The following is a 56,582-nucleotide window of genomic DNA, read 5'->3' as shown; positions in this document are numbered from 1 at the left end:
CGCTCATGTTCTGGCGCAAGTGGTCCACCTTGCGCACTCTCGGTGCCTGCGCGCTGCTCGGGCTGGCCTCGACCCTCATCCCTCTCTGACCGCGGTGACCAGGTGCGGCCAGGCCGACGAGGCCGGGTCGCCCCAGGCGGCGTGGTCGACGGCGTCGACCACCTCGAGACGTACGCCGGGATGTGCTGCCGCATAGCGCTCGGAGATCGCGAGCGGGATCACGGTGTCGGCGGCGCCATGGAGGACCCGCACCGGGACCCGAGGAGCGAGGCCGAGCGGGTCGGCGGCGGCGTACGCCTCGGGCGTCTCGGACGGGCTGCCGCCGAGGAACTCCTCGACCGCGCCGTCACCGAGGCCGTCCTCGCTCATCGCGGCCAGCGCGGCGGCGGGGGCAAGGGCGACGACGCCGGTGACCAGGGTGTCCGGGCGCGAGGCCGCCCAGAGGACGAGCTGGCCGCCGGAGGAGTGTCCGACCAGGGTGATCCGGCGGGGTGCGTCGTTGTGGACGGTCCACTCCCGGCCGCTGAGCTGGATCGACTCGATCGCGGTCTCAACGTCCTCGAAGGCCTGCCGCCACTGGCCCGGGCCGTGCCGGTACTCCACCGTCGCGGTCAGATGGCCCGCCTCGGCCAGCGCCCGCCCGGCCGACCAGGTGCGCATCCGGTCGGAGTCACGCCACATCCCGCCGTGGAGGAGCAGGACGAGCGAGTCGGTCGCCTCCGTCGGCTCGAAGACGTCGGCGACCTGGCGGGCGGTGGCGCCGTAGCGCATGGTCGCGTCGGGGTAGGTGGTGTCGGTCGTGATCATGACTTCTCCTTGCTGTTGCGGTCGAGCAGCACACTGACCGCGACACCGACCACCAGCCCCCAGAAGGCTGAGCCGATGTTGAGGACGGTGATGTCGGCGACGGTCACCAGGAAGGTGACCAGCGCGCCGGTGACGTGAGGGCCGCTGAAGGCGGTCTGGAAGGCACCCTGGAGCGGCTTGAGCATGGCGAGGCCGCCGAGCGCGGCGACGTACGCCTCGGGCATGGTGGTGATCACCCGGACCATGCCCGGGGCGAGCAGCCCGAACCCGATGGCCAGTACGCCGCACCACACCGCCGCGGCATAGTGCCGTCGCCGCTCCCCCGAGGCGGTGACCAGTGCGTTGGTCGGCCCGGCCAGGCAGGTGGAGACCCCGCCGAACGGGGCCGCGACCAGCGAGGTCACCCCGCACCAGCCGGTCACCTGGTTCATCCTCGGGTCGTGGCCGGCGGCGCGCAGGACGGCCATGCCCTGGCCGTTCTGGACGACGAGGACGGTGATGAGCAGCGGGATGGTGAGCTCGACGAAGGCCGACCCGGTGAAGGTCGGTGCGGTCCAGACCGGGTCGATCACCCAGCGGCCGGAGACCTCGACGGCTGGCCGGTCCGCGAGGCTGACCGCGACCGCACCGACCGCCAGCGCCACCAGCACCGCGGGGAGCCAGCGGGCCAGCCGCGGGATCGCGCTGACCGCGAGGAAGGCGGCGACCATCGGTCCGGCGATCGCCAGGTCGCGGTCGACGGCGAGGACCAGGTCGGTGCCGAAGCGGAGGAAGACGCCGGCGACCATCGCCATCACGATCGGCATCGGCAGCAGGTGCATCACCCGGTCGACCTGCCGGGTCAGGGCCAGCGCGACCAGCAGCGCCGCGGCCATGACGAACCCGCCGACCGCCTCGGGCCAGGTGGTGCCGGCGGCCATCGCCTGGCCGACGACCACGGTGCCGGGGATGGTCCAGAAGTAGACCAGCGGCTGCCGGCTCCAGCGCGAGGCGATGATCGTCAGCACCCCGTTGAGGCAGAAGACGGCGCTCACCCAGGAGGCGACGACAGCGGCGGAGAGCCCGGCACCTTGGCCGACGGCCAGGATCACCGCGACCGGTCCGGTGCAGGAGAACAGGAAGCCGATGAAGCCGTTGACCAGCTCGTGACGGCCCAGGTCTCGCCTCAGGCCTGTCGGTGCGTCCCGGACGTCGAGGTCGGTGCTCATGGCTCCTCCGTCGGCTCGGCCGCCAGCGCGGCGAGCTCGGTCCGGCTGCGTACGCCGAGCTTCGCGTAGATGCGGGTCAGGTGGTACTGCACGGTCTTGGGCGAGACGAACAGCTGCGCGGCGACCTCACGGTTGGAGAGGCCCGAGGCGACCATCTCCGCGACGGTCTCCTCCTGGGGTGTCAGATCCACCGGCCCGCGCTGGCCGCGCGGTGCCCGCACTCCCCCGGCGCGCAGCTCGCGCTCGGCGGCGTCGACGTACATCGACGCGCCCAGACCGTCCCACAGGTCGCGCGCGGACGAGAGCAGCGCCTCGGCGTCGCGGCGGCGTCCGGCACGGCGCAGCGCCTGGCCGTAGGCGAAGGTGATCCGGGCGCGCTCGTAGCGCAGCGGCAGCCCGTCGAGGAGCTCGAGGGCGCGGTCGAAGGTGTCGCGGACCCCGGCGAGGTCGCCGCGCGCGCCGTGCCAGCGGCCACGTGCGGTGGCGAGCCTGGCCTGGGCGGAGCGGTGCTCCTCCTCGCGGGCGCGGGTCTCGTGCGGGCGCAGGAACTCGTCGGCCTCGTCCAGGCGGCCCTCGGCGACCAGCGCTGCGGCGTACGTCTCGGCCCAGGGCCAGATCGCCGGCTCGGTCAGCGCGCTGCCGGCCGGGGCCTGGGTGAGCGGCTCGAGGATGCGGAGCACGGCACGGAAGTCGCTGCGCGCCTCGGCGATGTGGGCACGAGCGAGCAGGGCGGGGACCCGCATGATCTCGTAGCCCTGCGCGCCGATCTCGGCGGCACGGGCGGTGCGGGCGGCGTCCTCCCAGCTGCCGCGCAGCAGATGGGTCTCGGTGGCGGTCCACTCCAGGAGCGGGGTGACCAGGGCGATGCCCGACGTCGTGGCGAGCGCTCGCCCGGCGGCGACCGTCTGCAGCGCCGCGTCGCCCTCACCGGTGAGGAACTGCACGCGCGCCAGCCAGGCCAGCGCCCACATCGCGATCCGCGTCGAGCCGCCCAGGATCCGCGGGTCGGTGACCCCCTCCAGTCGGCTGCGGCTCTCGTCGGGCTCGTCGGTGAGCACACCGAGCCAGCCGCGGCCCATCGTGACCCGCTGGGTCTGGGCGCCGTGACCGACACGGCGGGCGGCCAGGGCGTACGCCTCGTGGGCCTCCTCGAACCGGCCCGACATCGCCAGCCCGAGCCCGCGGATCGCCGCCGCCTCGACGCCCGCCGCCGAGTCGCGGCCGGCGAGCGAGATCGCCCGGTCGGCCCAGGTGACCAGCTCCTCACCACGGCACAGCGCCAACGAGTGCAGCACGTGGCGGGTGGCGATCAGCGCGGCGGTCTCCGGCTCCCGGTCGGCGTTGACGATGTCCCAGGCGCGCTTGAGCCGCACCTCAGCCTCGGCGGCGCGGCCGCGCAGGATCGCCAGGTAGGCGAGCACGGCGTCGCGCAGCGGCGTCTCGCGCAGGCTCTCGACGACGGGCACCAGCGCCGCCGCGCCCATGCCGTCGCCCGCCGCGACCAGTGCGTCGACCGATCGGATCAGCCGGTCGTCGCGGCGTACCGGGTCCTCGGTGAGGCGGCTGGCGTCGCGGTAGAGGGCCGCCGCCTGCGCCCAGGCACCCTCGTCGCCCCGCCGCTGCGCCAGTCGGGCGACCTCCTCGGCGAGCTCGGCGTCGGGCACCGGGGTCGCGGCGACGAGATGCCGGGCCCGCCGGACCTCGTCGTCGACGATCGCCGCCGCACGCTGGTGCGCGTCGGCGGCGCGGCGCGCGCCCATCGTGCCCAGCACGGCGACACCGACCAGCGGCGTACGCCAGCGGGGGCGGTGGTCGCGGGTCGTCTCGACGAGCCCGGCCGAGACCAGGGCGTCGACGGCGGACAACGGGTCCTCGAGCCCGGCGAGGTTCGCGGCCTGCCCCAGGGATGCGTCCTCCCCCAGGATCGCGAAGGCCTCGGCGAGCGCACGCCCGTCGGCACCGCAGCCGGCGAGCGCGAGCTGAACCTCGTCGCGTACGTGCACAGGGGCCGGCAGCTGGGTGTCCGGCCGAGCCCAGCGGCTCGGCGGGAGCTCGTCGAGCAGGGCGACCGCGTCCCGCGGGCTGCCGGCGGTGTGGCGGGTGAGGACCTCGGCCATCGCCGGGTGCAGGACCCGGCCGCGCAGTGCCGCGAGCTCGCCGACCGCGGTCGCGTCCAGCCCCTCGATGCGTACGGTCTCGGCGGCGATCTCGCCGAGGAACGGGGTGCTGCGGGTGGCCGCCAGCACCACCAGCACGGGGGCGTCACGGTGTCGGCGCAGCGCGGAGGCGATCGCCTGCAGCGAGAGCGTGTCGGCGAGGTCGGCGTCGTCGACCAGGACCAGACCGGGCTCGTCGGCCGCGGCGGGCTCGAGGGCTCGCGCCATCAGCGCGTCGGCCGCGGCGACCGGATCGGCCGGCGGAGCCCCGCCGAGCAGCTGGCGGAGCACCGAGCCAGGACAGTCCTGCTCCCAGGCACCCGCGCGCGCCTTCAGGGCCGGCGTGGCGACCCGGTCGGCGAGGCCGCGGAGCAGCGCGGTCTTCCCCAGCCCTGGGTCCCCGAGGACCAGGACGGCGGCGGCGCCTTCGGTGCGAGCCAGGGCCAGCCGCGAGGTGAGCTCGACGAGCTCGTCCTCGCGACCGACACACCCAGCTCGTTCGATGAGCACGGTCACACCCTAGGCCCCTTTCATGCAGGCAGACCCTCGTCGAGGGCGACGGTCACGACCGGCTCCTCCGGGGATCGCGGCACCGCCACGGTGACCACCGCACCGAGCACCGCGAAACCCGCGAAGATCTGGAAGGCGGTCGTGCCTCCGACTCCGGCGGCGACCAGGGCTCCGCCGATGATCGGTCCGACGATCCCGCCGAGGCGCCCGAACCCGGCGCACCAGGCGACACCCGCGCCGCGGGCCCGGGTCGGGTAGTAGTTGGCGACGAGCCCGTAGATGAGCACCTGGGTGCCGATCGTGCCGACGCCGGCGATCGCGACCGCCGGGAACAGGACGGCGAGGGGCAGCCCGAGGGGCAGCAGCAACAACATCAGGCCGGCGAGCACGAAGGTCGTCGAGACCACCTTCTTGGCGCCGGTCCGGTCAGCGACGTACGAGGCCAGGAGGCCACCGATGATGGCGCCACCGTTGAGCACCAGCAGGAAGGTGAGGGCGTACGCCTTGCCGTAGCCGTTGTCCTCCATGATCTTCGGCAGCCAGGTGTTGAGGCCGTAGGTCAGCAGCAGGCCGGAGAAGCTCATCAGGCCGAGCACGATGGTCGGAAAGGCGAGCGGGCGGCGGGCCAGGGCACCGAAGCCGACCGCGTCCTGGGCGGTGCTGGTCGCGGCGACCCGGCCACGGGAGTCGAGCCACAGCTGCGACTCGGGCAGCTTGGCGACGGCGAACGGGAGCAGCAGGACCAGCGGGGCGGCGCCGATCGCCATCAGGATCCGCCAGTTGGAGCCGCTCGGGTCGATGATCAGAGCCATCAGCGAGGCGCTCACGCCACCGGCGGGGATGCCGCTGTAGACGATCGCGTTGAGCCGGTTCTTCCGCTCCGGCGGCGCGAACTCGGCGACCAGGGCACCGACGGTCGCCAGGATCGCGCCCAGCCCGATACCGGTGAGGAAGCGCAGGATGCCGAAGACGGCGATCGACTGCGCGAAGGCGGTCGCGGCCATCCCGAGCGAGAACCAGGTGATGCTGGCGAGCACGACCTTGCGGCGCCCGATCCGGTCGCTGACCGCGCCCGCGCTCAGCGCGCCGACGAGGACGCCGACCAGGGCGTAGCTGCCCAGTGTGCCCGCCTGGCCCGCGGAGAGCTGCCCGATCTGGGTGGGGTCGGCCATGAGCGTCGGCAGCACCGTGCCGTAGACCACGAGGTCGTAGCCGTCGAACATCAGGGCCAGCGCGGAGAGCGCGACGACCCAGGACAGCTGGCGCCCGGTCCTGGCCCGGGCGATTTCGTCGGTGTTTTCGGACATGGTGATCTCCATGGGTGACGCGAGCGTGCTCGCGAGGGGAGGGACGGCCCCGAGAGAGGAACCTGGTGGCTCAGCCGAGGTCACCGCCGGCGACGGGAAGGACCGTGCCGGTGATGTAGGAGGCTTCCTCGGAGGCGAGGAAGCAGATCGCGGCGGCCTGCTCGTCGAGCGTGCCGTAGCGGTGCATCAGTGAGGTCTCGAGGGTCTGGTCGATGTGGGCCTGGAACCACGCCTTCTCGGCGTCCGTCCGGGGCGTTGGTGTGCCCCGGGAGATCCGGCGTGGCGGAGCCTCCGTACCTCCCGGGGCCGTCGCGGTGACCCGGATGCCGGCTCCGGCGTACTCCAGCGCGAGGGAGGCGGTGATCGCGTTGATCCCACCCTTCGCGGCCGAGTACGGGATCCGGTGGATGCCACGGGTCGCGGCCGAGGACACGTTCACGATCACGCCGCGACCACGCTCGACCATGCCCGGCAGAGCCGCCCGGCAGGCATAGAGCGTCGTCATCAGCGACCGGGTGATCTCGGCGTCGATCTGCTCGGCGGTGAACTCGGTGAACGGCTTGAAGTTGATCGCTCCGCCGACGTTGTTGACGAGCACGTCGATCCGGCCGTACGTCGCGACTGCCCGCTCCACGAGGGCGGCCGCGCCCTCGTAGTGCTCGAGGTCGCACTCGACCGCGCTGGCGCTCGCGCCCTGGCCGGTGAGCTCGTCGGTGACCTCGGCGACCAGCGGGGAGCGGTCGGCGAGGACGACCTTGCCACCCTCGGCGGCCACCCGGCGGGCGACCTGGGCGCCGATGCCCTGGGCCGCGCCGGTGACCACCACGACCTGCCCGGCGAACCGGCCCGGGGTGATGAACCTCGGCCTGGTCGCGGCGGCCGACTCCGCCATCGCGCGCCGCATCGTCTCCTGGGACCGCTCGCTGTGGGCCTTGATCAGGTCGCGGGCGGCGATCCGGTCGCCGCGCTCGAAGGCCTCGACGATGTCGAGGTGGTCCTGGGTGCACCGCGGGTGGCACCAGGTGGCGTTGCGCAGCACATCCTCCATCCGGCCCTTCACCCCGAGCGCCTGGTAGGCGGCCAGCAGGTGGCCGTTGCCGGTGAGGGTGAACAGGTAGTCGTGGAAGGCCGCGTTCGACTCGGTGTAGCCGTGGGCGTCCAGGAAGCGGTCGCCGTCGACGTACGGGAGGGTCGACTCGGCGAGCAGCCGGTAGCCGGCCAGCTGCTGGGAGTCCAGCCGCCCGATGGTCAGATCGAGCGCCCCCACCTCCAGCGCCGCCCGGGCCTCGAAGATCGCGTCGGACGCGGAGATGTCCGGGTGCTCCTCGCCGATCGTGTAGCCGTCCGTCGTCGAGATCTCACCTCTGGCGGCCGAGACCTCAGTTCTGGTCGTCGAGTCTGCAGTTGTGGAGACCGAGTCTGCAGTTGTGGCGGCGGGGAAGACCTCCTGGCCGCCGATCCGCCGGGCGCCCTCGGCCGGGATCAGATCCTCGCCGTCGACGACCTCGCCGGCGGCGCCGTCGAACGCGACCGGCGCCATCAGCTGGCCGGCGATGCGGCGTACGACGTCACCGTCGTTACGAGCCACGGCATCGGTCTCGGCTCGCTCCAGGTCGCGAGCGGAGAACATCTCCTGGCCGCCGATGGCTCGCGCCGCCGGGTCGGTCTTCCATTCGTTCGCCACAACTGCAGTCTCGGCCGCCACAGGTGCAGTTTCGGCCGCCACAAGTGCAGTCTCGGCCGCCACAGGTGCGGGCTCGGCGGCCACAGGTGCGGGCTCGGCGGATGCATCGGCAGGGGCGGGGACGGCGAGGGCAAACTTCTCGTAGTAGAAGCCGGTGGGCTCGATGCCGGCATCGGCGACGTGCGTACGCACCGCCTCGACCATCGGCGGCGGGCCGCACAGGTAGATCGCGACGTCGCCGTCGTGGAGGTCCTCCTCGCCGATCAGGCTCATCACGTAGCCCTTGTTGGCGGCGCTCGAGGCGGGGTCGGAGACGCAGTGGTCCCAGGTGAAGGCGGGCAGCCGCGAGACCAGCTCGCCGACCTCGTCGAGCTTGACCAGGTCGTCGTCGGTGCTGACGCCGTAGACCAACCGGCCGCCGCGGTCGCAGCCGTCGACCTCCAGCTGGCGCAGCATCGAGAGCACGGGTGCCAGCCCGGTGCCACCGGCCAGCATCAGCACCGGCCGGCGCGCCTCGCGCAGGAAGAAGGAGCCGTTCGGCCCGGTGAAGGTGACCTCGTCGCCGACGGCGGCGCGCTCGGTCAGCCAGGTCGACATCGCGCCGCCCTCGGTCAGCTTGACCAGGAAGACGAGCCGCTCCTCGTGCGGGGCGTTGGCGAAGGAGTACGACCGGGTGACCTCGGTGCCCGGGACGGCGATGTTGACGTACTGGCCAGGCAGGAAGGCGAGCTCACCGCGGTTGGGGATGTCGATGGACAGCTCCACCGTGGTCGGGCTCAGCCGGTCCAGGCCGACGACGGTGCCGGTGTAGCTCGCTGCCCCGGTCTTGGCGACCTCGGAGGTGGTAGCGATCTGCAGCGCGAGGTCCGAGCGTGGCTTCATCGAGCACGGCAGGGCGTACCCCTCGGCGGCCTCCGCCGCCGACAGCGCGTCCTCGATGTAGGTGCCGCCGTCGTACTCCCCCGACTCGCACAGCGCCTTGCACGTCCCGCAGGCGCCGTCGCGGCAGTCCAGCGGGATGTTGATCCGCTGCCGGTAGGAGGCGTCGGCGACGGTCTGGTCCTCGCGGACGGTGATGAAGCGGGTCACCCCGTCCTCGAAGGAGAGGGCCACCTGGTGAGCGGCGACCTCGCCAGAAATGGGCTCAGCAGTTGCAGTCATCGCGCGCCTCAGACGTGGTAGATGTCGACGACGTGGTGGATGTAGTCGTTCTTCAGCACCACGGTCTTGCGGCGGATCAACGGCTGCTCTCCGGAGAAGTCGATGGTGTAGAACGACGTGCCGTAGTAGGGGTCGACGGTCTTGTAGCGGAAGTACATGGTGTGCCAGTTGAAGCGCACGTCGACCAGGTCGCCGCGGCGCTCGATGACCTCGACGTTGCTGATGCTGTGGGACGTACGCGGCTCCGGCAGCGAGGTCGCCGAGGACCGCTCCGTACGGATCCGGAAGACGCGGTCCTCCAGACCACCCTTGTTGGGGTAGTAGATGAGGGACATCTCGGTCTGCGGGTCCTCGGTGAGGAGGTCGGCGTCGTCCCAGCAGGGCATCCAGTAGACGACGTCGTCGGCGTAGCACTCGAGCCACTTCTCGAACTCGCGGTCGTCGAGGAAGCGCGCCTCGCGGTAGAGGAACTGCTCGATCGAGTTCTGGGTGATCAGCTTCGCCCCGGTCGCGATGTTCTGCTGCGTGATCGTCATCGTCACTCACCCTTCTCGTTCGCGATGGCCGTACGCATCTGCTCGGCCCACTGGGCGTGCATGACCGGGTACAGGCCCTCGTCCTCGTTCTTCGCACCGGCCGAGATGACGCCCGGCATCTCCAGCGCCTCGGCGACCTCGTCGGGCCCGGTGAGCCAGTGTTCGGCACCGCGGCTCATGTCGTTCCACGGCGCTGCGGAGGCCTGGTACGTCACGTAGCAGGAGCGGAACTCCTCCAGGTCGTCGGGCGTGGCCATGCCGGAGGCGTTGAAGAAGTCCTCGTACTGCCGGATCCGCCAGGCGCGCGACTCGGGGCTCTCGCCCTTCGGGGCGATGCAGTAGATGGTGACCTCGGTCTTGTCGACCGAGATCGGCCGGAAGTGCCGGATCTGGGTCGAGAACTGGTCCATCAGATACACGTTCGGGTAGAGCAGCAGGTTGCGGGAACCCTTGACCATGAACTCGCCCTTGGCGTCGCCGAACTTCTCCTTGAGCGTGTCCATCTGGTCCCACAGCGGCCGGTCGGCCGGGTTGGCCGCCCAGGTCCACAGGCACAGGTGGCCGTTCGGGTAGGACCAGTAGCCACCCCCGGCCTTGCCCCAGCTGCCGGCGTCGACGGTCTTGGTGGTGTTCTTCGACTCACCGGTGTTGCGGCGCGAGGTGGTGGCGGCGTAGTTCCAGTGCGTCGCGGTGACGTGGTAGCCGTCGGCGCCGTTCTCCGCCTGCACCTTCCAGTTGCCGTCGTAGGTGTAGGTCGAGGCACCGCGCAGCACCTCGAGCCCGTCGGGCGACTGGTCGACGAGCATGTCGATGACCTTGACGGTGTCGCCGAGGTGCTCGTCCAGCGGGAGCACGTCCTCGTTGAGCGAGCCGAACAGGAAGCCCCGATAGCTGTCGAAGCGCGCCACGTGGGTGAGGTTGTGGGAGCCCTCGGTGTTGAAGCTCTCCGGGTAGCCGGCGTCGTCGGGGTCCTTGACCTTGAGCAAGGTGCCGTCGTTGCGGAACGTCCAGCCGTGGAACGGGCAGGTCAGCGTCATCCGGTTGTCGGTCTTGCGCCGGCACAGCATCGCGCCGCGGTGGGCGCAGGCGTTGATCATGCAGTGCAGCTCGCCGTCCTTGTCGCGGGTGATCACGACCGGCTGCCGACCGATGTAGGTGGTGAGGTAGTCGCCGGGGTTCGGCACCTGACTCTCGTGGGCGAGGTAGATCCAGTTGCCCTCGAAGATGTGCTTCATCTCCAGCTCGAAGATCTCCTCGTCGGTGAAGATCCGGCGGTTGGCGCGGTAGATCCCGGCCTCGCGGTCCTCGACCACGGCGTCCGCCAGGACGTTCTCGATGTGGCCCAGGCTCTCGGTGAGCGGTGCGGTCATGTGATGCCTCCAACGGGTGACGGTCACCACACCTTCGCAAGGAGTGGCGGCCGTCACACCAGGCGAATGCCCAGTTCCGACCTAGGCATCCATTGATCATTCAGATCAATCAATAGGCGTCTGTTTCGTCCTTGTTGTTTATCTATCGCGGGCCTAGTGTGGCGGTCGTCACCACCTCGTGAGGAGCGCTTCATGGAGCTACGCCACCTGCGGTACTTCGCCGCGGTCGCCGAGACCTGTCACTTCGGACAGGCCGCGGCACAGCTGCACATCGCCCAGCCGGCGCTCTCCCAGGCGATCCGCCAGCTCGAGTCCGAGCTCGACGTCACCCTGTTCACCCGGACGACCCGCCAGGTCTCCCTCACCCCCGCCGGCGAGTTCCTGCGCACCGAGGCCGCGCGGGTCCTGGCCGCCGTCGACGACAGCGTCCGAGGCGTACGCCGCATCGGGGCCGGCCGCCACGGCCTGGTGCGCCTGGGCCTGACCGGCACCGCGTCGTTCTCGCACCTGCCCGGCATCGCCCGGGTGGTCAAGCGCGAGCTGCCCGGGGTGGCGCTCGAGATCCACGCCGACCTGCTCACGCCGGCCCAGTGCGAGCGGCTGCAGAGCGGGGCGCTCGACCTCGGCGTACTGCGGCCGCCGGCCGTCGGCGAGGGGCTGACCCTGCGCACCCTCGAGGTCGAGCCCCTCGCCCTCGCCATCCCCCTCGACCACCGGCTCGCCGTCGAGCCGGTCGTGGCGCTCGCCGACCTGCGCACCGAGCCGTTCATCGCCTACAGCGCCCGCGACTCCGCGGTCAACGAAGCCGTCCTGCGCAGCTGCCGCGAGGCCGGGTTCGTGCCGCGCCGCGAGCACGAGGCGCCGAGCACCGCGGTCCTGCTGGCGCTGGTCGCCGCGGGCCTCGGCGTCGCGGTCGTCCCGGCCTCGGTCCGTGCCCTCCCGCTGGAGGGCGTGGTCTTCCGAGACCTGCTCGACGCGGGCAGCGTCGAGCTCTCCCTCGCCTACCGCACCGACGACGACAACCCCGTCGTCGACGCCGTCATCGAGATCCTCGAGGCAGCCGACCTGTTCACCGCACCCCGTCTGGAAGCTCCCCGGTCATGAAGATCACCAAGGTCGAGGCGATCCCGTTCGCCATCCCCTACCGCAAACCGCTGCGCTTCGCCTCCGGCGAGGTCCACACCGCCCAGCACGTGCTGGTCCGGGTCCACACCGACGACGGTGTCGTGGGCGTCGCCGAGGCGCCGCCGCGGCCGTTCACCTACGGCGAGACCCAGGCCGGGATCATCGCCGTGATCGACCAGCTCTTCGCCCCGCAGCTCGCCGGGCTCACCCTGCTCGAGCGGGAGACCGCCCGCGCGCTGATGGAGCGCACCGTCGGCAACCCCACCGCAAAGGCCGCAGTCGACATGGCCATGTGGGACGCCCTCGGCAAGACCCTCGACCTGCGGGTCGTCGACCTCCTCGGCGCCTTCACCGACCGGATGCGCGTCTCGCACATGCTCGGCTTCGACTCGCCCGAGGCGATGGTCGCCGAGGCGGAGCGGATGCGGGAGACGTACGGGATCTCGACGTTCAAGGTGAAGGTCGGCCGCTCCCCCATCGAGCTCGACACCGCCGTCGTCCGTGCCCTGCGGGAACGGTTCGGCGCCGAGATCGAGCTGTACGTCGACGGCAACCGCGGCTGGACCGCGGCCGAGTCCGCCCGCGCGATGAAGCAGATGGCCGACCTGGACCTGCTCTTCGCCGAGGAGCTCAACCCGGCCGACGACGTGCTCGGGCGGCGCTGGCTGGTCAGCCAGGTCGACGTGCCGTTCATCGCCGACGAGTCGGTGCCGACGGCGGCCGACGTGACCCGCGAGGTGCTCGGTGGCTCCGCCACCGCCATCAGCATCAAGACCGCGCGCACCGGCTTCACCGGGTCGCAGCAGGTGCTCCATCTGGCCGAGGGTCTCGGGCTGGAGGTCGTGATGGGCAACCAGATCGACGGCCAGCTCGGCAGCGCCTGCTCGATCGCCTTCGGCGCGGCCCACCGGCTCACCTCCCGCCGGGCCGGTGAGCTCTCCAACTTCCTCGACATGGCCGATGACCTGCTCACCGAGCCGCTCGAGATCCGCGACGGCGAGCTCGCCGTACGTCCTGGTGCCGGCCTCGGGGTCGAGATCGATCCGGAGAAGCTGGATCGCTACCGCACCGACAACTGAACACCGGACCCCACACCGCAACACGAGAGGACACACTCATGACCACCGACCAGACCCTCGAGTCCGCCGAGGCAGCCACCGCGGCCGCCTCGGGCGCCTCCGCCACCGAGCGGTTCGCCGCCGACAAGTCGCCCTTCGACGCCGTCAAGGACACCCCGCCCGAGCGCGTCGACCGGCTCGCCAAGCGCGTGCTCAACGCCGTCTACGACACGATCCGCGAGGAGAAGGTCAGCTACGACGAGTACAACGCGCTCAAGGCGTGGCTGATCCAGGTCGGCAAGGACGGCGAGTGGCCGCTCTTCCTCGACGTCTGGGTCGAGCACGAGATCGAGAAGGTCGCCACCGAGCACCGCGAGGGCAACAAGGGCACCATCGAGGGCCCCTACTACGTCCCCGAGGCCCCGGAGCAGGGTGCCAACGGCACCATCCCGATGCGCGAGGGCGAGTCCGGCACCCCGCTGACCTGGACCGGCACGATCACCTCGACCGACGGCACCCCGCTCGACGGCGCCAAGGTCGAGCTCTGGCACGCCGACGCCGACGGCTTCTACTCCCAGTTCGCCCCCGGCATCCCGGAGTGGAACCTGCGCGGCAGCTTCACCGTCGGTGCCGACGGCGCCTTCGAGATCCACACGATCCAGCCAGCGCCCTACCAGATCCCGACCGACGGCTCCTGCGGCAAGCTCATCGCTGCCGCCGGCTGGCACGCCTGGCGTCCGGCCCACCTGCACGTCAAGGTGTCGGCCCCGGGCCACGAGCTCCTCACCGCCCAGCTCTACTTCCCCGGTGACGAGCACAACGACGACGACATCGCCTCGGCGGTCAAGCCCGAGCTCGTGCTCGCGCCCGTCGCCAACGAGGACGGCTCCGTCAACGTCGACTACGGCTTCGTCCTCGACCCGGTTCGCGGCTGATGCTCTATCACGTACGCATGGACGTCCGGATCCCGCACGACCTGGATCCGGACGTCCGCGACGACACGATCGCCCGCGAGAAGGCCTACGCCCAGGAGCTCCAGCGCGCCGGGAAGTGGCCGCACCTGTGGCGCATCGCCGGGGAGTACGCGAACTTCTCGGTCTTCGACGTCGAGTCCCACGACGAGCTCCACCAGATCCTCTCCGGCCTGCCGCTGTTCCCCTACATGGACGTGCAGGTCACCCCGCTGGCGAAACACCCCTCCAAGGTGGACTGATCGCACCTCGGGCGCTCGACCTGCAAGGATGAGCGCCCGAGGTGATGAGATGTCGATGATCGACTATGCGGCTCCCGCGGGGCCGACCCGTGGCCATCTGTCGGTGCCCGACGGCGACGGCCCCTGGCCCGGCGTGGTCGTCGTGCAGGACCTCATGGGCGTGGCGTCGGACGTTCAGCGGATCGGCGACCGGATCGCCGCCAACGGCTACCTGGCGCTGACCCCGTCGCTCTACCATCGCGGCCCGAAGGTCGGATGCGTCGTCAGCACGATGAAGTCGCTGGTGACCGGCAAGGGCACCGCGGTCGACGACCTGATCGCCGCCCGCGACCACCTCGCCGCCGACCCCCGCTGCACCGGCAAGGTCGGCATCGTCGGCTTCTGCATGGGCGGCGGCTTCACGCTCCTGCTGGCTCCCCGGGGCATCTTCGACGCGGCGGCACCGAACTACGGGGTGCTGCCGAGGGACCTGTCCGAGCTGAGCTCCTCATGCCCGATGGTCGCGAGCTTCGGCGCCAAGGACCGCATGCTGCCCGGCGCCGTGCACAAGGTCGAGGCGGCGCTCGCCGCGGGCGACGTGCCCCGCGACCTGAAGGAGTACCCGGACGTCGGCCACAGCTTCATGAACGAATGGGGCTTCCCCCGCCCGGTCCCCACCCTGGAACGGGTGGTCGGCTACAACTACTCCGAGCCCGAGGCGGAGGATGCCTGGCGACGCATCTTCGCGTTCTTCGACGAGCACCTCGGTCCGAAATAGCACCGAAACCTCGGCGCACTACTGTGGTGGAGCCCGAGTTCAACGGACAGCAAGGCCTCCAGGCCGGGAAAGCGGACACCTCCGGGCACGACCAACCGTCTGCGCCTGCTAGGAGAGCATCTGTGAGCACTTTCCACGTCCCTGCCGTCGACATCGCTGCGTACGTCCAGGGCGGGACGCCCGAGGAGTTGGCGGCCGTGGCCGCCGCGATCGACACCGCCTGCCGTGAGATCGGCTTCATCCAGATCCTCGGCCACGGCGTCGCGCCTTCTACGGCCGAGGGTCTCGCCTCGGCGATGGACGACTTCTTCGCCCTGCCGACGGCGGAGAAGAGCCGGTGGCGCCGCCCGGCTGCCGAGAACCGTGGCTACACCCCGCCGAAGTCGGAGACGCTCGCCCTCAGCGCCGGCGTGCAGTCCGAGACCCGGATGAAGGACTTCTTCGAGGCGTTCAACGTCGGCTCGTCGATCTCCGACCACCCCGAGGACGAGCTCGTCGAGGCGCACTACGCGGAGAACACCTGGCCGGCGGTCCCGGGCTTCCAGGCGCGGGTCGACGCCTGGCGAGCCGAGGCCGCCCGGGTCGCGCGCACCATGGTCACGATCTTCGAGGACGCGCTCGACCTTCAGCGCGGCGCGATCGCAAGCCTGGCGGCTCATCCGATCGAGGTCCTGCGGATGAACAACTACGCCCTGCCCGAGGGCACCCGCGTCGAGGTCGACGAGGACATGATCGGGATGGGCGAGCACACCGACTACGGGATCGTCACGATCCTGTGGGCCGACCGGGTCAAGGGGCTGCAGGTCCTGCACGGTGGCGAGTGGCACGACGTCAGCCCGGCCGACGGGGCGCTGCTGATCAACCTCGGCGACCTCACCACCCGGCTGACCAACGAGCAGTGGCTCTCGACCCTGCACCGGGTCAAGCCGCCGATCGTCGGTGGCACCATCCGGCGACGCCGGTCGGCTGCGTACTTCTTCGACGGCGACGCCGAGGCGGTGATCGGTCCACTGCCGGGGTTCGTCGACGACGAGCACCCGCGCCTCTACCGTGACGTCACGGTCGACGAGCACATCGCCGCCAAGCTCGCGGGCTCGCGCGCCGGCGTGCTCAACGCCACCGCCGCGCGCGAGGCCGCGAGGGTCCTCACCGCGGGTCGTTGACCGGCGGCTCGACCTTCTTGGTGTGCCGGCGAGCGACCGCCGCCGGCCACCAGATCCTGTCGCCGACCAGCGCGAAGACCGCGGGCACGACCACGGTGCGGACGAGGAAGGTGTCCAGCAGGATGCCCAGACCCACGATCAGGCCCACCTGAGTCAGCGTGATCAGCGGCAGCACGCCCAGCACCGCGAACACCGAGGCCAGCACGATGCCGGCGCTGGTGATGACGCCACCGGTCAGCCCGACCGCCATGACCATCGCATCGACGGTGTCGTGCTCGGCGGTCTCCTCCTTCGCACGCAGGACGAGGAACACCGTGTAGTCGACGCCGAGCGCCACCAGGAACAGGAAGGCGTAGATCGGTGTGCTGACGTCGAGCGCGGGGAACCCGAAGACATGCGTGCTCATCCACGCACCCAGGCCGAGGGCGGAGAAGGTGGCGATCACGCTGATGGTGACGAGCACCAGGGGAGTCACGATCGACCGCAGCACCGCGAAGAGCACCAGCAGCACCACCAGCAGGATCATCGGCACGACGACCTTCAGATCACGCTCGGCACCGTTCCGGCTGTCCAGGTCCTTGGCCACGCTGCCGCCGACGAGAGCACCGGTCCCGGCCAGCTCGCTGCGCATCGTCTCGATCGTCTCGATGCTCTCCGGTGTGGCTGGTGCGTCATCAAGCGTCGCGGTGATCTTCACCAGGTCGCCGCTCTCGCCCGACGGGCGCGCGCTGTCGACGCCGTCCATCTGGTTGACCTGCGCGAGCACGGCGTCGGCCTCGTCGGCTCCGACCACGATCGTCACCGGGTCGGAGGCGCCGGGCGGGAAGTGCTTCGAGAGGGTCTCCAGACCGTCGACGGACTCGGCCTCGACACGGAACTGGTCGGTCTGCGAGAGCCCGACCTTGACGCCCAGGAGCCCGGAGGCGAGGACCCCGAGGATCACCGCGGCCACCGCCAGCACTGCTGCCGGGCGGCTCACCACGGTGCGGGCGATCCGGAACCAGACACCGTCGCGGGTCTTCTCGTCGTCGCCGTTGCGGGGTACGAACGGCCAGAAGAGGCCACGACCGAACAACGACAGCGCGGCAGGCAGTGCGAAGAGCGCGAAGAGCAGGGCGACCAGCAGACCGATCGCAGCCGAGACCCCCAGGGACCGGGTGTTGGGCGCGACGCTGAACACGAGCACCAGCAGCGCGAGCACGACGGTGAGGTTGCTGGCCACGATCGCCTCGCCCGAACCACGGACCGCCGCGGCGAGGGCCTCGCGGTGGTGCGCGTGCCGACGGAGCTCCTCGCGGTAGCGCGAGACCAGCAGCAGCGCATAGTTCGTGCCGGCGCCGAAGACGAGCACGCTGGTGATACCCGAGGTCGAGCCGTCGAGCCCGCTGCCCGTCCAGTCGGCGACGATCTGGGTGACCACCGACGCGGTGCGGTCGGCCACCGCGACCACGATCAGGGGTACGAGCCACAGCACCGGCGAGCGATAGGTCAGGATCAGCAGGAGGGCGACGACACCGGCCGTGACGAGAAGCAGGCGCAGGTCGGCCCCCTCGAACGCCGAGGAGATGTCGGCGGCGAAGGCGGCACCGCCGGTGAGCTCGACCACGAGGCCGTCGGGCCGGTCCTCGGCGACCGTGTCCCGAAGCTCGCCGACGAGCTCGGTGAGCTCGAGCCCGGTGACGTCGGCGTCGACGTCGATGGCGACGATCAGCGCGTCGCCGTCCGTCGCCGGGATCGGCGGGGAGACCTCGTTCCGGGCGATCTCGGCCCAGCGCTGCGACACCTCGGCGACCCAGGCCCGGTCCTCTGCGGTGAGCCCGCCCGTACGCTCGACCACGGCCACCGCGGGCAGCACGTCGCCTCCCGGAAAGCTCTGCTGGAGCTCCGCGACACGGGCCGACTCGGCGTCCGCCGGCAGCGGGTCGGGGGCCGAGGTGGTGGACCCCAGCGAGGAACCCAGGGCCATCACGACGCCGGTCAGGACGACCGTGATCACCAGGACCACCCAGGCTGAGGCCTTGCTCGTGGTGATGTGGGCGAGACGTGCCAGCGCGGACCGCATGGTCAGGCCTTTCGGTAGAGATGAGGATTCGTCGAGTGACATCGGGCTAGGGCCTCTCCAGGCCGGCGGCGGCTGCCGCCCATCTCCACAGCTTCTCGGTCTCGCCGTCACCGGGATGCGTCGACGCCCGATAGCTCGTGGGACGCTGCCGGCGATCGTGCCAGAAGGCGCCCGACGGCGGAGCAGGATCCGTGGCGGCGAGCCACACCGACGTGTCCGCGCCCGCCTCGGGCGTACGCAGCAGCAGCCGGGTCGACGTACGGAAGGCGGGGAGCGATCGGGCCAGGCCCGGCGTGTCCGCCCAGCCGGGATGCATGACCGAGGTGGAGATCCGGTCCGGGGACCATCGCCGGTCCAGGATCGGCGCCAGCTCCACCTGCATGCGCTTGGACCGCGCGTACGCCACGGCACCTTGGTAGGTGCCGTGCTCGAACTCGGGGTCGCCCACGGGAAGCGGCTGGGTGTACATCCCACCGGAGGCGACGAAGACCACCCTGGCGCCGCGCTCCGAACGGCGCAGCGCGGGCAGCAGGCGCTCGGTCAGCCGGATAGGCCCGAGCACGTGGGTGGCGACGGACAGCTCGTGGCCGTCGACCGACTCCGTCCGCTCGGGCGGCATCACCCCCGCGTTGTGCACCAGCACGTCGAGGGCGGTGCTGCCGTCCTCACGCGCACAGAAGTCGTCGGCGAACGCGTCGATCATCGCCGGGTCGGAGACGTCGCAGTGCTCCACCCGGAGATCGGGGACCAGCCCCTCGCGGCGCAGCAGCCGCTCGATCCGCGCGACCGCGGGCGCCGCGCGCTCGGGCGAGCGCACGAGGACGTGCACGCGCGCGCCGAGACGGGCCAGCCCCAGCACGGTCGCCTCGCCGAGCCCGCCGGCACCGCCGGTGACGATGGCGGTCCGTCCCGTCAGCGCTCCCCGGCGCGGGTCCCCCTCGGCCCAGCCGCGGCGACGGATCGCGAAGCCGAGACGGGAGTAGCCGAGCACGACCGTACGGTCGAGCACACGGTCGATGCCGTGGTCCGGTGACCCAGATGCCTGACTCATGTGCCTACATCCTTCACCTCTGCCAGCCGGGAGAGCGCTTCGCGCCGCTCCTCGGCATGGTCGACGATGCGTTCCGGATAGCCGTTGGCCATTCCATCGGAGTGGCGCCAGGGTTCATGGGCCGCCGCGCCGGGAAGGTGCCGAAGCTCGGGGACCCAGCGTCGGACGTAGTCGCCCTGCGGGTCGAACCGACGACCCTGGGTGACCGGGTTGAAGACCCTGAAGTACGGCGCGGCGTCTGTCCCGGTGCCGGCGACCCACTGCCAACCGTGGCTGTTGGAGGCCAGGTCGCCGTCGCGGAGGTGGTCCATGAAGTGCCGGGCCCCGAGCGGCCACCACATGTGCAGATCCTTCGCCAGGAAGCTCGCGACGACCATCCGCACCCGGTTGTGCATCCAGCCCTCCGCGAGCAGCTGGCGCATGCCGGCGTCGACGAACGGATAGCCGGTGGTGCCCGACTTCCATGCCTCCAGCAGCGCCTCGTCCTCGTCGTAGCGCATGCCACGCAGGTCGTCGCGCAGGTCACGCCAGGCCGATCGGGGATCGTGCCAGAGCACGTCGGCGTAGAACTCGCGCCAGGCGAGCTCCGCGACGTAGCGCTCGACGTCCTCTCCGGAGGCACCGTGCGCGAGCTCACCCAGATCCGCCAGGAGCGTACGCGGGTGGATCTCGCCGAACTTCAGTGCCGTCGAGATGCGGCTGGTCCGATCGAGGTCGGGTCGGTCCCGGGCCTCGGCGTAGCCGGCCAGGTCCTCCTCACAGAAGTCCTCCCAGCGCTGGAGCGCAGCGCGCTCGCCGGCCTCCTCGTCGGGATGCTCCGGCAGCGGGTCCGATCCGACCTCGGTCGTCCACTCGACCTGGGGATCCCCCGCAGGCGCTCTCCAGCCGTGCTCACGCCAGGCCCGCAGGAAGGGGGTGAAGACGCGGTAGGGCGCTCCGGACGTGTTCAGGATCCGGCCCGGCGTCACGGCGTAGGAGCTGCCGGTGCCGATCATCTCGATGCCGTCGGCCGCCAGGCGCTTCTCCACCGCCGCGTCGCGGCGCCGGCCGTAGGGGGTCGTCTCGGTCGAGACGTGCACCTGGCTCGCCCCGGCCTCCGCCGCAACCTGCGGCACCACCTCGGCCGGGTCGCCGTGACGGATGACCAGCGCGTCACCCGTCTCCTCGCGCAGCGCGGCGAGCGAGGCGAGGAGTCGTTCCCACCGTGGCCCGGTGCCGGCCAGGCGCGGGTCGAGCACGAACAGCGGTACCACCCGCCCGGCGGCTGCCGCCGCCTGCAGTGCCGGATGGTCCCCCAGCCGCAGGTCTCGTCGGAACCACATCAGCGACGTCGTCATGTGCGCTTCCCCTCGGCGGCTTCCAGACGGATCTGGGCGACGTCGATGCACGCGGTGCGGAAGCCCGCCTCGCAGTACGCCAGGTAGAACTCCCAGGTGCGACGGAACTCCTCGTCGAAGGTGTCCGACCGGATCGTCGGCCACGCGGCGAGGAAGGCGGAGCGCCAGCGGCGCAGGGTCTCGGCGTAGTCGGCTCCGAACCTGTCGGTGCGGGTCACGCTCAGCCCGACCTCGGCGGCCTGTTCGGAGATGACGGTCTCGGACGGGATCAGCCCGCCGGGGAAGATGTGCTTCTGGATCCAGCCGTAGGAGTGGCGGGTCGCCAGGTAGCGCTGGTGCGGCATCACGATCGCCTGGAGGGCGACGGCTCCGCCGGGACGCACCAGACGCGACAGGGCGGCGAAGTAGTCGGGCCAGTAGCGCTCACCGACCGCCTCGATCATCTCCACGCTGACCACGGCGTCGAAGGTGCCGACGACGTGCCGGTAGTCCTGCACCAGCACCTCGACGCGGTCGCTGAGACCGGCCTCCTCGATCCGCTCCCTGGCCAGCGCCGCCTGCTCGACCGACAGCGTGACGGTGGTGACCCGAGCGCCGCGACGGGCCGCCTCGATCGCGAGGGTCCCCCATCCCGTGCCGATCTCCAGCACGTCGTCACCGGCACCGACTCCCGCCAGGTCGAGGGCGGCGCCGACCTTGCGCAGCTGCGCCTCCTCCAGGTCCTGCTCGGCGAGCGGACGGGTGCGGTCGAACAGGGCCGAGCTGTAGCTGAGGCTGGGGTCGAGGAAGGCTGCGAACATGTCGTTGCCCAGGTCGTAATGGGCGGAGATGTTCTCCTGGGAGTCCTCGACCGCGCCGCGCTGGTCGGCGGGTATGGGCTGGTCGACCAGGCGGCGCAGCCGCAGCATCCAGCCCGGGACCAGCCTCGAGAGGCGTTCGGCGTACGGAGTCAGCGCGTCGGCGAGATCGGTGCCGTCCGCGGTGTGCCAGTCCCCCGCCGTGTAGGCCTCGCCGAGGCCGATCTTCGGGTTCGCCGCGAGCCGGCCGTACAGCGACTCCGGACGCCGCAGCACGATGCCCGGCCTTCCCGCGGTGGGCGAGCCGGCACGACGGTTGAGCAGGCTGCCGTCGGGGAGCACGACGTCGACCGGAACCTCCCGGGTCGCCAGGCGCAGGATCTGCTTGGCGATGCCTGCTCGCAGGCTCTTGGTGGCGGCCGGTGCCCTGTGCGCGGGCAGGTCGAGCGTCACAGGCTCTGCGGTCATGATGTGGTCTCCTTCGGAGGGGCCGGACGAGGGAAGACGGGCAACCTGCGCAGCCACAGCCGGATCCCGTGGAACCGGATGAGGGCGCTGACCCGATGCGGCATCAGCAGATGGGAGAGACTCACCCGCACCAGCGCGCGACGTGTCGCGGGCTCCGGAGTCCCGCGGGTGGTCGCCGTCAGCACACGAGCACCGTCGCGGTCGAGACCGACGGTCACCGCGACCTGTCCCGGGTCGAGCTGCAGCTGGATCACGTAGGTGCCGGTCACGTCGTTGAACGGCGAGACGTAGAAGGCCTTGCCGGTGCTGGCACGTCCGTGTCGATCGACGTCGAGCAGATAGGCATGGCGCTCGCCGTAGGTGTTGTGCACCTCGAAGACGACCGCGCGCAGCACACCGTCGTCCGACTGCACCCAGAAGACCGTGAGGGGGTTGAAGACATGACCCAGGACCCGGGCGTTCGTCAGCATCAGCACCCGATCGGTCGGCGCCAGGTCGACGCCGCGGCAGGCGAGGAACACACCGAGATCGCCACGTACGCCACGGCCCGACGAGCCCGCGTCGAGATGGTCCTCGACCCGGAACCCGGCCAGCGGACGCAGCCAGAACGGGAGCCGCGGCGGATCATCGACGTCGATGAGCCAGTGGTAGCTCCGATGGCGGAAGGCGTGCCGCAACGGCACCTCTCGGGTGTGGCTGACATGACCGACGACCAGCGCCGGCACCTCGGGAAAGACCGGTGACGGGATCACCAGGTCACCCCGAACGACTCGGCCGCCTCCACGCCGGAGCGACAGCCGTCCTCGTGGAAGCCCCAGCCGAGATGGGCGCCGGCGAAGGCCAGCCGGGGCCCACCGGCCGTACGCAGCCGCGCGGCCGCCGCGACCGCCTCGGTGGTGAAGACCGGGTGCTCGTAGGTCATCCGCGCGGTGACCGTCGCCGGATCGACATGCTCGGTCGCGTTGAGCGTCACCACGTGCTCGTCGCGGTCCTCGAGACCCTGAAGGCGATTCATCCAATAGCTGACGACCACCTTGTCGGCGCCGCCGCCGCACGAGGCCAGGCGGTAGTTCCACGACGCCCGGGCGCGTGGCGAGTCCGGCAGCAGGGTGGCGTCGCGGTGCAACCAGGTCTCGTTGCGTGAGTATCTGATGGCGGCCAGGTCCGTCTTCTCCTCCGGCGTGGCGTCGACCAGCAGCCTCAGGGCCTGGTCCGCGTGGGTCGCCACGACCACCCGGTCGAAGTGCCGGGACCCGGCCTCGGTGCGTACCTCCACACCATCGGCATGCCGCTCGACAGCGGTGACCGGCTCACCGACACGGACGTCGCCCAGCCGTTCGGCGATCCTGTCCACGTAGGTGCGAGAGCCACCAACGACCGTGCGCCACGTGGGCGACCCGGTGACCTGGAGCATCCCGTGATGGTCGAGGAAGGCGAACAGGTGCCTCGCCGGGTAGGCGGCCGCGTCCTCGTCGCCGCACGACCAGACGCACGAGACCAGCGGCACCGCGAAGTGCTGGACGAAGTAGTCACTGAAGCCGCCCTCGGCGAGGAACTGGCGCCAGGTCAGGTCGCTCCCGGACTCGAGCAGGCGGCGGGCACGGCGGTGGAACCGCGGCACCTGCGCCAGCATCCGGACGAAGCGTGGGTCACGGAGGCGACCCGGGTCGGCCAGGATGCCGCTCAGTCCCTTGCCGCCGGCGTAGGACAGGCCGCAGTCGTCGCAGACGATGCTCATGCTCATCTCGGTCGGCCGGGTCTCGACGCCGAGCTCCGCGAACAGGCGGAGCAGGTTCGGATAGGTGCGCTCGTTCATCACGATGAAGCCACTGTCCACGCGGAGGCGGGCACCCGAGGCGGACGAGACGTCGTGCGTGTGCGCGTGGCCGCCGAGCCGCCGCTCCGACTCGAAGAGGGTGACGTCATGGGTGCGCGCGAGGAGATGGGCCGCGGTCAGACCGGAGACCCCGCCCCCGATCACGGCGACGCTCGGCCGCTGGGTCTTGGCCGTTCGGCTCATGGGTACTCCCTCGTCAGGCGACAGCACTGCCACTGGCTGATTCCGGTGATCGAATGTACAATCTTTGTACAAGGTATGTCAAAGGTTTGAAAGGGGCGCAATGATGAGAATCGATCGAACCGTGGAGACCTCCGCACCGACCACCCAGGTGTTCGCCTTCCTGGCCGACTTCACCACCACCGAGGAGTGGGATCCGGGCACGGTGCGCACCGAACGCATCTCCGGCGACGGCGGGGTCGGGACGGCGTACGCGAACACCTCTCGATTCCTCGGGCGCGACACCGACCTCACCTATGTGGTGGAGGCGTACGAGCCCGACGCCCGGGTCGCGCTACGCGGGGAGAACAAGACCGTCGTCGCCCATGACACGATGACCTTCGTACCGACAGCCACGGGCGGAACATCTGTACGCTACGTGGCCGAGTTCGAGCTGAAAGGCATGGCCAGGATGGTGGCCCCACTGCTGACCCCCGCCTTCACCCGCCTGGGTGACAAGGCATCCGACCAGCTGCGCGCAACCCTGGACCGACTGGGCCGGTAGCCGAGCAGATGTACACCATCAAGCACGCAGCGCAGCGGGTCGGCATCACCACCGCGACACTTCGTGCCTGGGAGCGCCGATACGGCGTCATCGAGCCACATCGGTCCGAGAGTGGCTATCGACTCTACGGCGAGCACGATGTCGCCGTGCTGCGCTCGATGAAGCATCTGGTCGACCAGGGCTGGTCGGTGGGCCTGGCCGCCGCCGAGGCGATCCGGCTCGACCGCGCGCAACCCACCCACGCCACGCCCGCGGACGCCGGAGACAGCGAGAGCCGCACCCACCTCTCCCCCGACCTCGCCGGGAGGATGGCCGCCGCCGCGGCGGCGCTCGACACCGCCGACCTGGCGGCGACCCTCGACGAGGTGTTCGCCCTCGGCGGCTTCGAGACGGTGATGGCCGACCACGTCTTCCCCGCGCTGGAGGAGCTCGGTGACGCCTGGGCGGACGGCAGGGTCAGCATCGCCGGTGAGCATCTGGCCTCGAACGCGGTGATGCGCCGCCTCGCCGTCGCCTACGAGGCGGCTGCCTCCCATGGTCACGGACCCCGCGTCGCCCTCGGTACGGCACCCGGAACCCGCCACGAGATCGGCCTGCTCGCCTTCGCCGTCGCCGCCCGGCGGCACGGCTTGGACACCGACTACCTGGGGGCCGACCTCCCGATCGACGACTGGCTGGGCGTCGTCTCCGATTCCGCCCTCGCCGCGGTGGTGCTGGCGATCCCCACCACCGCCGACATCACCGCCACCGCCGCGGTGATCACCGCGCTGCGTGACCACCGCTCCGATCTCGTCGTTGCCGTCGGCGGCGCGCAGCAGAGCCATGCTCCCGAACCCGCCGTCCGCCTCGGCCACGACATCGCCGCCGGCGCGAAGGCACTGGCCACGATGATCGCGCAGCAGCGCTGACCGACCGGAACACCGCCGCCGCGGACCGACCTACTCGGGCAGGGTGGCCCCGAGCACGCGCAGCGTGTTGCCGCCCATGATCGCGGCCACCTCGGTCTCGTCGTAGCCCCGGTCGACGAGCTCTTGGGTGATGGCCGCGAGGTCGCTGGCGTCCCAGCCGACGGTGGTGGCCCCGTCGTAGTCGCTGCCGAGGGCCGCGGTCTCGACGCCACCGACCTCGACGACATGGTCGATGGCGTCGACGACGGCCTCGACGGTCAGGTCGCACACCGCGGCGTCCCAGTAGCCGACGCCGACGACACCACCGGTCGCGGCGACCCCGCGCACCTCCTCGTCGGTCAGGTTACGGTTGACGTCGCAGGTCGCCTGTACGCCGCCGTGGCTGAGCACCACCGGCTTGGTCGCCATCGCAAGCATCTCGGCGACCGCGGTGTGGCTGGCGTGGGCGATGTCGACGATGATGCCGCGACGCTCCATCTCGGCGAACACACGGCGCCCGAGATCGGTGAGGCCGCCCTTCTCGACCCCGTGCATGGAGCCGGCCACCTCGTTGTCGAAGAAGTGGGTGAACCCGGCCATCCGCATGCCGGCGTCGTAGAGCGTGTCCAGGTTGTCGAAGTCCCCCTCGAGGTTCTGGAGGCCCTCGACCGAGAAGAGCGCACCGGTGACCTGCTTTCCCGCCTCGCGGTCGGCGATGAGGGCGTCCAGGTCGGCGCGGGTGCGGATCAGCCGCAGCTTGCCCTCGGAGTCCGCCGCCGCCCTGTCGAGCTTCTGGGCGTGGTAGAGCGAGCGGTCGAGGAGCGAGGTCCAGGTGCGCGGCGGCTGGAGCTGGGCGAAGGTCAGCAGGGTGATGTTGTCGCTGTCGCCGGTGTTGCTGTCGTAGTTCTGCCCCTTGGGCGACTTCGACACCGACGAGAAAACCTGCAGCGCGACATTGCCGTCCTCCATCCGGTGCAGGTCCATGTGGCCCCGGTCCGAGTGCTCCAGCACGTCGCGGTCCCACATCAGGGTGTCGCTGTGCATGTCGATGACCTGCAGGGAGTCGTGCAGCCGCCGCGTCTCGGGCGTGACCTCCGGCAGGCTCGCCGGACGGATCTTGTTCTGCCCGTTCTCCACGATCCCGGGCGCCAAGGCGAAGAAGCCGGCACCACCGACGAGGAGCACGGCGAGTACGGCCAGCAGCAGGGGCTTCGTCCAGCGGGTCATCTATCGAGGTCCTCTCGGGGGCGGGCTCGGAGAGACCGAGCACATGGGCGGGGACGAGTATCACGGGAGCTGCGCCGGCGGCCGGTGAATTGGCCCGATTCGCCCGCCCGAGGGGCCGATCGGACAGGATGTGACCATGGCGACACTGGATGAGGACGACTTTTCGCTCATCCACGCGCTGCAGATCAGGCCGCGGGCCTCCTGGACGGACCTCGCCGCCGCACTCGGCACCTCGCCGACGACCCTGAGCCGCCGCTGGGAGAGGTTGCGTGCCGACGGCAGCGCCTGGGTCATGGCCCATCCGCGCGTCCGCGGCCACGACGGAGCCAGCCTCGCCATCGCCGAGATCTCCTGCGTGAGCGGAAGGGCCGGCACGCTCGCCCAGGAGCTGGCCGCCTGGCCGATGATCATCACCATCGAGGAAGCCGCCCGCGACTACGGTCTGATCGTGACGGCCGTCGGCCTCGGCCCCGGGGACATGCCCAAGCTGCTGCTCGACGACCTGTCCGCGCTGCCGGGCGTCCTGGGCGTCCGTGCCCATCACGTCGCCCGGCTCCACCTCGACGCGAGCAGCTGGCGGGTCGGCGGACTCGACCGTGAGCACGCCCGGGCAGTCGCTGGGATCCCCGACCACGCCGGCGGCGCCGGGTCCGCTCCGGTCAACCCCTGGGCCGAGCCGTACGCCGCCCTCACCCAGGCCCTCATCCGGAACGGCCGCAGCAGCGCCGCCGACATCGCCCGCCAGACCGGCCGACCATTGTCGACCACCCGCCGCCAGCTCGGCCAACTGCTCGCCTCCGACGCCCTCACCTTCCGTTGCGAGGTCGCCCAGGGCCTGACCCCGCTGCCGATCGTCGTGCAGACCTGGTGCCAGGTGCCGGTCGGCGCGGTCGCGGAGTGCGTCAACCGGCTACGGACCACCCCGGGCGTACGCCAGGTCGTCGGCCTGCCCGGACCGACGAACCTGCTGATCGGCACCTGGACGCGCTCGGTCGAGAGCGCGATGCTCCTCCACGAGCACCTCCAGCGCGACCTCGCCCTCACGGTGGTCGAGTCGGCGATCGCCCTGCGCCAGATCAAGCGCCTCGGCTGGAAGCTCGACGAGCTCGGCCGGTCCACCGGCACGCTGATCCCCTACCCGCCCGATCCCACCGGTGCCTTCGTGCCCGACGCCGGCTGAGCGCTTCTCAGTCACCGGACTCCAGTCGCTCGGTCTCGAGGCGGAGCGCGTCGATCACTCCCGCGACCCAGCGCCCGATGGCGGCGAGCTCGTCCTGGTCGAAGCCTTCGTTCATCTGCTCGATCCGCCGGGCGAGCCCGGCCGCCGTCGGACGCGAGGTCTGCTGGAAGTGCGCGGTGGTGTGGATCCGGAACGACCGGCGGTCGCGGGTGCTGCGCTCGCGACGTACGTAGTCCGCATCGACCAGCTTGTCGATGATCTTGGTGACCGCCGCATTGCTCAGACCGGTGGCGGCCGAGAGCTCGCCCGGGGTGATGCCGCCGGGATGGCGGGCGACGAGATCGAGCATCTTGTGCTCGCTGTTGCTGACCCCCAGCCGGCGGGCGATGGCCTCGTGGAACATCACCACGCGGAGGCTGAGCTCAGCGCCGAGCCGGTCGCCGTCCTCCGACATGTGAACCCCTCAAATTTGTTTCACCAAAGTGAAATAACAGGCTAGCCTGCTTCCATGCAGATCGAGCTCTCGCCACCCCGGACATCCGCTGGTTCCCTCACCTTCGCCGGTGCCCTGCTCCGGTGCTATCTCGCCGCCCTGGTCGTGGGGGCTCCGCTGGCCGCGCTGCTGCTGACCCCGGGGCTCATGCGCAGCCGGGTCGCCCTGGTGCCCGGGATCACCTCGTTCGGCATCGCGGCGTTCCTGGCCCTGTCCTTCTTCCTGATCGCGGTCTCGCCACGGCTCTCGGCGCGGGTCGCACCCGGCGTCGGCTGGCGCCCCGGACTCGTCCGCAAGGTGGGCCCCGCACTGCGCCGCGAACTGCCCCGTCAGTGGTGGGGGCGTGCCGGCGAGGCCCTGCTGATCTTCGTCGCGTCCCAGCTGGCCGGCGGTTTCATCGCCTGGATGATGCCCTACATCTGGGCCGACCCGGCATCGCCCGAGGACCACGTGGTCTGGGTGCTCCACTACCCCAACTACGCGACCCAGGCGATCTCGATGTACCTCGTCATCTGCCTGGCAGCCGCCTGGTTCGGCACCCGGTTGCGGCAGCTGGCCCTCGGGATCGAGTTCGTGGACAACGGCCGGCCTGTGTCCTAGCCGGCGTAGCCGGCTCAGCGACCGAGCATCGCGCGGAGCCGTCCCACCTGAGCGGTGCGCTCGGCCAGGCGCTGCTCGTCGAGGCTACGGCCGGGCGCGGCCGCCAGCAGCTCATGCGTACGCCGCACCGCGGTCGCGTCGTGAGCCACGAGCGACGCGACCAGCTCGGTGAGGGTCGAGTCCAGCTCGACCGCCGGCACCACGCTCTGCGCCAGCCCGATCCGTTCGGCCTCGTGCGCACCCACCTTGCGCGCGGTGGCGCAGATCTCCAGGGCTCGCGAGAAGCCCACGGCCTCGACCAGCGGCTTGGTGCCGGCCAGATCGGGGACCAGCCCCAGCGCCGGCTCCTTCATGCAGACCCAGGCGTCCTCGGCCATGATCCGCAGATCGCACGCCAGCGCCATCTGGAAACCGGCCCCGATCGCGTACCCGTCGACGACTGCGATCGAGATGAACCTCGGGTCGGCCAGCGCCACGAACGGCCGCTGGTAGTCGCCGATCAGATCGACGACCTCCTGGTCGCTACGCGCCAGCGTCGCGACCAGACTGCCCTCCACCTCGCCCTGCCCCGGGTCGACCAGCGACAGGTCCAGCCCTGCCGAGAACGTGCCACCCGCCCCACGCACCACGACGACCCGGACCTCGTCCGGGAGCGACTCGAGGAACGACGCGATCGCCGCCCACATCGCCGGATGCTGTGCGTTGCGTACCTCAGGACGATCCAGCAGCACGGTCGCGACAGCGCCGTCGATGCTCAGCTCGACACCCGGCTCGTTCGTGTTCATGGCTTCACCGATCCATCCGCTCCTCGTGTCACGCTCGGCTCGACGCCACGGAGCTCGTCGAGGGCCGATGCTAGCCCTTCGGTGATCAAGTCCACGTCGACGACCTGTTCGCTGGCTGCCGCGACGCCGAACGTCATCTTTCCGTCGTAGCCGATGCAGGTCATGTTGAAGGGGCTGTTGTGCATCGGGATCGAGATCGGGATCATCGCGTCCAGCCGGGCACCGTTGAGGTAGAGCAGCTCGGGTGGTCCCGGCACGTTGGAGACGACCACGCCGAACGCGGGCAGGGTCTTGCCGCGCATCCCCATCGCCATCGTGGCGATCATCGGGCCGTTGGCGACGACGGTCTGCAACGCGAGGGCCTCGGGACCGAGCGTGGCCACCTGGGCCTTGCTGGAGTCGTTCGACGCCTTGACCCGGGAAAGCCGCTCGCGGGCGTCGGCGATGTCGGTGCCGAGGTCGACGGTCAGGAAGGCGAATGAGGAGCCTGGACGTTCATCACCTTCGGCTCGAATGTTGAACGGGGCACCCGCAGTGAGCGATCGAGCAGGCACGTCTCCGTGGGCGAGGAGGTAGGTGCGCAGGGCACTGCCGCACATGTAGAGCACCAGATCGCTGACGCCGACGCCGTGCGCCCGCGCGACTACCTTGAGCTCGTTGAGCTCGAAGGACCGATAGGAGACGCTGCGGCCACGAGAAACGGGACCGGACCACACGGTCTTGGGCACGCCGTACGGCGCTGCGAGCGGCTGGCCGTCGAACTCCTTGCGGAACAGCTGCGACACGTTTCGGGACAACTCAGCCACCGCGACGGACCTGCGACGGACGCGCTCCTTCAGGGTCGGCACATCGCGCGTCGCGGTGAGCGCGTCCGGGCCGACCGAGAAGATCGCTGGGCGGGCGAGGTCGGTCGGGTCGGTCGTGAGCCAGCGCAACATTCGCCGCATCCCGGTGACGCCGTCGAGGATCGAGTGGTGGAGCTTCATGAAGATGCCGAACCGGCTGCCTGAGACCCCGTCGATCAGGTGCATCTCCCAGGACGGGTGCCTGGGGTCGAGACCCTCGCCGTGTATCTCGGAGACGAGTGCCAGCAGGTCCTGATCGTCGGCGCCGTCGGGAAGCGTGTGCAACCGGACATGATGGTCGAAGTCGATCTCTTCGACCCGGCGTTGAAGGGGAACCCATCGGGCGCTGGGGAAGGCAGGCGCCTGGTCGTAAGGCGCGACCACGCTCTGACCGCGCATCTGCTCGCGCAGTGCGGGCACGAAGTCGGGGGCGGCGCCGGACGGCTTCGTGAACAGCATGAGGTTGGCGATGTGCCAGGGCATGTCGTCGCGTTCGACCATCATGAACGCGGCATCGAGGGGCGAGACGTACTTGATCTTCATGTGCTACCTCTGAACGTTGTCGGGTTTCAGCGGGTCGCCCGGGGGGCGACGGGTCTCGAGCTCACGGACCAGGTCGTGCACGCGCCGGTCTCGGACGAGCACCTGGTCCATGCCCGGGTTGAGCACCCCGCGCAGCATCGAGTAGGGCAACCAGCGTCTGGGTGCGTAGGTCGCGCCGGCCCGAGAAGCGATGCCATCGGCGATCGACGTCGCCGCGGCCTCGGCGGAGATGCGGTGGTTGAGCGGCCAGCCGAGCAGCTCGTCGAGCTTGCGGCCGGTCGGGTCGTCGTCGAGGGTCGCGGTGGCCAACGGCGTCTCGACGAAGCCGAAGTAGGCCACCCCGGCCGACGCACCGTGCGGGGCCAGCTCGATCTTCAGCGCACGCCCGATCTGCTCGGCCGCGGCCTTGCTCGACATGTAGGCGACCCCGCCGACGCCCGGTGAGAACGCTGCACAGGAGGCGACCACGACAACATGCCCCTGACGGGCGATGACCTCGGGGAGGGCCGGTTGCACGGTGTTGAGCACGCCGGTCTGGTTGATCGCCACGACGCGGTCGTAGTCGGCGAGGTCCATCGTGGTGATGGTCGCCGGGGCGGGAGTGACGCCTGCGTTGGCGACCACGAGATCCAAGCGGCCGTGCTGATCGATCGCCTCTGCGACGACCTCGGACATCCGCGTCCGGTCTGTGACGTCGGCGACGTGGACACTGACGCGTCTGGGACCGACGGTGGCACGGACGAGCTCGAGGCCGGTCGGGTTCACGTCGACCAGCGCTACCCAGGCGCCCCGCTCGTGCAGCAGGCGCGCGAGCGCACGCCCGATGCCGGACCCGGCGCCGGTGACCAGCGCGACCCGGTCACGTACGTCGAACCTGCTGGTTGCCGGGCGCTTCATGCGTCGGCTCCTATCGGCGCGGCTTGCCGGTCCCGCACGACGTAGTCGGCGAGGTCGACCTTGCGGGTCCGGGCCCGGAAGCTCGCCGAGAAGCCCGGGTAGTGGGTGAAGTTCCGGCCCGAGGGGCTGAGGTAGTAGCTCTGGCAGCCACCTGCCACGAACACGGACCTGCGCAGCCCGCGATCGACCCACGAGACGAACCGCTCTTGCGCGGTCGCGGAGGGCTCCAGGCTGATCAGGTCGTGCTCGTCGATCGCGCGCAGCGCTTCCAGGATGTAGTGCACCTGCGCCTCAATGGTGATCACCGCCGAGGTGTAGACGCCGGAGTTGGGGCCGAGGATCAGGAACAGGTTCGGGAAGCCGTGCACCGCGGTGCCCAGGTAGGCCGACATCTCCCCCTTCCGCCACACATCGCCCAGGCGTACTCCGTCGCGGCCGTGCATCAGGTCGAAGGCCGGGTGATCGACCATCTTGAATCCGGTGCCGAGGATGATCGTGTCGAGCTCGTGCTGACGCCCGTCGGCGGTGATGATGCCGCGCTCGTTGATCTCGACGATGCCGTCGCTGACGACGTCGGTGTTGTCGGCAGTCAGCGCCGGGTAGTAGGCGTTGGAGAAGGTGGGCCGCTTGCACCCGACGGCGTAGGACGGGGTGAGCCGGGCGCGGAGCTCTGGGTCGGCGACCTGCTTGCGGAGCAGGCCACGACCGAGCGCCTCGAGCGGCTTCTGCAGCAACGGCTCGTGGATGAACCCGGGCACCATCGCCTCGAAGGCGAGCTCCCAGGTCTTCCGAGCGGCCGCCTGGGCACGAGGAAAGCGACTGTAGAGCGCCCGGACACCATCGCCGACCGGACGGTCCGGGTGAGGCAGGATCCAGGTGGGCGTGCGCTGGAAGACGGTCAGGTGGGCGACCTGTGGCTGGATGCGGGGGATGAACTGCACCGCCGAGGCGCCGGTCCCGATCACTCCGACGCGCTCGCCGGCCAGGTCGTGGTCGTGCTCCCATCCCTGGGAGTGGAAGACAGTCCCCGCGAACGTGTCCAGGCCAGGCAGGTCCGGCACCGAGGGCGCGCTGAACGGTCCGACCGCGCCGACGAGCACCGTGGCGGTCAGGTTGCCCTCGGTTGTCGAGACGTTCCACCGGCCGGCCAGATCGTCCCAGGACGCATCCGTGACCTCGGTGTCGAACCGGATGTGTGGCAGGACACCGAAGTCCACGGCGCACCGGTGCAGGTAGGCCTGGATCTCCTCCTGGAGCGGGTAGAGCCGGCTCCAGTCGGGGTTGGGGGCGAACGAGAAGGAGTAGATCAGCGACGGCACGTCGCACTGGGCCCCCGGGTAGGTGTTGACCTGCCAGGTGCCACCGACCTCACCGGCCTTCTCGAGCACGACGAAGTCGTCGATCCCCTCCTGCTTGAGCCTGATCGCCGTGCAGAGACCGCCGAAGCCGGCCCCGATCACGGCAACATGTAGATGCTGGTTCATGACAGTCCTCCGGATCACAGGTCGATGGTGAGCGCGTCACCCTCGGCGCGCGAGACGCAGATGAGCATCTCCGTCTCGCGCTCTGCAGGCCGCAACTTGGTGTCGCGGTGCTCGACGGTGCCCTCGAGCACCCGGTGCTTGCAGCTGCCGCAGAAGCCCTGCTGGCAGGAGTAGCGCACCCCCGGGACGGCCCGGCGGATCGCTGCGAGCGCGGACTCGTCGGCGTCGACAGGCACGGTCACGCCGGTCCGGGCGAGGCGTACGGTGAAGGGGCGGCCGCCCACGACAGGCGGCGCCGAGAACCGCTCGGAGTGGAGCGAGCTGGTCGTGCTCAGCGACGGCTGGAGCGCGCGGGCGGCGTCGATCAACGGCGTCGGGCCGCACAGGTAGATCGCCGCGCCGGGTTCGGCGAGCGCAAGCAGCTCGGCCGCATCGGGCACACCGAAGTCGGTGTCGGGTCGCACCTCCAGCCGGCCGCCGGGCACGTCCCGCAGCTCGTCGAGGAACGGCATCGTCGCGAGCGAGCGGCCGAGGTAGACCAACCGCCAGCGGGCACCTCGACGCGAGGCCTCCCGCACCATCGGCAGGATCGGGGTGATGCCGATGCCGCCGGCGACGAAGAGGTAGTCGTCGACGTCGACGAAGGGGAAGGCATTGCGCGGACCTCTCACCCTGATGCGGTCACCGACCCGCACCCGGTCGTGTATCTCCACGGAGCCGCCGCCACCGTCGGAGATCCGGCGGACCGCGATGCGATAACGGCTGCGATCTGCAGGGTCGCCGCACAGGGAGTACTGCCGCTGGGCGCCCGAGGGCAGGAACACGTCCAGGTGCGCGCCCGGCCGCCAGCGCGGTAGCGCGTCGCCGTCGGGGTGGCGCAGGGTGAGGCTGACGACGTCGTCGGCCTCCTCGGTTCGCTCGTCGACGACGACATCGAGGTCGTAGCCGACCCGGCGGACCGGGTTGGCGCGGGACAGGTAAGGCGCGGCGGGACCGGCTGCGAAGACGGTCGAGTACGCCCGCGCGCCGCGCGCCAGCGCGCGGAGCCCGCGCGAGGGTTCGTGAGCCGTGATGGTGGTCATCAGTGTCCGTTCGCGGCCGGAGACTGCGCCAGGTAGCGCACGGCCTTGTCGATCGGGCCCATCTGCGAGGGGTGGAAACCAGGCCGCAGATACTGCGGAATCTCCCGGAAGAGGAACCGCACACCCGGCATGAGGCCACGGCGGACGCCTAGGAAGAAGGCCAGCGGCCAGGGCATCCGGCGCCGGGAGGTCGTCGGATCGTTGGCGTACATCCAGCTCGAGATGTAGAGCCACAGCACGAGCAGCCCGAAGGCGGCCAGAACTGCGGTTCGGACCCGGCGCGCGTAGCTGCCGTCGATGTGCTGGAAGACGTCGTAGGCGACGTTGCGGTGCTCCATCTCCTCGGCGCCGTGCCAGCGGAGCAGGTCCAGCATCGTCGGGTCGACCCCGATTTCGTCGAAGGTCTTGTTGTCCAGCAACCACTCCCCCACCGTGGCGGTGAAGTGCTCGGCGGCGGCGTAGATGCCGAGGCGCTCCTTGAACCAGGCATCGCCGGCACGGCCGGTGAGGCCGTGGTCGCCGAAGACCTGGTCCATCAGGAACTCCATCATCCGCATGATCTTCGGAATGTCGAAGCCGTTCCGCTCCAGATGGATGCGGAAGGACTCGTGCGAGCTGGCGTGCGTCTCTTCCTGGCCGATGAACCCGACCAGTTCCTCCTGCAGCCGCGGGTCCGTGATCTCGGGCAGCGCCCGGCCCAGCACATCGGCCATCGCACGCTCACCTTCGGGGAGCACCAGGTGCATGACGTTCCAGAAGTGGGTGGCGTACGGGTGCCCGGGGATGTACTCGGTCGGCACGTCGGTCCAGTCGAAGTGGACCTCACGGGCATGGATCGCCAAAGCCTCGTCCTGATACGCCGCTGAGTCGGTGTGTAGATCGGTCATCGATCCTCCTTGGCTTGTGATGGCCGCCACTGTAACAATGCAACACTGGTTGTTGCAATGTTCAGTTGGCGTAGGCTGGACCCATGAAGGACATGCTGAGCCGAGCAGCGAGCGCGCTGGCCGAGTCCGGGGGCCCCTCGCCTCGGGCTCCCGAGATCGAGCGGATCCTGGACGCGGGGCTGGAGCTCTTCGTCGAGCACGGCATCAAGCGCACGACGATCGGCGACATCGCCCGGGTGGCCGGCATCGATCGGGTGACGGTCTATCGCCGTGTGGGAGGCAAGGATGCCGTGATCCACGCGGTGGTCACCCGAGAGGCGACCGCGCTCTTCGAGCTCGTCGCGAACGAGGCTCGATCAGGCCGCACGATCGATGAGCGCGTCGAGCTGGCCTTCACGTCGATGATGGAGCAGATCCGTGGACACTCGCTGCTGGCGCGGATGCTCAAGACCGAGCCCGAGACCGTGCTGACGCAGCTGACCACCGAGGGGACGCTGCTGGTCACCGGGGCCACGTTGGCCACCATGCGATTCTTCCAGGAGGCCGTCGACGACGGCCTCCTGGACAGTGCGGAGGGGATGGAGCCGAGCGCCGAGCTCCTGGTGCGGGTCGTGCACTCCTACCTGCTGACACCCCAGGCGTTGATCGATCTGACCACTCCCCAGCAGCTACGCGCCTTCGCTCGGACGCACATCGTCCCGATGGTGCTGATGGGCACCCGAACGCCTCAGCGTCCGTGACGGACGCTCAGCACCTTCTTCATCAGTGGCAGTACATGTCCGGCCCGGCGCAGTGAGATGAGCTCGAAGCCGGGCAGGGCGAACCGCTGGCGCACGACCGCCCTCGGCCGCGCGAACTCACGCAGTCCGTCGGCGCCGTGGACCCGGCCGAACCCGCTGTCGCCGACACCGCCCATCGGGACCGCACCCATCCCGGCGAAGGCGATCACCGAGTTGATGGTGACCTGACCGGCACGGAGTCGGCTCGCGAGCTCGTCGCCGCGGCTGCGAGAGAACACCGCCGCGCTCAGCGCGTAGTCGTGGTCGTTGGCGAGTCGGATCCCTTCGTCGACGTCGACGACACGTTTGACCGTCACGGTGGGCCCGAACGTCTCCTCCCGCACCGCGATCGCGTCCTCGTCGAGGTCGGTGATGACGATGGGCGAGATGAACCGCTCGCCGACCGACTCAGGACCACCCATGAGGAAGGTGGCACCTCGCGCCACGGCGTCCTCGACATGACGACGGACGATATCGACCTGTGCCGGCATCGTCATCGGACCGTAGGCGGCGCCCTCGCCCGAGCCGGGCCGCACGCCGTCGAGCTCGGCGAGCAGCCGAGTGCAGAACTCGTCGGCGACCTCGTCGACGACGTAGACGCGTTCGACGCCGACGCAGGTCTGTCCCGAGTTGGTGAAGGCACCCCACGCGACCGCGCGGGCGGCCGCGGCGACATCGGCATCGGCAGCCACCACGACCGGGTCCTTGCCGCCGCACTCGAGCACGACCGGAGTGAGGGTCTGCGCGCACTGTGCCATGACCTGGCGGCCCGTGCGACTCGACCCGGTGAAGGCGATCTTGTCGACACCGGCGCTGCACAGCGCGGCACCGGTCTCGCCGAAACCGGTCACCACGGAGAGCACGCCGGCCGGCGCCTGCGGGTTGGCGGCGGCGAACGCCTCGACGTACCAGCGGCTGACCGCAGGGGTGAGCTCGCTCGGCTTGACCACGACGGTGTTACCGGCTGCGAGCGCGAACGCGACGGCGCTGTTGGGGGCGTACAGCGGATAGTTCCAGGGCCCGATGACGCCGACCACTCCGAGAGGGTCGTAGTCCACGCGAGCGGTGTAGTTGGCGAACAGGGGACCAGGGTTGACGCGTTGGGACGCGAGCACCTTTCCGGCGTTCTTCTCCGCCCAGAGGATGTGCTCCACGGCGAGTACGACCTCGAGCACGGCGTCGTCGATCGGCTTGCCGTTCTCGAGGTGGATCAGCTCGGCGATCTCCACGACGTGGCGCCACATCCAGGTGCGCCATCGGGCCAGATGAGCCGCCCGTCCCTTGAACCCCTGCGCGCGCCACCACGCAGCAGCCGACCGCGCGCCGGCGACGATCTCGCGGACCTCGCCCTCCGCCATCACAGGAAACTCGGCGACCGCGGCGCCGTCGGCCGGACGTACGCTCAGCAGGCTCATCAAGCACCGGCCGCGTGGGTCTTGCGCAGATCACGCTTGAGAATCTTCCCAGCCCCGTTGACGGGCAGTTCCTCGAGGAACTCGATGCTCCGCGGCACCTTGTAGTTGGCGATGAGCTCCTTGCAGTGCTGCTGCAGGTCCTCCGCGGTGAAGGTGGCATCAGGAGCCCGCACGACGTACGCGTGGACGGTCTCGCCCCACTGCTCGCTGGGCACTCCGATGACGGCCGACATCAGCACGCCGGGGAACTTCGAGAGCGCGGTCTCCACCTCGGCGGAGTAGACGTTCTCTCCGCCGGTGACGATCATGTCCTTGAGCCGGTCGACCACGAAGACGTAGCCGTTGTCGTCGATGTAGCCACCGTCGCCGGTGTGCATCCAGCCGTCACGCAGGACCGCCGCGGTCTCCTTCGGCTTGTTCAGGTAGCCGAGCATCACGTTGGCACCGAAGACGCAGATCTCGCCGACGGTGCCGTTCGGGACCGGGTTGCCGTCCGGGTCGCAGATGCGCACCTCGGTGTGGGGCACCGCGCGTCCGGCCGAGGTGAGCAGGCCGTCGACATGATCGTCGGGGCCGAGCAGGGTGGCCACCGGAGCGAGCTCGGTCATGCCGTAGGCCTGCGTCAGCTTCAGGTGCGGCAGCAGCGCCTGCGTACGTCGCAGAACGCCCTCGGAGATGACGGAACCGCCGTACATCAGGCGACCCAGCGAGGACAGGTCGTAGTCCTTGGCCTCGGGGTGGTCGACGGTCATCTGGATCATCGTCGGCACCATCAGCACGTCGGTGACGCGGTGCTTCTGGATGGTCTCCAGGACGTTCTTCGGCTCGAAGAACGGGATCGTGACGTGGGTGCACCCGAGCATGTTGGCGCCCAGGTTGCCGGCCAGGTCGGCGAGGTGGAACATCGGGGCAGCATGCAGATAGGTCGACTTCCGGTCCAGCAGGTAGCCGCTGGCGACCGCTCCCAGCGCCGAGGTGAGGAGGTTGCGGTGGGAGAGCATCACGCCCTTGGGGAACCCGGTGGTGCCGCCGGTGTAGAAGATCCCGGCCAGCTGGTCGCCGGAACGGCGTACGTCGGCGACCGGCTCGTTGTCGACGATCAGCTGCTCGTAGGAGACCATCCCCTCCGGTGTGGTCCCGTCACCGCAGTGGACCAGGGCCTCGAGCGCCGCGCACCTGGCCTTGATCACCGGCGCCATGGCGGCGAACGCGTCATCGACGAGCAGCACCGCGGTGCTGGAGTCGTTGAGGGCGTAGACGATCTCTTCCGCGCTCCACCGGATGTTGATCGGGTTGAGGACCGCGTCCGCCCACGGGACGGCGGAGTAGTACTCCACGAATCGGTCGCTGTTCAGCGACAGGATCGCGACGACGTCCCCTTCGGCGACACCGAGCCCCTTGAGGCCGGCGGCCAGACGTGCCACCCGGTCCCCTTGCTCGGCGAAGGTGCGGGTGCGATCGCCGTTGATCGTGGCGACCTTGTTCGGCGCGGCCTGGACGGCGCGGTGCAATCCCTGGGTGAGATACATGTCTGACTCCTGCGTACGGGTTCTGAAGGGGCGGATCAGCGCCGGCTAATCAGCCGGGGTCATTTCGAAGGACTCGCCTGCCTCGGCCTTGGCGACCAGTGAGTCCGGCGGGGTGAACTGCGGACCGTAGGCGGCCGCAAGCTCACGGGCGCGCGCCACGAAGCCGGCGAGACCGCCCTCGTAGCCGTTCATGTACTGCACGACGCCGCCGGTCCAGCCGGGGAAGCCGATGCCCAGGATCGAGCCGACGTTGGCATCCTCGACCGTCCGCAGCACACCCTCGTCGAAGCACTTGACCGTCTCGATGGACTCGGCGAAGAGCATCCGCTCCTTCATGTCCTCGAACGGGATCTCCTTGCTGCCCGCGCCGAAGTGCTCGGCCAGTCCGGGCCACAGGCCCGTGGCCCGTCCGTCCTCGTAGTCGTAGAAGCCACCGCCGCCTGCGCGGCCGGTGCGATCGAACTCCTCGAGCATGCGGTCGATGACGTCGTAGGCCGGGTGGTGGAAGTAGAGGTGGCCCTTGCCGTCGGTCTCCAGACCGCTCTGGGTCGCCTTCTGGATCTTGCTCATCGTCGAGAAGTTGAGCTCGTCGGAGAGCTTCAGCGGCGCGGCCGGGTAGCCCGCCTGAAGACCGGCCTGCTCGATCGAGGCCGCCGAGATGCCCTCGGCGACCATGGCGTGGGCCTCGTTGAGGAAGGTGCCGATCACGCGGCTGGTGAAGAACCCGCGGCTGTCGTTGACGACGATCGGGGTCTTCTGGATCTGCTGGGCGATGTCGAAGGCCTTGGCCAGGGTCTCGTCGCTGGTCTTGTCACCGGCGATGATCTCCAGCAGCGGCATCTTGTCGACCGGGCTGAAGAAGTGCAGGCCGATGAAGTCCTCCGGCTTCTGCACGCCGTCGGCCAGGCCCGTGATCGGCAGCGAGGAGGTGTTGGAACCGAGGACGGCGCCGTCGGCAACGTACGGCTCGATCTCCTGGAACACCTGGTGCTTGAGCTCGACGCTCTCGAAGACCGCCTCGATCACCAGGTCGCAGCCGGTGAGCGCGCTCGGGTCGGCAGCCGGGACGATCCGGGCCAGGAGCGCATCAGCCTGCTCTTGAGTCATCTTGTTGCGGGAGACGGCCTTGTCGACGAGGTTCTTGGAGTAGCCCTTGCCACGCTCGGCGTTCTCGATCGACACGTCCTTGAGGACGACCTCCATCCCCGCCTTGGCACACACGAACGCGATCGCCGCGCCCATCATGCCGGCGCCCAGCACACCGGCCTTGGTGGCGACGAACCTCTCATAGCCGTCGGGGCGGCTGCCGCCTGCTGCGATGTGCTGCATGTCGAAGAAGAAGGCCTTGATCATGTTCTTCGAGACCTGACCGGTGACGAGTTCGACGAGGTAACGGGACTCGATGTCCAAGGCGGTGTCGAAGTCGACCTGCGCACCCTCGACGGCGGCCGCGAGGATCGCCCGGGGTGCGGGGTAGTTGGCGCCCTTGAGCTGCTTGCGGACGTTCGCCGGGAAGGACGGCAGGTTGGCCGCGAGCGCCGGGGTTGCGGGGGTACCGCCGGGGATCTTGTGGCCCTTGACGTCCCAGGGCTGGACCGGTTCGGGGTTGGCCACGATCCACGCCTTGGCGGCGGCGAGCAGCTCCTCGGGAGCGACGACCTCGTCGACCAGGCCGACCTCGAGAGCCTGGGCCGGCCGGTAGCGCTGGCCCTGGCCGAGCACCTTCATGACCGCGTCGATGATGCCGAGCATGCGTACGGTGCGTACGACGCCACCACCGCCGGGCAACAGTCCGAGTCCGACCTCGGGCAGGCCGATCTGGGAGCCCTTGACGTCGGCGGCGATGCGGTGGTGCGTGGCGAGCGCGATCTCGAGCCCGCCGCCGAGTGCCGCACCGTTGATCGCTGAGACGACGGGCTTGCCCAGTGTCTCGAGCGTACGGAGCTGGGCCTTGATGTCGGTGACCAGATCGAACACCCGCTGGGCGTCCTCCGGGCCGGCTGCACTGAGGTCGTTGAGGTCACCGCCGGCGAAGAAGGTCTTCTTCGCCGAGGTGAGCACGACCCCGGCCACCTCGTCCTTCTCGGCCACCAGGCGCGCGACGGTGGCGCGCAGCGACTCGATGAAGATCGCGTTCATCGTGTTGGCGGACTGGGTCGGGTCATCCATCGTCAGCGTGACGATGCCGTCGGCGTCCTGCTCCCAGCCGATCATGTTCGCACTCATGGGTTTCCTTTGCGTGTGTCGGAAGATGGCGGCGCTCAGACGCGCTCGATGATGGTGGCGACGCCCATGCCGCCGCCGATGCACAAGGTGACGACGGCGCGACGGCCACCGGTCCGCTCCAGCTCGTCGACCATGGTGCCGAGGATCATGGCGCCGGTCGCGCCGAGCGGGTGGCCCATCGCGATGGCGCCGCCGTTGACGTTGAGCACCTCGTCGGGGATGTCGAAGTCCTTCTGCCACTTCAGGGCCACCGAGGCGAACGCCTCGTTGATCTCCCACAGGTCGATGTCGTCCGCGGTCAGGCCGGCGGTCGCCAGCACCTTGTGCGTGGCCGGGGTCGGGCCGGTCAGCATGATGGTGGAGTCGGCACCGGAGGTCGCGGTCGCGACGATCCTGGCGCGAGGACGCAGACCGAGGTCCTTGCCGATCTGCTCCGAACCGACGAGCACCAGCGCGGCGCCGTCGACGATGCCGGAGCTGTTGGCGGCGGTGTGGACATGGTTGATCCGCTCCACGGTGTGGAACTTCTGCAGCGCCACCGCGTCGAACCCACCGAGATCGCCCATCGTCTCGAACGACGGCTTGAGCTTCCCGAGGGACTCGACGGTCGACTCGGGGCGCATGTGCTCGTCACGGTCGAGGAGGAGCAGGCCGTTCTGGTCGTGCACCGGCACGATCGAGCCCGTGAATCGGCCCTCCTCCCAGGCGCGGGCGGCCCGCTGCTGGGAGCGTACGGCGTAGGTGTCCACGTCCTCACGGCTGAAGCCCTCGATGGTCGCGATCAGGTCGGCTCCGATGCCCTGTGGCACGAAGTAGGTGTCGTAGTTGGTGGCCGGGTCCATCGCCCAGGCGCCGCCGTCCGACCCGATCGGCACGCGCGACATCACCTCGACACCACCGGCGAGCACCAGCGAGTCCCAGCCGGAGACGACTTTCTGGGCTGCGGTGTTGACGGCCTCGAGTCCAGAGCCGCAGAAGCGGTTGATCTGCAGACCGCCCACGGTGTCGGGCAGGCCCGCGGCCAGCGCCGCGGTCTTCGGGATGACCGAGCCCTGGTCGCCGATCGGGGAGACGACGCCGGCGACGAAGTCGTCGATCGCGTCGGTGTCCAGGCCGGGGTTGCGCTTGCGCAGCTCGTCGATCAGGTCGACGAGCAGCGTGACCGGCTTGACGCCGTGCAGCGAGCCGTTGCGGCCGCGGCCGCGCGGGGTGCGGATATGGTCGTAGATGAATGCGTCGGTGCTCACAGCGAGCGGTCCTTTCGAGACGGGGTCGTCGGTGACGTACGTCGGTGACGGGTGGGCGGGTCAGAGGGAGCGCGCGATGAGCTCCTTCATCACCTCGTTGGCACCCGCGAGAATGCGCAGCACCCGGACATCGGTGTAGATGCGGGCGATCGGAAACTCGTTGATGTAGCCGTAGCCGCCGAACAGCTGCAAGCAGCGGTCGGCCACCTCGGTGGCGCGGTCGGAGATCCAGTACTTCGCCATCGAGGCCTCGGAGGCGTCGAGCTCGCCACGAAGATGCTTCTCGATGCACTGGTCGAGGAACGCACGGTTCACCCGGGCGATGGTGGCGCACTCGGCGAGCTCGAAGCGGGTGTTCTGCAGGGCCAGCAGGGGCTTGCCGAAGGCGTGCCGGTCCTTGGTGTAGTCGACCGCGAGCCGGACGGTGCGCTCGATCTGGGCCTGCGCCAGGATCGCGGTGATCAACCGCTCCTGCGGGAGCTGCTCCATCATCTGGTAGAAGCCCTTGCCCTCCTCGGGACCGAGGAGGTGCGACTGCGGGACGCGGAAGTCGTCGAAGAAGAGCTCGGCGGTGTCCTGATCCTTCTGGCCCATCTTGTCCAGCACCCTGCCGCGGGTGAAGCCTTCGGGGTCGTCGGCGACCTCGGCCACGATCAGCGAGATCCCGGCCGCCCCCGGCTCGTCACTCGTGCGGGCCGCGATCACCAGCAGTCCGCAGACGTGCCCGTTCGAGATGAACGTCTTGGACCCGTTGATCACGTAGTCATCGCCGTCCTTGACCGCGCGGGTGCTGATGGCCTGCAGGTCGGAGCCGGTGCCCGGCTCGGTCATCGCGATGGAGAGCACCCACTCGCCGCTGGCGACCTTCGGCAACCAGCGACGCTTCTGCTCCTCCGTCGCGTATGCCGCGATGTAGTGCGCCACGATCCCGACCGACACGGCGAATCCCATCGAGGTGTCGCCCGCGGCGACCTGCTCCTCGATCAGGACGGTCTCGTGCGCGAAGGAGCCTCCTCCCCCTCCGTACGTCTCGGGCAGCGACATGCCGACCAGACCGAGCTCGCCGGCCTTCAGGTAGGCCTCGGGACTCGCGTGGCCTTGGGCAAGGTGCTCCTCAGCGCGCGGCAGCACTTCCTTGGCGAAGTACGTCGCCGCCAGCTCACGCAACGCATGAAGGTCTTCCGTCATCCAGGATCGAGTAGTTGTTGGCACAGCGCCAATAGTGCACTACTGTTGGCAGCCGGTCAACAAGCAATCCGGAACAGAGGTCATCTCATGGACACGAGCACCGTCACCGACTACTCCGACATCACGTACGAGGTCTCCGAGCGGATCGCCACCATCACGCTCAACCGGCCCCAGGCCAGGAATGGCTACACGCTCGCCATGGCGGACGACCTCAACGCCGCCCTCGACCGCGCCGACCGTGACGAGGACGTCCGGGTGGTCGTGCTCACCGGAGCGGGCAGCGACTTCTGCGTCGGTGCCGACCTGTCCGGCGGCGGCTTCGACGTCAACGAGGCGGTCGACGACGTCAGCGCCTGGCAGGAACCAGCGGGACGATGCTCCCGGCGCGTCTTCGAGATGAACAAGCCGGTGATCGCGGCGATGCGCGGCGCCGCGATCGGCGCCGGACTGACGATCACGTTGGCGTGTGACTTCCGGCTCGGCTCCACGGATTCGAAGTTCGGGTTCGTCTTCGGCCGCCGTGGCATCTTCCCGGAAGGAGGTTCCGCCTGGCACCTCCCCCGCCTGGTCGGGATGACCAAGGCGCAGGACTGGATGACCAGCGGGCGCGTCTTCTTCGCCGAAGAGGCCCAGGCAGCCGGCCTGCTGACCTCCACTCACGCGCCGACCGACGTCCTCGATGCGGCGTACGAGCTCGCCCGCGACATCCGGGACAACACCGCGCCGGTCTCGGTCGCCGTGATCCGGCAGATGCTCAACCATCTGAGCGGACAGCCGACTCCATACCTGGCCCATGAGGTGGATTCCCGGCTCATCGCGGGCCTGCCGACCAGTGCAGATGCGGTCGAGGGGGTGATGTCGTTCCTGGAGAAGCGTCCGCCCGCTTTCCCGACGACGGTCGCGGAGGGACTGCCCTCGTGGCTGCCGTGGGCGCGACCGATGGAAGACTCGACCCCATGAGCACCGCCGAAGAGCCCAGGTGGAGACGCCTCGGTCCGGACCAGCGACGCGAAGAGATCCTTGCGTCCGCCAAGAATCTCTTCGCCGAGCGACCCTACGGCGAGGTGTCCACGGCCGAGATCGCGCGAGCGGCAGGGGTCGCCCGCGGGCTGCTCAACCACTACTTCGGCACGAAACGCGAGCTCTACCTCGAGGTCGTACGCGAGGCCGCCACCGTTCCCGCGATCGCCGTCACCCAGCTGCCCGATGGCACCCTCGAAGAGCGCATCGACGCCGCGGTCACGTGGTTCCTCGACTCACTCGCCGAGCAAGGGGCGAGTTGGATCAGCGCGACCGGGGCGATGGGCGTCGGCAGGGATCCCGAGCTGGAGAAGATCCTGCTCAAGGCCGAGAACGACTCGGTCGACCGCGTGCTCGAGGCGGTCGGCCTGGCTGATGACACTCGTCACCGGTCCGAGCTGCGGGCGATGGTCAGGGCCTACGGCCAGCTCGCCAGGTCCGCCGGACGCGACTGGTTGCTGAAGGGTGTTCTCACCCGCGCCCAGGCGCACAGCCTGCTGCGTCACTGCCTACTGACGATCGTGAAGGACGTCCTTCCTGACGCCATAGGGTGAGCGACCACCGTGTCGGCTCTCGGTCCCTCTAGCGCATTGCCCGGCGGGGCAGGTCGGCACACAGACCCGGATCCATCAGAACAACGCCGCGTCGTTTCCGACGTCATCGTCCAACCGCGGCTTCGGGCCGCCGCAGTCGACCAGGTCGATCCAGGTCGATCCAGGTCGATGTCGGAGTCGAAGCGCGCCGCCGCCCTGCGGGCGACGGTCACGTCGGGAGTATCACCGCACATACCGGATCAGGAGCACCGTCGCCCGAACATCCGGACGTCCCGGTCCGTCCGCCCTACGCTCGCCCGATGACCCGTGTCCAGCGGTGGGAGCACGGTACGACGTCGCCCTCATCGGTCTGCCGGTGCTGCGCGCGCTGCGTATCCTCCGTGTCCTTGCCTTCGCGACCTGGTTCATCCAGCATGCACAGGCCGAGCCTGCCGCATAGTGGCCGTGCGGCGTACTGAGGTCAGAGGACGATCTCGGGCCTGACCCGTTTGGGCGTCCAGACCCGCTGCCGGCGGGCGCCGTAGGCGGTCAGCAGCAGGGCGCCGACGAGGAAGGCGGCCAGGACCAGGACGTCGGAGACCACCCGGCCGGACAGGCCGCCGTACATCAGCTGCCGCAGGCCGTCGACGGCATAGCTCATCGGCAGTACGTGGTGAAGCGGGTGCAACGGCTCAGGGATCGTCTGCCAGGGGAACGTCCCGCCGGCGGTGACGAGCTGGACCACCATCAGGACGAGACCGAGGAACTGGCCCGGCGCCCCGAGGAGCGCGTTGAGCATGTGCACGATCGCGATGAAGGTCGCGGAGGTGAGCAGCAGGAAGCCCAAGGTGCCCAGCCAGTTCACCGGGGTGATGTCGACGGCGAGACCGACGACCACGAGCACGACGACCATCTGCGCGGCGCCGATGAGCGCCGGGGTGAGCCAGCCACCGAGGGCGATCCGCAACGGCGTCTGGTTGGCGGCCAGTGCGCGGGTCGAGATCGGCCGGACGAGCAGGAAGAGGACGTACCCGCCGATCCAGGCTCCCAGGGCGAGGAAGAACGGCGCCAGCCCGGCGCCGTAGGAGGACGCCTTGGCCTCGGAGACGGAGTCGATCGCGACCGGGTCGGCGATCGTCGAGGCGATCTGGTCACGGAGCTCTTCGTCGGTCGCCGGCGCCTGCGCGACGCCGTCCTGCAGCCCCTTCTTCAGGTCACCGGCGCCGGTGGCGAGCTTTGCGGCGCCGTCACGCAGCTCGGTCGCCCCGGTGCGCAGCCGACCGGCTCCGTCGGCAGCCTGGGAGATCCCGGCGACCAGATCCGGCATCGCCGAGGCCAGCTGCTCGTTGCCGTCGGCGACCTGGTCGGCACCGGCAGCCAGCTCGTCGAGCCGACCGGAGACGTCCCCGACGCGCTGGTCGACGCGGTCGAGCGGGGCGGATCCACGGTCGTAGATCGCCAGCACGTCGGCTCGCTGCTGCTCGTCCAGGCCCTGCGCCTCGAGGCGGGCGTCGAGGTCTGCCCGATTCGCCTCGTAGGCGGCGACCGCGTCGTCGACAGCCGTCGCCGCACGCTGCCCGGTGGCGGCGATCTCGCCGTTGGCGTCGGCGACCTTCCGGGCGCCGGTGGCGAGCTCACGGGTCTTGGCGGGCACGTCGGTGACCTTGCCCTCGATGGTGTTCAGACCGTCCTCGAGCTCGCCCGCTCCGGTGGCCAGCTTCCCGGCGCCGTCGCGGAGCGAGACCGCGCCCTTCTCCAGCTTCGCGGCGCCGTCGGCGGCCTTGACCAGCCCCGAGCGGAGGTCAGAGATGCCGAGCAGGAAGTTGGCCGCCGCCTGCTCGGAGACCTCGCTGGCGATGGCGTCGCGGACCTTGTCGGTGACGTTGGTCGCGATCGTCGTGGACAGGTAGGAGTTGGCGTCGTTGGTGATGACCTGGATCTGCGCCTGCTTCGGGTCGAGCCGCTCCGCGCCGGTCAGCGTCCGGGAGAACCCCTCTGGGATGCGCAGGGCGAAGTAGTAGTCGCCCTCGCGGATGTCCGCCTCCGCCTCGGCCGCCGAGGTCTCGGACCAGTCGAAGTCGCCGGACTTCAGGAGCTTGTCGGCGACATCACGACCGGCCTCGATCTCGGTGCCGTCGGTCGTGGTGGCGCCGGTGTCCTCGACGATCAGCGCCGCCGGGAGCTCGTCGAAGTGAGCGTACGGATCGTGGTTGGCGTAGAGGTAGAGCCCGGCGTAGAGCGTGGGCACGACCACCAGCGCGACGATGACGAGCTTCGCCAGCCGGCCGGCCGTGATCCGGCGCAGCTCGGTCAGAGCGATACGCAGCGAGTTCATGCTTCCTCCGTCGGGCCGATGGTGAACGTACGCACTCCGCTCGGGATCACCGCCGCGCGACTGGCGGTGACCAGGACGCCGGGCCGCTGCCCGGCCCCGGCGATGTCGTAGGCGATGTCGAGCCAGTCCCCGACGGGCAGGCCGAGCCGCTCGGGGTAGGTGAGGACGAGGAAGCGGGTGCCGGGCCGCAGCGACGCCATCCGCCCGAGGATCTCCAGCCGTGGTCTCGGCGGGACGGCCTCCGTGGTGATGTCGGTCGCGAGGTCGTACTCCCCCAGCCATCGGTCGATCGCCGCGGCGCTCGGCCTGTGCTTCGCCATCGCGAGCTCCTCGCCGAGGATCGTACGGAACGGCACCATCTCGTCCGGCTCGGAGACACCCGGCACGTCGACGAGCGCCACCGCGCCCTGCAGGACCCGAGGCGAGGCGTCGCCGTCCATCTCGACCCTGCCCGCATCGAGCCGCAGCCGCCCGGCCAGCGCCAGTGCCAGCGACGTGTGGCCACCTCCCGGCGGGCCGACAGCCACCACGACCTCTCCCTCGCGCAGCGTCAACGACGTGGTCGGAAGCAGATCCCGGGCCCCCTGCCGAGCACGTACGCCGGTGGCCCGCAGCGTCGTGGTCTCCTCTTCGACCGCGTCTTCGCTCATGGTCGAACCCTGTCACCAAATGCAGCCGACGACGGTCAGACACAGCGATCCGGACGGATACGGGCGCTGCGCGCTGGTCACGTGCCTGACCGACGATGTGATACTCGTCGCATTCTCGGCCCCGGGAGCCCTCCGTTGGGCCATTCGCCACCTTGTCCGCCTAGGGTGCCGGACCATGATCTCGATCAGGGGGCCACGCGGCGCGCTGCTGCTCGCGACCCTTTTCGGGGTCGTCTTCGCGGTCTTCACGCTGCATGGGCTCACCTCCCACGAGCAGGCCCACAGCGAGCACGCTGCCGCCGTGCTGGCGATGGACACGGCGGCACACGACCATGTCGGTACGGGTCACGGGCTCGACAGCGAGACACCGGAAAGCCCCGCCCCCTCGCCAGATCATGACGGCGGGGCCGGTGACCTGTGCCTGGCTCTGTTGTGCCTCCTGGCAGCACTGATCGTCCTCGCGCTCCGACGCGGCAGCCCACGTCGCGTTCTCTGCGTCGTACTCCGGTGGGCCGAGTCGCGAACCTTCTCATCGGGCCGCACCGCTGACCCACCCTGTCTCCACCGTCTTTCGATCCTGCGCTGCTGAGCGACCGACCCAGCGTCACGCCGACCATGCCTGGTGCCGGCGCGGTGCTGCCTGCTCTCACAACCCAGAACCGAAAGGACCCATTCAGACCATGACCACCGTTCTCGATCCCGACGTGCAGCAGAACACACCCTCGAAGGCGCACCGGCGGGCGTTCGACAAACAGTCCCTGCCTGCGCGATACAGCGGTCAGATGCTCTACTTCATGGGCGCCGCCCTGATCGCCGGCGCCGTCGTCCATTACCCGGTCAACCCGTCGTTGTACACGATCATCTGCGCAGTGGGTGCGTTCGTGTTCCTGCTCGGCACGCTCGTCAACGAGTTCTTCCTAGCCGACGAGCGCCCCGCTCTCAGCCAGGCGCTGCCGCTCGTGACCTTCTCGCTGCTGCTCTCCTTCGGCGTCGGTCTCGTCGGTGGTGGCATCCAGCACTTCGAGCAGTTCCCCGAGCGCAGCGCCCTGATGACGCCGATCGGTCTGCTCATGTCGTACGCCGCGTTCGTCGCCAAGGACTCCAAGGGCCGGTGGCACCATCTGATCAGCCCGTTCGCCGCAGTCGTCGTCCTCATCGCCGCTCTCGCCTGGCTGGGGATGACTGCCCTGGCCGGCACCATCGCCTCCGACGGCCACAGCCACGATCACAGCCCGAGCGAGACGCCTGTGGAGCCGACCGACCCGGCCGTCGATCAGGAGAGGCCGTCCGAGGCACCCGTCGACCCGGCTGACGACGGCCACTCCTCGCACACCCACTGACCGTAGGCGCAGGGGTCCGCCCGGATCATCACGGGACGGGCCCCTGCGCCGTCAGCCCTCGAGGATCTCCTTGAGCCTGGCCAGGTCTTTCGTCGTCGCGCGCCGCATCGCTCGCTCCATCACCGGCCCGGCGATACGGGCGAAGCCGGAGGGGTTGCCGCGGTTGCGCAGCGTCATCCGGGTGCCATCTCCGTCATCCGGCTCCCACGTGTAGGTCGTCTCCATCGGGAACGGTCCGTCCGCCGTACGCATCACCAGCCGCTCCCCCGGCTCCCACTCGACCACCTCGTAGGTGTAGGCCAGCCGGCGACCGAGGAACTGGGCCACGAAGTCCATCCGCGACCCCACCCGCATCGGCGGCTCGGTGCGCCACTCGACGGAGCGGATGTTGGCGTACCAGGTCGGGGCATGGCCCGGGTCGCCGGCGTACGCGGACACCTCGGCCGGCGAACGCCTGATCGTCGTCTCCACCATCACGTCCACGCTCATGGCCCCATCGTCCCCCAGGATCGGGTGATCGCCCGACGCGCTCGCGCTCCGGTCTATCCGCAAGAGCGCTGACCCGGAGAATGCGGATCGTCTGCCGCCGCACACTCAGTCGGTGCCTCGTACCGGCGCAGGGTGGACCTGTTGGCGCAGCAGGTGGACATCTGCAGCCTATGTCCGGTCGGTTGCGCTTCGGCGAGTGGCGATGACCAGACCGGCAGCCCACCCAGGCGCTCGCCCATGGGCGGGCAGCTCGATGGCGCTGGTGTCGTGGCCGCTGGCGGCGAGCAGCCGCCGAGATCAACGAGTTGGAGTTCCACATGTCCCCGGTCTCCAGCTCGTCGCGACCCCACGTGACCGCGGGAACCGACGGTACGAGCTCGAGCAGTCGCGCCGCTCGGACCGGATCGGTCTCCACCATGAGCGGGCTGTCGACGGCCTCGGAGGCGTCGGGGATGGCGCCGTCGCGCCAGCGGCGCACCTCGTACCGAAATAGCCGCGACCGCCCCAGACCTCGCATCCCAACCGGTCCCACGCAGACCGCGCCATGATCGAGACCGCCCAGGCTCCACACGGGTGCCATCTCGATCACATAGCGGTCGGCACCCAGCTGGACGGCCAAGGCCGAGTGGTAGAGGTCGCAGCGGTCACGACGCTGGACAAGGGCGACGACGGCCTCGAAGATCCGCCCGTTGACACGGACGCAGTGCGTGTTGTCTCCGGCTCCCAGGGGCAGCCAGTAGAGCTCGACGCGGGCCGCGGTCGGCGTCGGCTGCACAGTGTGCGAGTCGGACACGGGGTCACCTCTCAATGGAGGGGCGTGCTGCCGAGCGCTCGACGTGCTCGACGTGTCGCGGCGTGTGCATCGGCGGTTCATCCCTTTCCTCGCAGTCTTTGGGGTGGCAGGGCAGGTCGGGCAGAGGACTAGGTCCTCGCGGCCCCGGCCGGATGACCCTTCCCCGTGCATGCCCAGCGAACGACGTCGTCATCCGTTCCTTCAGGGCGCCGTGAGGTCCTTGAACGAAGGCGACGGTGATGAGGACTTAGGCGCTGAGCCACGGGGACCTTCGCCACTGCTTCGAGATCTCGGGCGTTTCCTAGCGTGGTCGCAGACCATACGGGAGTTGTCATGCAGGGATTCGTCATCTGGGGAGCATTCACCGTCGGAGTCGCAGCGTTCTGTGTCTGGAGGCCGAACGGCGCGCGAGTCTTCCTCGGTCTCTTCTTCGGCGCGATGGGCCTGGGTATCCACGGAGCTCTGATCGCTACGAACCCCCAGAGGTACGTCGACTTCGCCGCCGATGCACCTTGGCCGATCTATCGCGACATCGGAATGTGGTTGACCGAACCGAACCCCCTGGCCTTCGGCATCTTCATGCTGACCTTCGAAACTGCCACCGCTGCCCTCATCCTGAGCCGAGGTCGCGCCGCCAAGTTGGGGTTGCTCACCGCGATCTTGTTCCTCCTCGGCATCACACCGTTGGGTCTGGAGGAGGTTCCGAATGTCGTCCTGGCCGCAGGCATGGCTTTCCTGCTCACCCAGGACTTTCCCACCGACGTGTGGACCATGCTGCGCCGTCGGCGGCGCCGTCGCCGCCCGGAAACCACCGCGCTGCCGCAACACCGAGCCGCTGCGGCGACGAAGGAGACGCGATGAATCGCAAGAGCGAGATCTTGCTCGGGCTGTTGCTGTTCAACGGACTGAGCGCCACGGCTGGGGGCCTGGCGCTGATGACGGGCTGGATACCCGAACAAGCGTCCTGGGTCCGGCACACCGACTTCCCCAGCAACTACTTCCCAGGCGTGATCCTGATGGCCGTCGTCGGCGGCAGCTCCCTGATCGCCGCCATCGCCCTGGTCAAACGTTGCGACGGTTGGCATCTCGCCAGCGTCCTCGCCGGAACCATCATGACGTTCTGGATCATCGGAGAGATCGCATCGATCCGCGCATTCCATTTCTTGCAAGTGATCTACCTCGTGACCAGTGCGCTCGTCGTCACGTGGACACCAGCGCGCGACACGAGCGTGACTCCGTCGAATGACCAAGCGAGACCGGTACCCACTCGCCCGACCGCGGCCAGAAGGAGGTGGTGGCGATGGCGATGAAACCTAGCGATGACTTCCGACGGTCCACCGAGGGTTTGAGCCGCCGGACCCAGCATCTCTGCGCGGCTGTTGCAGCCCTGGTCCTGGTCGCGGCCGTTCCCACGTTCTTCGTAGACGGGATCCTCAACGGCACCCCGGTGATGAACGGCTCCGCGCGCGGCACCGCGCTCACCATGTTCGCACTGGCGCTTCCGGTGCTCGTGATCGGCCGGTTCACCTCGGCCCGGGGCTCGGTCCGGGGGCGCGCAGCCCTGATCGGCGCGCTCGGCTACCTCACCTACAACGCCACGCTGCTGGTGTACGCCACTCCGTTCAACGAGCTGTTCCTGGCGTACGTCGCCCTGCTCGGGCTGTCGTTGTGGACCCTCGTCAGCGCGCTGCTGGACCCTCTGCCGTTCCTGCTTCCCGGCAGGTTGCCCGCGCGCGGCATCGCCGTGTTCATCCTGACCGTGGTCGTACTCAACGCGCTGGCCTGGCTGCGCTTCGTGGTACCCGACCTGGGTGAGGACCCGCCTGGGTTCCTGGAGGGGACCGGCCTGACCACCAACCCCATCTACGCCCAGGACCTCGCGGTCTGGCTGCCGGCCCTGACAATCGTGGCCGTGCTGCTCTGGCAGCGTCGGCCCGCCGGCGTCTTCCTCGCCGGGGCCGGGCTGTTCTTCTGGATGATCGAGGCCATCGGTGTCGCGGTCGACCAGTGGTTCGGTCACCGCGCCGATCCCGCCTCTGACGTGGCGACTCTGGGTGGCGTCGTGCTGTTCGTCGTACTCGCCGCAGCGACCGTGGTCCCGCTGGCCCTCTGGCTGCGCGCGGTACCGCAGAGAGTCCGTGGTCCGGTGGCCCTGGATTCCGGCGGCTCATGAACACCAACGTGTTCACCCGCCGCGGACCCCGGCCCACGGCGTCCCTGGGGACCGGGGATGCGGATGGCGGTGCGATCGGGGCACGCGGGTGGGCGATGCGGCTGGTCGTGGTGGCCACCGGACTGGTGGTGCTCGCGGTGGGGGTCGGGCTGGTACCTCGTCACTACACCCACGAGGGTCTCAGCCCGCTGGCCGTCTCGGGCTTCATTCTGCTGACCATCGGCCTGGTCGCGTCGGTATGGGCGGCGATCCGCATCCTGGCCGCGACCCGGCGCCGGTGGTGGGCACCGATCGTCGCCTCGATGTTGGTCGCGACCTACCTGGTTCTCTGGACGCTCGGCCAGGCGGTGGCCGCGTCATACGCACCGCGACCGGCTCTGGGAGAGAGGACCCCGGCAGACTTGGGCCTCGCCTACCGAGACGTCACATTTCCCAGCAGTGACGGCACGGATTTGGCCGGCTGGTACCTCCCCACCCGCAACGGAGCCGGCGTCGTCCTCATGCACGGAGCCGGGTCGACCCGGTCCGGGGTGTTGGAACATGCGGCGGTGCTTGCCGAGCACGGCTACGGGGTCTTGCTCTTCGACGCGCGCGGCCACGGGGAGAGCGCGGGCCGCGCCATGGACTTCGGCTGGTACGGGGAGTCGGACGCATCCGGAGCAGTCGACTTCCTGACCCAGCAGCGCGGTGTGTCACCGGCGCGCATCGGACTCCTCGGCGTGTCCATGGGTGGCGAAGAGGCCATCGGCACCGCCGGAGTCGACGAGCGGGTCGCTGCCGTGGTGGCCGAGGGGGCCACCAGCCGGGTCGCAGCCGACAAGGGCTACCTCGATGCGTACGGCGCTCGTGGAGAGTTGCAGCAAAACATCGACCGAGTCACCTACTGGCTCACCGGACGGCTGACGGATGCTCCCGAGCCCAGCTCCTTGCGGCGATCCGTGTCGACAGCCACCACACGACCCGACCCCACCAGCTTCCTGCTCATCACGGCCGGTGAGGTGCCGGACGAAGGACACGCAGCCGACTACGTGGCGGATTCGAGCACCGACGCAGTCCAGACGTGGGCCGTTCCCGGCGCGGGGCACACACAAGGACTGCAGGAAGCACCCGCCGCGTGGGAGGAACGAGTGATCACCTTCCTCGCCGACTCTTTGGAAGGCACGGCAGGATGAACGAAGGCCCGGACCTCTCGGTCCGGGCCTTCGTCTCGGAGTAGCGGGGACAGGATTTGAACCTGTGACCTCTGGGTTATGAGCCCAGCGAGCTACCGAGCTGCTCCACCCCGCGTCGCAAGAACAACTCTACCCGCGAACTCACCCGAACCCCAATCTGGGACGCGGGGTCCCGACGAGCCCGACGTGAGAGCCACGGATGACCAGGCGCAAGTGGAACCGAAATCACGAAGGCCCGGACCTTTCGGTCCGGGCCTTCGTCTTGGAGTAGCGGGGACAGGATTTGAACCTGTGACCTCTGGGTTATGAGCCCAGCGAGCTACCGAGCTGCTCCACCCCGCGTCGCAAGAAGAACATTACACGCGAGGGGAAACGAACCCCTAATCGGAGGTGTCCTCACCCTCCCGAGATCAGGTCGGCGGCCTGGTCGACCTTGTCCTGGGCCTCGGCGATGAGCCGCTCACGCTCGGCGTAGTCGCCGGCCTTGCCGGCCTCGTCCGCCTGGGCGAACAGCGAGCGCGCGTCCTCGAGGAGCTGGCCGACCTCGCCCGGTGCGTCACCGGAGGAGGGCGGGGTCTCGGCCGGTTCCTCGTCGGGATCGGTTTCCGTCGGGGGTGTCGGCGAGGCGCCGGTCAGCGCGACCTCGAGGGCATCGCTCAGCGTGGTTCCGTAGCCGACCCGTCCGTCGTAGGAGACCAGCACGAAGGCGAGCTGGGCATAGCCAGAGGTGGAGGCGGTCGCCCGGCGGGCGTAGATCGGCTCGACGTACAGGATGCCGTTCTTCGCGGTCGGGTAGGTGATGACCTGGCCCCACACCGGCGCCGATCCGGAGCGGTTGAACGAGGCGACCTCGTCGGCGATCGCCTTGTCCGTACGGAACTCGTTGGACACCATGCCGGGGCCCTGGGTGTCGTCGGGGAAGCCGGTGGTGATCCGGATCTTCCCGTAGTTCTCCGAGGTGGCGTCGGAGTCGACCGACATCATCGCCGCCAGGTTGGGACGGTTGTAGGGCACGAAGGCCGACGTCAGCGACCAGCGAGCGGTGCCCGAGCCGTCGTCGAGGAACATCCGGTAGGGCGTCTGCTGGTGGTTGTCGTCGTTCGGGTCCTCGGGCACGGCCCAGCGCTCGTTGCCGGAGAAGAAGACGTCCGGGTCGGAGACGTGGTAGCGCGCCAGCTGGTAGCGCTGCACCTTGTAGAGGTCCTCGGGGTAGCGAAGGTGCTCCATCAGCTCCTTCGGGACCGACGACTTCGGCATCACGGTGCCGGGGAAGGCCGCCTCCCACGTCTGCAGGATCGGGTCCGACTCGTCCCACTCGTAGAGGGTGACCGTGCCGTCGTAGGCGTCCACGGTCGCCTTCACCGCGTTGCGCATGTAGTTGATCTCGTCGGTGGGCAGCGTCTGCACACCGGTCGAGGTCTGGGTGGCGTCGTCGGTCATCGAGGCGAACGAGTCGCGCGCGGCCTGTGGGTAGCGGTCGGTGGTCGTGTAGCCGTCGACCACCCACTGGATCCGCCCGCCGACGATCACCGGGTAGACGTCGTCGTCGAGCGTCAGCCACGGCGCGACCTTCTGCACCCGTTCCTTCGGGGAGCGGTCGTAGAGGATCTCGGAGTTCTCGTTGACCCGCGAGGAGAGCAGGAAGTTCGTGGAGCCGAACTGGATGGCGTACATCAGCTGGCGGAAGTTCGAACCGATCGGGACACCGCCGGCACCTTCGTACGTCGTCCGGGTCTCGCCGTCCTCGGAGTTGTAGTCGAGCTCGACCGCGGCGCCTTCGCCGGCCTTCCCGACGATCGAGTACTCCGGCGAGTCCTCGCCGAAGTAGACCTTGTCCTGGAACTTGCCTTGTCCCGAGGTGAGGTCGTGCTGACCGGTGCGGTCACCCTCGGCCCACTGCATCTGGTTCGACTCGGACTTGTCGTCGGCGCCGCGCATGTTGGCGTAGGAGGCGATCACCCCGTTGGAGTGGGTGTAGACCGTGTGCAGGTTGGTCCAGGTGCGGTCGGAGTCGGAGATGCCGGCCTGGTTGAGCTCGCGTACGCCGAGCACGACCGCCCGCTCCTTGCCACCGACCTCGTAGGTGGAGATGTCGAGCGGCTCGTGCACCGAGTAGTAGGAGCGACCCTGCTGGACCTGCTCGAACTCGCGGTGGACGACCGCCGGGTCGACGATCGGCAGCGAGGACGCGGTCTCGTCGAGCTGCTCGGGCGAGGCGCCGTCGGCCTCGGCCTGCGAGGTGTACTCGGTCACCTCGAGCTTGTCCTTGGAGATGCCGTAGGCGTCCTGGGTGGCCTTGATGTTGGCCGCCAGGTAGGGCTTCTCCTTGTCCTGCTCGCTCGGCCGGACCTGGAAGCCCTGCACGACCGCGGGCCAGATCATCCCGATCAGCAGCACCGAGATCGCGAACAGCGAGATCGCGATCGAGGGCAGCTGCCAGCTGCGCCGCCAC

General features: G+C 69.7%; 50 protein-coding genes and 2 tRNA genes (2 of these 52 running past the window's edge). 20 read left to right on the top strand and 32 right to left on the bottom strand.

Going from position 1 to position 56,582, the window contains the following annotated elements:
* Positions 1–89: the end of a chromate efflux transporter gene (gene chrA / locus OG984_RS26875; protein WP_328529151.1), read on the top strand. Its footprint begins 1,276 nt before the window's first position; 89 of the gene's 1,365 nt are visible here — the last part of the coding sequence; its start codon lies beyond the left edge, outside the window; its stop codon occupies positions 87–89.
* Here the strand turns inward: chrA and OG984_RS26870 are convergent.
* From OG984_RS26870 to benA, 7 genes are all read right to left on the bottom strand, one after another.
* On the bottom strand, positions 76–807 hold the full coding sequence (locus OG984_RS26870) for an alpha/beta hydrolase family protein (protein WP_328529150.1): 732 nt from the start codon (positions 805–807) through the stop codon (positions 76–78). The genes chrA and OG984_RS26870 overlap by 14 nt on opposite strands.
* Entirely contained in the window at positions 804–2,015 is a 1,212-nt protein-coding gene (locus OG984_RS26865; RefSeq protein ID WP_328529149.1) for a benzoate/H(+) symporter BenE family transporter, read from the bottom strand. The genes OG984_RS26870 and OG984_RS26865 overlap by 4 nt, the downstream gene beginning before the upstream one ends.
* Positions 2,012–4,681 carry a helix-turn-helix transcriptional regulator gene (locus OG984_RS26860; RefSeq protein ID WP_328529148.1) on the bottom strand — a complete coding sequence of 890 codons (2,670 nt, stop codon included), beginning with the start codon at positions 4,679–4,681 and terminating at the stop codon, positions 2,012–2,014. Before OG984_RS26860 ends, OG984_RS26865 begins: the two co-directional genes overlap by 4 nt.
* A 20-nt stretch (positions 4,682–4,701) precedes the next feature.
* Positions 4,702–5,988 carry an MFS transporter gene (locus tag OG984_RS26855; RefSeq protein ID WP_328529147.1) on the bottom strand — a complete coding sequence of 429 codons (1,287 nt, stop codon included), beginning with the start codon at positions 5,986–5,988 and terminating at the stop codon, positions 4,702–4,704.
* A 70-nt stretch (positions 5,989–6,058) separates the two neighbouring features.
* Complete coding sequence (gene benC / locus OG984_RS26850) at positions 6,059–8,833, bottom strand: benzoate 1,2-dioxygenase electron transfer component BenC (RefSeq protein ID WP_328529146.1); 2,775 nt, start codon at positions 8,831–8,833, stop codon at positions 6,059–6,061.
* 8 nt (positions 8,834–8,841) lie between these two features.
* Positions 8,842–9,369 (bottom strand): benzoate 1,2-dioxygenase small subunit, encoded by a 528-nt coding sequence (benB, locus tag OG984_RS26845; RefSeq protein WP_328529145.1) that lies wholly within the window; start codon positions 9,367–9,369, stop codon positions 8,842–8,844.
* Positions 9,370–9,371: 2 nt separating this feature from the next.
* Entirely contained in the window at positions 9,372–10,739 is a 1,368-nt protein-coding gene (gene benA, locus OG984_RS26840) for a benzoate 1,2-dioxygenase large subunit (protein ID WP_328529144.1), read from the bottom strand.
* Positions 10,740–10,931: 192 nt separating this feature from the next.
* On the opposite strand from benA, the gene OG984_RS26835 reads away from it, so the two are divergent.
* The 6 genes from OG984_RS26835 to OG984_RS26810 all read left to right on the top strand — a co-directional run bounded on the left by OG984_RS26835 (position 10,932) and on the right by OG984_RS26810 (position 16,055).
* Entirely contained in the window at positions 10,932–11,843 is a 912-nt protein-coding gene (locus tag OG984_RS26835) for a LysR substrate-binding domain-containing protein (protein WP_328529143.1), read from the top strand.
* Positions 11,840–12,943, top strand: coding sequence for a mandelate racemase/muconate lactonizing enzyme family protein (locus tag OG984_RS26830; protein ID WP_328529142.1), 1,104 nt, complete (start codon positions 11,840–11,842; stop codon positions 12,941–12,943). Before OG984_RS26835 ends, OG984_RS26830 begins: the two co-directional genes overlap by 4 nt.
* 38 nt (positions 12,944–12,981) lie before the next feature.
* Positions 12,982–13,857, top strand: coding sequence for a catechol 1,2-dioxygenase (catA, locus tag OG984_RS26825; protein WP_328529141.1), 876 nt, complete (start codon positions 12,982–12,984; stop codon positions 13,855–13,857).
* A complete protein-coding gene (gene catC / locus OG984_RS26820; protein WP_008361945.1) occupies positions 13,857–14,135 on the top strand; it encodes a muconolactone Delta-isomerase in 279 nt (92 codons plus the stop codon). The genes catA and catC overlap by 1 nt, the downstream gene beginning before the upstream one ends.
* A 49-nt stretch (positions 14,136–14,184) precedes the next feature.
* Positions 14,185–14,892, top strand: a complete 708-nt coding sequence (locus OG984_RS26815) for a dienelactone hydrolase family protein (protein WP_328529140.1) — start codon at positions 14,185–14,187, stop codon at positions 14,890–14,892.
* 122 nt (positions 14,893–15,014) lie between these two features.
* The gene (locus OG984_RS26810) at positions 15,015–16,055 is read left to right on the top strand and encodes an isopenicillin N synthase family dioxygenase (protein ID WP_328529139.1); all 1,041 of its coding nucleotides are present in this window, start codon (positions 15,015–15,017) and stop codon (positions 16,053–16,055) included.
* Here OG984_RS26810 and OG984_RS26805 read toward each other — a convergent pair.
* From OG984_RS26805 to OG984_RS26780, 6 genes are read right to left on the bottom strand one after another with little or no spacing between them, the layout of a single operon-like run.
* Positions 16,039–18,117, bottom strand: a complete 2,079-nt coding sequence (locus tag OG984_RS26805) for an MMPL family transporter (protein ID WP_328529138.1) — start codon at positions 18,115–18,117, stop codon at positions 16,039–16,041. The genes OG984_RS26810 and OG984_RS26805 overlap by 17 nt on opposite strands.
* Positions 18,118–18,163: 46 nt before the next feature.
* Positions 18,164–19,168 carry an SDR family NAD(P)-dependent oxidoreductase gene (locus tag OG984_RS26800; RefSeq protein WP_328529137.1) on the bottom strand — a complete coding sequence of 335 codons (1,005 nt, stop codon included), beginning with the start codon at positions 19,166–19,168 and terminating at the stop codon, positions 18,164–18,166.
* The gene (locus tag OG984_RS26795; RefSeq protein WP_328529136.1) at positions 19,165–20,505 is read right to left on the bottom strand and encodes a cryptochrome/photolyase family protein; all 1,341 of its coding nucleotides are present in this window, start codon (positions 20,503–20,505) and stop codon (positions 19,165–19,167) included. The genes OG984_RS26800 and OG984_RS26795 overlap by 4 nt, the downstream gene beginning before the upstream one ends.
* Positions 20,502–21,770 (bottom strand): cyclopropane-fatty-acyl-phospholipid synthase family protein, encoded by a 1,269-nt coding sequence (locus OG984_RS26790; protein WP_328529135.1) that lies wholly within the window; start codon positions 21,768–21,770, stop codon positions 20,502–20,504. Before OG984_RS26790 ends, OG984_RS26795 begins: the two co-directional genes overlap by 4 nt.
* A complete protein-coding gene (locus OG984_RS26785) occupies positions 21,767–22,522 on the bottom strand; it encodes a DUF1365 domain-containing protein (protein ID WP_328529134.1) in 756 nt (251 codons plus the stop codon). Before OG984_RS26785 ends, OG984_RS26790 begins: the two co-directional genes overlap by 4 nt.
* Positions 22,519–23,790 (bottom strand): NAD(P)/FAD-dependent oxidoreductase, encoded by a 1,272-nt coding sequence (locus OG984_RS26780; RefSeq protein WP_328529133.1) that lies wholly within the window; start codon positions 23,788–23,790, stop codon positions 22,519–22,521. Before OG984_RS26780 ends, OG984_RS26785 begins: the two co-directional genes overlap by 4 nt.
* 103 nt (positions 23,791–23,893) lie before the next feature.
* Between OG984_RS26780 and OG984_RS26775 the strand changes: the two genes are divergently transcribed.
* Both OG984_RS26775 and OG984_RS26770 read left to right on the top strand, forming a co-directional pair.
* The gene (locus tag OG984_RS26775) at positions 23,894–24,331 is read left to right on the top strand and encodes an SRPBCC family protein (RefSeq protein WP_328529132.1); all 438 of its coding nucleotides are present in this window, start codon (positions 23,894–23,896) and stop codon (positions 24,329–24,331) included.
* Positions 24,332–24,339: 8 nt separating this feature from the next.
* A complete protein-coding gene (locus OG984_RS26770) occupies positions 24,340–25,239 on the top strand; it encodes a MerR family transcriptional regulator (RefSeq protein ID WP_328529131.1) in 900 nt (299 codons plus the stop codon).
* Positions 25,240–25,269: 30 nt separating this feature from the next.
* Here OG984_RS26770 and OG984_RS26765 read toward each other — a convergent pair whose 3' ends face one another.
* Entirely contained in the window at positions 25,270–26,445 is a 1,176-nt protein-coding gene (locus tag OG984_RS26765) for a dipeptidase (protein WP_328529130.1), read from the bottom strand.
* A 136-nt stretch (positions 26,446–26,581) separates the two neighbouring features.
* Here OG984_RS26765 and OG984_RS26760 point away from each other — a divergent pair, with 136 nt between their 5' ends.
* Positions 26,582–27,625: an Lrp/AsnC family transcriptional regulator gene (locus OG984_RS26760; protein WP_328529129.1), complete on the top strand. Its 1,044-nt coding sequence runs from the start codon at positions 26,582–26,584 to the stop codon at positions 27,623–27,625.
* 7 nt (positions 27,626–27,632) lie between these two features.
* On the opposite strand, the gene OG984_RS26755 is transcribed toward OG984_RS26760, so the two are convergent.
* Complete coding sequence (locus OG984_RS26755) at positions 27,633–28,079, bottom strand: MarR family winged helix-turn-helix transcriptional regulator (protein WP_328529128.1); 447 nt, start codon at positions 28,077–28,079, stop codon at positions 27,633–27,635.
* Between the two features lie 54 nt (positions 28,080–28,133).
* Here OG984_RS26755 and OG984_RS26750 point away from each other — a divergent pair, with 54 nt between their 5' ends.
* Positions 28,134–28,718, top strand: coding sequence for a hypothetical protein (locus OG984_RS26750; protein WP_328529127.1), 585 nt, complete (start codon positions 28,134–28,136; stop codon positions 28,716–28,718).
* Positions 28,719–28,732: 14 nt separating this feature from the next.
* Here the strand turns inward: OG984_RS26750 and OG984_RS26745 are convergent, their stop codons facing one another.
* Genes OG984_RS26745 through OG984_RS26720 form a run of 6 tightly spaced genes read right to left on the bottom strand, consistent with a single transcriptional unit; the run spans position 28,733 to position 35,241 of the window.
* Positions 28,733–29,503: an enoyl-CoA hydratase/isomerase family protein gene (locus OG984_RS26745; RefSeq protein ID WP_328529126.1), complete on the bottom strand. Its 771-nt coding sequence runs from the start codon at positions 29,501–29,503 to the stop codon at positions 28,733–28,735.
* Positions 29,500–30,891 (bottom strand): wax ester/triacylglycerol synthase family O-acyltransferase, encoded by a 1,392-nt coding sequence (locus OG984_RS26740; protein WP_328529125.1) that lies wholly within the window; start codon positions 30,889–30,891, stop codon positions 29,500–29,502. Before OG984_RS26740 ends, OG984_RS26745 begins: the two co-directional genes overlap by 4 nt.
* A 3-nt stretch (positions 30,892–30,894) precedes the next feature.
* Positions 30,895–31,788, bottom strand: a complete 894-nt coding sequence (locus tag OG984_RS26735; protein ID WP_328529124.1) for a short-chain dehydrogenase/reductase — start codon at positions 31,786–31,788, stop codon at positions 30,895–30,897.
* Complete coding sequence (locus tag OG984_RS26730) at positions 31,785–33,272, bottom strand: flavin-containing monooxygenase (RefSeq protein WP_328529123.1); 1,488 nt, start codon at positions 33,270–33,272, stop codon at positions 31,785–31,787. The genes OG984_RS26735 and OG984_RS26730 overlap by 4 nt, the downstream gene beginning before the upstream one ends.
* 14 nt (positions 33,273–33,286) lie before the next feature.
* Positions 33,287–34,354, bottom strand: a complete 1,068-nt coding sequence (locus tag OG984_RS26725; RefSeq protein WP_328529122.1) for a PDR/VanB family oxidoreductase — start codon at positions 34,352–34,354, stop codon at positions 33,287–33,289.
* The gene (locus tag OG984_RS26720; protein WP_328529121.1) at positions 34,354–35,241 is read right to left on the bottom strand and encodes a metal-dependent hydrolase; all 888 of its coding nucleotides are present in this window, start codon (positions 35,239–35,241) and stop codon (positions 34,354–34,356) included. Before OG984_RS26720 ends, OG984_RS26725 begins: the two co-directional genes overlap by 1 nt.
* Before the next feature lie 83 nt (positions 35,242–35,324).
* Here OG984_RS26720 and OG984_RS26715 point away from each other — a divergent pair, with 83 nt between their 5' ends.
* Complete coding sequence (locus OG984_RS26715; protein WP_328529120.1) at positions 35,325–35,981, top strand: TetR/AcrR family transcriptional regulator; 657 nt, start codon at positions 35,325–35,327, stop codon at positions 35,979–35,981.
* On the opposite strand, the gene OG984_RS26710 is transcribed toward OG984_RS26715, so the two are convergent.
* From OG984_RS26710 to OG984_RS26690, 5 genes are read right to left on the bottom strand one after another with little or no spacing between them, the layout of a single operon-like run.
* Positions 35,969–37,435 carry an aldehyde dehydrogenase family protein gene (locus OG984_RS26710; RefSeq protein WP_328529119.1) on the bottom strand — a complete coding sequence of 489 codons (1,467 nt, stop codon included), beginning with the start codon at positions 37,433–37,435 and terminating at the stop codon, positions 35,969–35,971. The two genes, OG984_RS26715 and OG984_RS26710, sit on opposite strands and share 13 nt — an antisense overlap.
* A complete protein-coding gene (locus tag OG984_RS26705) occupies positions 37,435–38,964 on the bottom strand; it encodes an acyl-CoA synthetase (RefSeq protein WP_328529118.1) in 1,530 nt (509 codons plus the stop codon). Before OG984_RS26705 ends, OG984_RS26710 begins: the two co-directional genes overlap by 1 nt.
* 45 nt (positions 38,965–39,009) lie before the next feature.
* The gene (locus OG984_RS26700; protein WP_328529117.1) at positions 39,010–41,190 is read right to left on the bottom strand and encodes a 3-hydroxyacyl-CoA dehydrogenase NAD-binding domain-containing protein; all 2,181 of its coding nucleotides are present in this window, start codon (positions 41,188–41,190) and stop codon (positions 39,010–39,012) included.
* A gap of 35 nt (positions 41,191–41,225) precedes the next feature.
* On the bottom strand, positions 41,226–42,437 hold the full coding sequence (locus tag OG984_RS26695; protein ID WP_328529116.1) for an acetyl-CoA C-acetyltransferase: 1,212 nt from the start codon (positions 42,435–42,437) through the stop codon (positions 41,226–41,228).
* Positions 42,438–42,497: 60 nt separating this feature from the next.
* Complete coding sequence (locus tag OG984_RS26690) at positions 42,498–43,625, bottom strand: acyl-CoA dehydrogenase family protein (protein ID WP_328529115.1); 1,128 nt, start codon at positions 43,623–43,625, stop codon at positions 42,498–42,500.
* A gap of 87 nt (positions 43,626–43,712) precedes the next feature.
* Here OG984_RS26690 and OG984_RS26685 point away from each other — a divergent pair, with 87 nt between their 5' ends.
* Entirely contained in the window at positions 43,713–44,585 is an 873-nt protein-coding gene (locus OG984_RS26685; protein ID WP_328529114.1) for an enoyl-CoA hydratase-related protein, read from the top strand.
* Positions 44,582–45,199, top strand: a complete 618-nt coding sequence (locus OG984_RS26680) for a TetR/AcrR family transcriptional regulator (RefSeq protein ID WP_328529113.1) — start codon at positions 44,582–44,584, stop codon at positions 45,197–45,199. Before OG984_RS26685 ends, OG984_RS26680 begins: the two co-directional genes overlap by 4 nt.
* A gap of 460 nt (positions 45,200–45,659) precedes the next feature.
* Here OG984_RS26680 and OG984_RS26675 read toward each other — a convergent pair whose 3' ends face one another.
* Complete coding sequence (locus OG984_RS26675) at positions 45,660–47,513, bottom strand: YhgE/Pip domain-containing protein (protein WP_328529112.1); 1,854 nt, start codon at positions 47,511–47,513, stop codon at positions 45,660–45,662.
* Entirely contained in the window at positions 47,510–48,163 is a 654-nt protein-coding gene (locus OG984_RS26670; RefSeq protein ID WP_328529111.1) for an ATP-binding cassette domain-containing protein, read from the bottom strand. Before OG984_RS26670 ends, OG984_RS26675 begins: the two co-directional genes overlap by 4 nt.
* A gap of 175 nt (positions 48,164–48,338) precedes the next feature.
* Here OG984_RS26670 and OG984_RS26665 point away from each other — a divergent pair, with 175 nt between their 5' ends.
* Complete coding sequence (locus OG984_RS26665; protein ID WP_328529110.1) at positions 48,339–48,752, top strand: hypothetical protein; 414 nt, start codon at positions 48,339–48,341, stop codon at positions 48,750–48,752.
* Between the two features lie 91 nt (positions 48,753–48,843).
* The gene (locus OG984_RS26660) at positions 48,844–49,503 is read left to right on the top strand and encodes a hypothetical protein (protein WP_328529109.1); all 660 of its coding nucleotides are present in this window, start codon (positions 48,844–48,846) and stop codon (positions 49,501–49,503) included.
* A 51-nt stretch (positions 49,504–49,554) separates the two neighbouring features.
* Here OG984_RS26660 and OG984_RS26655 read toward each other — a convergent pair whose 3' ends face one another.
* A complete protein-coding gene (locus OG984_RS26655) occupies positions 49,555–49,992 on the bottom strand; it encodes an SRPBCC family protein (RefSeq protein ID WP_328529108.1) in 438 nt (145 codons plus the stop codon).
* 1,126 nt (positions 49,993–51,118) lie between these two features.
* On the opposite strand from OG984_RS26655, the gene OG984_RS26650 reads away from it, so the two are divergent.
* From OG984_RS26650 to OG984_RS26635, 4 genes are read left to right on the top strand one after another with little or no spacing between them, the layout of a single operon-like run.
* A complete protein-coding gene (locus tag OG984_RS26650) occupies positions 51,119–51,646 on the top strand; it encodes a hypothetical protein (RefSeq protein WP_328529107.1) in 528 nt (175 codons plus the stop codon).
* Complete coding sequence (locus OG984_RS26645) at positions 51,643–52,095, top strand: hypothetical protein (RefSeq protein ID WP_328529106.1); 453 nt, start codon at positions 51,643–51,645, stop codon at positions 52,093–52,095. Before OG984_RS26650 ends, OG984_RS26645 begins: the two co-directional genes overlap by 4 nt.
* Positions 52,086–52,958, top strand: a complete 873-nt coding sequence (locus OG984_RS26640) for a hypothetical protein (RefSeq protein ID WP_328529105.1) — start codon at positions 52,086–52,088, stop codon at positions 52,956–52,958. Before OG984_RS26645 ends, OG984_RS26640 begins: the two co-directional genes overlap by 10 nt.
* Entirely contained in the window at positions 52,955–54,130 is a 1,176-nt protein-coding gene (locus OG984_RS26635) for an alpha/beta hydrolase (RefSeq protein ID WP_328529104.1), read from the top strand. Before OG984_RS26640 ends, OG984_RS26635 begins: the two co-directional genes overlap by 4 nt.
* Positions 54,131–54,171: 41 nt before the next feature.
* Here OG984_RS26635 and OG984_RS26630 read toward each other — a convergent pair.
* The 3 genes from OG984_RS26630 to OG984_RS26620 form a co-directional block, all read right to left on the bottom strand.
* Positions 54,172–54,245: transfer RNA gene (locus OG984_RS26630), tRNA-Met, on the bottom strand.
* 153 nt (positions 54,246–54,398) lie between these two features.
* Positions 54,399–54,472, bottom strand: a tRNA-Met gene (locus OG984_RS26625).
* A 54-nt stretch (positions 54,473–54,526) separates the two neighbouring features.
* Positions 54,527–56,582 carry the 3' portion of a UPF0182 family membrane protein gene (locus OG984_RS26620; RefSeq protein WP_328529103.1) on the bottom strand. It continues 842 nt past the right edge of the window, so the window shows 2,056 of its 2,898 coding nt (coding positions 843–2,898); its start codon lies beyond the right edge, outside the window — the gene reads right to left on this strand; it ends in the stop codon at positions 54,527–54,529.

The sequence above is a fragment of the Nocardioides sp. NBC_00368 genome (genome assembly GCF_036090055.1).
Lineage (GTDB): Bacteria > Actinomycetota > Actinomycetes > Propionibacteriales > Nocardioidaceae > Nocardioides.
The sequence above is the reverse complement of the archived record's forward strand: the minus strand, read 5'-3'. Positions and strand labels throughout refer to the sequence as shown.

Excerpts from the sequence above, each read along its gene's own strand:
- benC (WP_328529146.1), bottom strand. The coding sequence starts at position 8,833 with ATGACTGCAACTGCTGAGCCCATTTCTGGCGAGGTCGCCGCTCACCAG.
- OG984_RS26710 (WP_328529119.1), bottom strand. The coding sequence starts at position 37,435 with ATGAGCCTGCTGAGCGTACGTCCGGCCGACGGCGCCGCGGTCGCCGAG.
- OG984_RS26775 (WP_328529132.1), top strand. The coding sequence starts at position 23,894 with ATGAGAATCGATCGAACCGTGGAGACCTCCGCACCGACCACCCAGGTG.
- OG984_RS26790 (WP_328529135.1), bottom strand. The coding sequence starts at position 21,770 with ATGACCGCAGAGCCTGTGACGCTCGACCTGCCCGCGCACAGGGCACCG.
- benA (WP_328529144.1), bottom strand. The coding sequence starts at position 10,739 with ATGACCGCACCGCTCACCGAGAGCCTGGGCCACATCGAGAACGTCCTG.
- OG984_RS26780 (WP_328529133.1), bottom strand. The coding sequence starts at position 23,790 with ATGAGCCGAACGGCCAAGACCCAGCGGCCGAGCGTCGCCGTGATCGGG.
- OG984_RS26805 (WP_328529138.1), bottom strand. The coding sequence starts at position 18,117 with ATGCGGTCCGCGCTGGCACGTCTCGCCCACATCACCACGAGCAAGGCC.
- OG984_RS26700 (WP_328529117.1), bottom strand. The coding sequence starts at position 41,190 with ATGAGTGCGAACATGATCGGCTGGGAGCAGGACGCCGACGGCATCGTC.
- OG984_RS26640 (WP_328529105.1), top strand. The coding sequence starts at position 52,086 with ATGGCGATGAAACCTAGCGATGACTTCCGACGGTCCACCGAGGGTTTG.
- OG984_RS26655 (WP_328529108.1), bottom strand. The coding sequence starts at position 49,992 with ATGAGCGTGGACGTGATGGTGGAGACGACGATCAGGCGTTCGCCGGCC.
- OG984_RS26650 (WP_328529107.1), top strand. The coding sequence starts at position 51,119 with ATGCAGGGATTCGTCATCTGGGGAGCATTCACCGTCGGAGTCGCAGCG.
- OG984_RS26830 (WP_328529142.1), top strand. The coding sequence starts at position 11,840 with ATGAAGATCACCAAGGTCGAGGCGATCCCGTTCGCCATCCCCTACCGC.
- OG984_RS26705 (WP_328529118.1), bottom strand. The coding sequence starts at position 38,964 with ATGTATCTCACCCAGGGATTGCACCGCGCCGTCCAGGCCGCGCCGAAC.
- OG984_RS26760 (WP_328529129.1), top strand. The coding sequence starts at position 26,582 with ATGGCGACACTGGATGAGGACGACTTTTCGCTCATCCACGCGCTGCAG.
- OG984_RS26690 (WP_328529115.1), bottom strand. The coding sequence starts at position 43,625 with ATGACGGAAGACCTTCATGCGTTGCGTGAGCTGGCGGCGACGTACTTC.
- OG984_RS26770 (WP_328529131.1), top strand. The coding sequence starts at position 24,340 with ATGTACACCATCAAGCACGCAGCGCAGCGGGTCGGCATCACCACCGCG.
- OG984_RS26745 (WP_328529126.1), bottom strand. The coding sequence starts at position 29,503 with ATGAACACGAACGAGCCGGGTGTCGAGCTGAGCATCGACGGCGCTGTC.
- OG984_RS26730 (WP_328529123.1), bottom strand. The coding sequence starts at position 33,272 with ATGAACCAGCATCTACATGTTGCCGTGATCGGGGCCGGCTTCGGCGGT.
- OG984_RS26740 (WP_328529125.1), bottom strand. The coding sequence starts at position 30,891 with ATGAAGATCAAGTACGTCTCGCCCCTCGATGCCGCGTTCATGATGGTC.
- OG984_RS26765 (WP_328529130.1), bottom strand. The coding sequence starts at position 26,445 with ATGACCCGCTGGACGAAGCCCCTGCTGCTGGCCGTACTCGCCGTGCTC.
- OG984_RS26735 (WP_328529124.1), bottom strand. The coding sequence starts at position 31,788 with ATGAAGCGCCCGGCAACCAGCAGGTTCGACGTACGTGACCGGGTCGCG.
- OG984_RS26800 (WP_328529137.1), bottom strand. The coding sequence starts at position 19,168 with ATGAGTCAGGCATCTGGGTCACCGGACCACGGCATCGACCGTGTGCTC.
- OG984_RS26865 (WP_328529149.1), bottom strand. The coding sequence starts at position 2,015 with ATGAGCACCGACCTCGACGTCCGGGACGCACCGACAGGCCTGAGGCGA.
- OG984_RS26870 (WP_328529150.1), bottom strand. The coding sequence starts at position 807 with ATGATCACGACCGACACCACCTACCCCGACGCGACCATGCGCTACGGC.
- OG984_RS26720 (WP_328529121.1), bottom strand. The coding sequence starts at position 35,241 with ATGACCGATCTACACACCGACTCAGCGGCGTATCAGGACGAGGCTTTG.
- OG984_RS26855 (WP_328529147.1), bottom strand. The coding sequence starts at position 5,988 with ATGTCCGAAAACACCGACGAAATCGCCCGGGCCAGGACCGGGCGCCAG.
- OG984_RS26815 (WP_328529140.1), top strand. The coding sequence starts at position 14,185 with ATGTCGATGATCGACTATGCGGCTCCCGCGGGGCCGACCCGTGGCCAT.
- OG984_RS26750 (WP_328529127.1), top strand. The coding sequence starts at position 28,134 with ATGCAGATCGAGCTCTCGCCACCCCGGACATCCGCTGGTTCCCTCACC.
- OG984_RS26680 (WP_328529113.1), top strand. The coding sequence starts at position 44,582 with ATGAGCACCGCCGAAGAGCCCAGGTGGAGACGCCTCGGTCCGGACCAG.
- benB (WP_328529145.1), bottom strand. The coding sequence starts at position 9,369 with ATGACGATCACGCAGCAGAACATCGCGACCGGGGCGAAGCTGATCACC.
- OG984_RS26665 (WP_328529110.1), top strand. The coding sequence starts at position 48,339 with ATGATCTCGATCAGGGGGCCACGCGGCGCGCTGCTGCTCGCGACCCTT.
- OG984_RS26660 (WP_328529109.1), top strand. The coding sequence starts at position 48,844 with ATGACCACCGTTCTCGATCCCGACGTGCAGCAGAACACACCCTCGAAG.
- OG984_RS26685 (WP_328529114.1), top strand. The coding sequence starts at position 43,713 with ATGGACACGAGCACCGTCACCGACTACTCCGACATCACGTACGAGGTC.
- OG984_RS26670 (WP_328529111.1), bottom strand. The coding sequence starts at position 48,163 with ATGAGCGAAGACGCGGTCGAAGAGGAGACCACGACGCTGCGGGCCACC.
- OG984_RS26795 (WP_328529136.1), bottom strand. The coding sequence starts at position 20,505 with ATGACGACGTCGCTGATGTGGTTCCGACGAGACCTGCGGCTGGGGGAC.
- OG984_RS26675 (WP_328529112.1), bottom strand. The coding sequence starts at position 47,513 with ATGAACTCGCTGCGTATCGCTCTGACCGAGCTGCGCCGGATCACGGCC.
- OG984_RS26835 (WP_328529143.1), top strand. The coding sequence starts at position 10,932 with ATGGAGCTACGCCACCTGCGGTACTTCGCCGCGGTCGCCGAGACCTGT.
- catC (WP_008361945.1), top strand. The coding sequence starts at position 13,857 with ATGCTCTATCACGTACGCATGGACGTCCGGATCCCGCACGACCTGGAT.
- OG984_RS26715 (WP_328529120.1), top strand. The coding sequence starts at position 35,325 with ATGAAGGACATGCTGAGCCGAGCAGCGAGCGCGCTGGCCGAGTCCGGG.
- catA (WP_328529141.1), top strand. The coding sequence starts at position 12,982 with ATGACCACCGACCAGACCCTCGAGTCCGCCGAGGCAGCCACCGCGGCC.
- OG984_RS26645 (WP_328529106.1), top strand. The coding sequence starts at position 51,643 with ATGAATCGCAAGAGCGAGATCTTGCTCGGGCTGTTGCTGTTCAACGGA.
- OG984_RS26755 (WP_328529128.1), bottom strand. The coding sequence starts at position 28,079 with ATGTCGGAGGACGGCGACCGGCTCGGCGCTGAGCTCAGCCTCCGCGTG.
- OG984_RS26725 (WP_328529122.1), bottom strand. The coding sequence starts at position 34,354 with ATGACCACCATCACGGCTCACGAACCCTCGCGCGGGCTCCGCGCGCTG.
- OG984_RS26635 (WP_328529104.1), top strand. The coding sequence starts at position 52,955 with ATGAACACCAACGTGTTCACCCGCCGCGGACCCCGGCCCACGGCGTCC.